The organism is uncultured Bacteroides sp. (assembly GCF_905207245.1).
GTDB lineage: Bacteria > Bacteroidota > Bacteroidia > Bacteroidales > Bacteroidaceae > Bacteroides.
Genome location: NZ_CAJLKP010000034.1, coordinates 1 through 57,671, shown reverse-complemented (window position 1 = coordinate 57,671; position 57,671 = coordinate 1). Strand labels below are relative to the sequence as shown.

Sequence of the window (57,671 nt, the reverse complement as noted above, 5' to 3'; positions counted from 1 at the left end):
CAACGACGGCTTTCTTCCGCATCGCCGAAATAAGGTTGCGGAGAGGGCATGGAGAGCACGGCACAGTCAATGCCAGCCTCCTGCATGAAAGCCAGGTGCTTTTCCACACTCCACTCCGGAAGCGGATAGCCGTCTTCCAACTCCGCGCCATGCTGCCGGAGCAGTTGCATATAGTTGTCGGTCACGATATGCGAGTGTACGTCCATCACCTTTTGCGCCATAGCGTTTGTGACAAAGAACCATGCCATGATTATGAATCCGTATTTCATGTTATTTGATTTTAGTGAGCCATTCGGCAAGTGAACTCTTATCGACACGTCCGTTCAGTAGTTTTCCGGTTTTCCATTCCATTTGCGGATATGCCTTGCGCAATGCTTTCTCACTGTTCGTCAGACTGCTGCCTCCGGAAGTGGCAAAGGGAACAACCGACTTGCCTTTGAAGTCGTAGCTTTCCAAGAATGTATTGATAATGGTAGGCGCAAGATCCCACCAAATGGGGAATCCTACAAAAACAGTCTCATACTGCCCCATGCCTGCAACCTTTGAGGCTATTGCCGGACGCGAAGACTTGTCTTTCATCTCCACCGAACTGCGGCTGTTCTTATTGTTCCAGTTCAAATCCGCAGAAGTATAAGGCTTCGCCGGTTGGATTTCATAGAGGTCGGCATCCATGGCTTGCGCCAGTTTTTGCGCCGCACTTTTCGTTGTACCAGTACAAGAAAAGTAAGCTACCAAAATCTTCTTTGCATTCACGTTTTTCTTGTTTTGTGCCGTTGCTCCCATCGTACAGACAAGAGCAAGTAGGGCTAATAATAATTTCTTCATATCTTTCCGCTTCTCGTTATTAGTGGTTATTTATTCTTCGTTGCTTCGGCGTACTCCTTGTCTGTAACGGGATTCAACCAAGCATTCTTATTCGTCTGCGGATTACATTCCACAGCCAAGTGGGAAAACCATGAATCGGGAGCTGCGCCATGCCAATGTTCTACACCTGGTGCTATTTCCACCACATCACCCGGGTTCAGTCGGCGAGCCGGCTTCCCTTTCTCCTGATAATAACCTACACCGCCTACGGCTATAAGAATCTGCCCTCCGGTGTGACTGTGCCAACTGTTGCGGCAACCCGGTTCGAAGGTGACATTATAGACAGGTACATTCAGGTTCTTGTTGGAGGTCAACGGAGCAAGCCATGACTTGCCCGTGAAATGTTGCTGGAATCCTACGTTTTCATTGCCGGTAGGAAATGCGCTGATGGTCGGTACTTCGTTTTTCATGTTCTGGGCGTTAAGACTGATGCCCACCGAAAAGGCAGCTATCAGCAGGAATAATGTTTTCTTCTTCATACATTCTTTAATTAAGGGTGAATTATATCATGGGATGTTCCCAAGACCCTTTGGTATCTACACCGGTCTTTGCAGCCAAGTTTTCCAAGAGAGCCATTTCCTCGCCCGTCAGGCTGATAGAGGCGGCTGCCACCGTTTCGGCGATGTATTTCGTCTTGGTCACACCGATGATGGGCAACGTGTGTTTGGCAATGGCCCATGCTATCGCTATCTGCGAAATCGTGGCTTTACGCCTTTCAGCCATCAGCCTCATGGCTGCGAGCAATAAGTCCACTTGCGGCAATATCTTGTTGTAGGTTTCGCCACGTCCGCTGCCTTGCGGCAAAGGATTGCCAGAATTGTATTTGCCCGTCAGCACGCCCTGCTCCAGCACCATGTAGGCGAAGAACACTATATCATTCTCCTTGCAGTAATCGAGGATTCCGGCTTCTTCCGATGACCGGTAAAGCAAGCTGAAATGATTCTGAACAGCAGAAACCTTAAACCCTTCGACCCCGAGAATCTCATTGGCACGTTTCAGCTCCGCAAGGTTATGATTGGATACACCCACGCTCTTTACTTTGCCGGTTTTCAAGAGAGTAATCAGTTCGGGAGTCCACCGCTCCACATCAGCAGGATTGTGAATCCAGTAAATGTCTATGTAATCCGTACCGAAACGCTTTAGTGATGCGTCGCACATCTGCTCCATAGAGTCACCGTACATTCCGGCTATCTGCGGAGTAAATTTAGTGGAGATAATCACCTCTTCACGGTTGTACTGTTTTGTGAAAGTGCCGAGTATTTCTTCCGATGCGCCCATACCGTAAACGGTGGCTGTGTCCCACAGATTCAGACCATTCTTCATAGCCTCTTCAAACACGGGTTTCAAGTCTTCTGCCTCAAGATGATTCCCGAATACTTGGTCGCCACCGGCGGCACCCGTGCCCCACGACCATGTTCCTAATGCAATAGTTGGATACTTTTTCATTGTGATTCACCATATTATTTTTGATATTGCAAAATTAGGAGGTTTCAATCACTTGACTGCTATACCAATTACTGAACGATTGACCATTTTTACGGATTATTACCTCTGACATATTATATTCATAATAAATCCATTACCTTTGCCACAGAAACCAATTGGAGATAAAAAATGGAAGAGATTATAAGGATTGATACGATTCACCAATATAATGAATATATGGGAGTGGAGACGTTGCATCCACTAGTCAGCGTGGTAAATATGTCGGAATGCACGCCACGGGAATTTCACCGCATCAACTACGGGCTGTATTGCATCTTTCTGAAAAACGTGGCATGCGGTCCGTTGCGCTACGGCATCAACTACTACGACTATCAAGACGGGACAATTGTGGCAGTGGCCCCGGGACAGATTTTCGGAGTGGAAAGCAACGAACCTATCCAGCCCAAAGGATGGGCGTTGGTTTTTCATCCGGACTTACTCTATGGAACAGAATTGGGACGTACCTTGAAAGACTATACATTTTTCTCGTATGATGCCAATGAAGCCCTCCATATATCCGAGAAAGAGCGTGAAATCATTGAACAATGCTTCAACAATATTCTTATCGAGCTGAACAGGGAAATAGACGCACACACCAACAGTCTTGTAGCCCGGAGCATAGGCATGCTGCTGGACTATTGCATGCGCTTTTATGACCGGCAGTTCATCACCCGGCATAGAGCGAACAGTGATATTTTGAGCCGTTTTGAGAATGTGCTCACCGACTACCTGCTTTCCGATCGTCCCCGCCAATTGGGTTTGCCTACCGTGTCTTATTGCGCAGATAAAGTTTTCCTATCGCCCAATTATTTCGGAGACTTAATAAAAAAAGAGACTGGAAAGACGGCACAAGAATACATTCAACTGAAAATAATAGACCGGGCTAAACAATTATTGGCGGAAGGCATACTGTCTGTTAATGAAATCGCTGAAGAACTGGGCTTTAAATATTCTACTCACTTCACCCGACTGTTTAAGAAAAGTGTCGGTATTTCTCCAACGGAATATCGGTTGAGCTGTTAGACAAGAAAATTATTTGTGTTAAAACACTCCATATACGGGCATTACCCTCTGCGACATGTCTGTAGCAGGGTATTTTTCTTATTAAAGAGAAAATAAATTCATCTCTAATTCCGCCAAGTTCTGGCTGTACTTGGTACACCGGAGATTGAGAACTTGCCATCAATATCAGTTACAGTTCCCAAAGAGGTGCCTTGCACTAATACTGATGCCCCTACAACAGGCTCTCCATCTTCCTCGGAAGTCACAACCCCCGAAACGGTAGATGTCTGAGCTGTTACAAAACCTATACTCATACAGAGACAGGTCAACAACAACATTAATTTTCTTTTCATAAATTCTCTCTTAAAATTAACCTATTAAAACTTGTTTCATCTCTAACACGCCGCAAAGGTATTTAACTTATTTAAATATCAAAAAGAAAAAGAGACAAATATATCTTACTTCTTTCCTTTTTAACGTTTAAATGTCTTTTGGATAGTTATTCGTTGTTATACAAATCATTTTATCGCATTTATATAGTAAACTATAAGATTATTGTACTTTCTCATTCTGCCGATAAAACAAAGCATTTCATAGATATTTTCTAGAAATACTGTATCAATATGTTATTCTACAGCCACATATTTTTACAATTATTATAAACCTGATGGCCGAAATATACTTGCACTGCCTACAAGTTCTGCCCACACGGAAATGCTCTCAGGTGAGGGTGACGGGTAGCAAAAGAGTAACACATCTACGTGCTTGCTCCAGGTTGTCATGGAGAAGTAACTAAGAAGACCGGGTAAAGATAATAAAAGGAGGAAAAAGCGAAAAATCATCTCTTTTCGGGAAATTGTAATATTTCTGACAGAAAAAGACCAAAAGAATATTTTTCTTTGCACTCCAAAACAGACTATATATGATATACAATAATGAAAGTGTCAGACGACAAGACCGCTTGCTGGAAGAAGCAAATGCATATACCTTGTTGAAAGATGGCGAATATGGGGTTCTCTCGTTACAAGAAGAAAGCGGCAAGGGAGCTTACGGCATTCCCGTCAATTTCGTTTGGGATGGAGAGAACTTCATCTACATACATTGTGCCCCCGAAGGGCATAAGCTTCGTTGCATCTCCAGGTGTCCTGAAGTATCATTCTGCGTTGTAGGGCAGACAAATGTGGTGGCTAACAAATTCACCACCGGTTATGAAAGCCTCGTGCTAACCTGCCACGCCCAAACCGGACTCTCTGCCGAAGAGCGCATGCACGCATTGAAACTGATTTTGCAAAAGTACTCGCCTAATGACCTGACGGTGGGGAACAAGTATGCCGAGAAATCTTTTCACCGTACGGAAGTCATCCGTTTACAGATAACGAGCTTTACGGGGAAGTGCAAGCGGGTACATTGATCATATCATAAACCTCCATACCCTTTTGCGTAAATGTGATAAAAGTCTTATATAGTGACAGAAATTCATCCTACTAAGGTATAAACCGATTTTTGAAACAGTACCAATATATCAAGTACAGCCAGTACTATGCGTGTTTCGTTCGTAGGAATGCAACAGCAAGAAGTTCCGATTAAGCAGGGCTTGATAAAAATCACTTTGAAGTCGGATGCCGAATTGCTGGACGAGGTAGTCGTGACGGCAATGGGTATTTCGCGTTCAGAAAAGACATTGGGATATTCCGCCACTACGGTGAAGAGTGACGAGATTATCAGTGCACGTACAACGAACGTTGCCAATGCACTTTCCGGCAAGGTGGCCGGCCTCCAGGTAAGTTCCACTTCATCTGATCCGGGTGCGGTAAGCAATATCGTTATCCGTGGTTTCAGTTCCATCAATGGTGACAACCAGCCGCTGTATGTAGTGGACGGAGTACCTTTGCAGAACAATATGTTCTCCGGTTCCGGCAAGAATGTGGCGACGGGCGGCATTGGCAATGTATCTTCGGAAGACATAGAGTCCATGACCGTGTTGAAAGGTGCCGCCGCCACCGCATTGTATGGTAGCCGTGCCGCCAACGGTGTCATCATCATTACCACAAAAACCGGCAAGAAGGGAGACGGCCGCAATTTTTCCATCAGCTATAATGGAAGCTTGCAGGCACGCCAAGTCTCTCTGTTGCCCGAAATGCAGAACGAGTTCGGACAAGGATGGAACGGTGGCCAGACATTCATCGAGAATGGTTCCTGGGGGCCTGCCCTTGACGGATCCATGCAAGTATATGGTCCTATCTGGAACCATCAGCAACTCATCCACGAGTATAGCGCCAAGAAAGACAATGTGAAAGATTTCTTTGATTTGGGCTGGTCTCAAAACCACAGCATTGCGCTGAGCGGCGTTTCCAGTGACAGCAAGATGAACTACTATCTTTCTTATTCTTACTCTGATGATGACGGTATCATGCCGAAAGACTATGATACCTTTGAACGTAACACCGTCGCTTTCCGTGGCAGTTATGATGCTGCCGAGTGGCTGAAGGTATCTTCTTCTCTTAACTTTGCACGCACGGCTACCGATGCCGTCGGCAGCTTTCAGGGAACTTCCGTCATCGACGGTGTATTTGAAATGCCGCGTGACATTTCCATTGTAGATATGAAGGATACCAGTTCGCCTTTCAATACTCCGGAAGCCTATTTCACTCCTTATGGTGTCACCAACCCTTATTGGGCGTTGGAGAACAACTACAACCATACAGCCTCCAAGCAGATTTATGGTAAGGTTCAGGCGGACATCAAACCTATCAAGGAATTGACGCTTTCTTACCGTATGGGATTTGACTACACGGACTATGACGTAAAGATTGGTTCTCCGCAGATTGCACTGGATGATGCCTTGATTGACGAGGATTATGGCTATGCACCTTCCAACATGAACCAGAGTGGATATGTATATACACGTTATGGACGCCATTTGGAATTGAACCATGATTTCCTTGCCAACTATGCCGATAAGTTCCTAAATGATAAGCTCGATGTGAACGTGAATGCCGGTATCAACATGAACGAGCGCTCTTTTACCAGAATGACCGGACAGACGGATGATTTGACTTTCCATACCGGATTCTGGGATTTGAGCAACGGTGCCACGAAAACTACCCTTGGAGAAAACCAAAACAAGCGCCGCTTGGTGGGTCTCTTTGGAGATATTACTCTGGGCTGGGACGATATGGTTTATTTGAACCTGACTGCCCGTAACGACTGGTCTTCCACATTGCCCATCGACAAGAATAGTTTCTTCTATCCGGGCGCTACATTAAGCTGGATTTTCACAAGGCTTATTCCAGAAAACAAAGTGCTCAGTTTCGGTAAGTTGCGTCTGGCATACGGTAAAACGGGTAATGATGCTGACCCTTATCAGACGGGAGTCACCTACATTCAAGGTACAGCAAATGGCTATTATGGAAGTGGTGTAGCACAATTCCCGATGAATGGCGCAAATGCATTCCAGGCTTCCAACACGAAGGGCAGTTCTACGCTGAAACCGGAAATGACATCTGAATTTGAAGTCGGCTTGAACCTGCAGTTCTTCAACGGTCGCTTGGGGCTTGACGCCTCCTACTATAACCGTACTACAAACGACCAGATATTTACATTACCGGTTGACCCTTCAACGGGTTATAGCTACATGGTGACCAACTTCGGTAAAGTTCGCAACAGTGGCGTTGAGCTGGTATTGAATACGGTACCTGTCCAGACAAAAGACTTTCGCTGGAATTTAGACTTCAACTTTGCCAAGAACGACAATAAAGTCATAGAATTGCCCGAAAGCCTGGAGGGCGGCAGGGTTTCTATCTATAATTTTTCTGCAGGAAACGATGCAATCTATATGTATGCGGAAGAAGGCAAGGCGATGGGACAGTTCTATACTTATCTGCCCAAATATACGGAAGATGGACAGCCCATTGTGGATGCCAACGGTCAACCGGTATTGGGTACTGCGGTTGAAGATACCGGAAAGAATATGAACAACGACTGGACTGCCGGTGTAAACACGGCCTTTACCTACAAAGGCTTCACACTAAGTGCCGCGCTCGATATCCGCAAAGGCGGTTACATGTTCTCACGCACCAAAAACCTGATGCAGTTTACCGGCAACGGAATCGCCACCACTTACAACGGTCGCCGTCCGTTCGTCATTCCCAATTCCGTGGTGGACAATGGAGACGGCACTTATTCGGAGAACACTACACCTATCTACCAGTATAACGGCAGCTATCAGACTTACTTCAACGACTATGGATATGGTGCCGGTGGCGAAGCTTACTTGATTGACCGTTCTTTCGTTAAGTTGCGCAACATCAGCCTGACTTGGGATGTACCCAAGACTTGGGTACGTGCCATGTCATTGAGCGGTTTGGCACTGACCGTGTTCTGCAATAACGTATTCACATGGACGGCTTCGGACAATAATTTTGTCGATCCTGAATCAACCACCGTTTCCCAGGCTACTTACGGTGATTTGGCTACTCAGTTCGGTGAACTTTACACCAACCCGTCTTGCCGTACATTCGGATGCAGCCTTAGCGTTAAATTCTAAAAAACAGGAGAAATCAGATATGAAAAGAATATTGCTTATATCAACTATTACATTGAGTGTAGCTTTTGCTTCCTGCGACAGTTACTTAGACATCAATGAAGACCCGAACTCGCCTTCGGCAGACAACATCGAGACCGGTATGCTGATGCCGGCCATCGAAATGAACGTGGCAGCAAGCTACGGTGACTTCCTGCGCATTGCCGGCGGTTATCATGCACAGCAGTATGCCCAGCTGAACGGCACGAGCAATTATGTGGACTATTCACAGTTCAACATGTCCGCCACCCGCAGTAGCGGCACTTATACACAGTTCAACCAGAAGGCGCTGCTGAACCTGAAAACAGTGCGTGAGAAGTCGGAAGCAGCTGAAGATTGGGGGACTTATCTGGCTGCCACTATCTTGCGTGCTTTTGTTTATGAAGCTTTGGTGGACTGCTACGGTGAGGTGCCTTATACGGAAGCTCTCAATCCTGATAACCTTGCTCCGAAATATGATGATGGACAAGCGGTTTATGAAGGGGTAATTGCCGAGATAGACGCGGCCCTTGCCAACGTGTCAAGTTCAAGTCCGGTTTGTACCAACTTCCTTTATCCGTCTGCCACGGCAAGCCAATGGATACGGTTTGCCAATGCCCTGAAGCTGAAAATGCTGATGCGTATGGCTGACGTAAGGAATGTGCAAACTGAAGTTGCCGCTTTGATTGCCGACAATAATTTCCCCACGGCTGACGTAAGCTATGTGGACTGCTGGAGTAATGAACCCGGACAGATGAATCCCTTCTACTCAGAGGAATTCAGTTCTGCTTGGGGATCTACCCAGACAAACGTTGCCGCCAATCTGGCCATCATCGGAACCATGCAGGTAAAAGATGCCGAGGACAACATCGTATATCAGGATCCGCGCCTCGCCGCATTCTTTGCACCGAACAGTACGGGAGCCTATATCGGCGGTATTTCCGGTACAAACTACCCCGGATCTACGAGCAAGTTGCAAGACTGGTGTCGTCCGGTAGTAAACTATAATTCTCCTGTTTGCCTGATATCAGTGGCCGAAGTAGAGTTCTTCATTGCTGAATACTATGCACGCTATGGAACGGAAACCGAGGCCGCCGCGCACTATGCCGCAGCAGTGGAAGCTTCGTTTGCATCGGCAGGTGTCAGTGGCGCTGCTGAATATGTAACCCGCTATCCCTACGACCACAGCAACTACAAGCAAAGCATCGGTCTTGCCAAATGGGTGGCACTGTCCGGTATCAACACCTTTGAGGCATGGTGCGAGATGCGCCGTCTGGACTATCCGACTTTTGGGACAGCCAAAGGCAGCGATTTCTATTCTGTGGGCGACGAAAACTCCTACAATGTATCGACGTATGTGCCCGGAACACTTTATACCCCTATTCAGGTATTCGGACAAGTGGGTGACAACAAGCTGCTGGAGCGTTATCCGTATGCAGAAAGCTCTTCTGCCCGTAACCCCAATACACCGGCATTTCCGGGTTATACGTCACCCGTATTTTGGGGCAAGTAATCTATCATTTCAATATGCATAAATTGAACAGAACAATGAAAAGTAAACTAATATATTTAATGATGATCGCGATGGTTGTTGTTTCGATGGCCGGTTGCGATGATGAAAGTACGGCAGGCATGACCCGCATCACGTACTATCCCGAACTGACGCTGGAAGGCGCGACGACTCTTTATCTGGATAAAGGGAATACTTTTGCCGACCCAGGATATACTGCCACACTGAATGGAGAGGATGTGACGGATGATGTAAAGGTGACATCCAATGTAAATACCGCCAACTCGGGCGTATATTCTATCAGCTATTCCATTACAAATGCTGACGGTTTTGCGTCCACCGCTTCACGCACAGTTATCGTTACTGATCCGGCAGATGCAGTAGAAGGCGTTTATGACGTAGATCCGACAAGTTATCGACTTCGTGCCGGTGCCCAAGTGGCATACGGAGGCAGTTATACTGTCTTGATATTGAACAAGGGTGACGGCACTTATAGCATTGACGACCTGCTGGCCGGATGGTATTGTGTACGTGCGAACTATGGCACAAGATATGCCATGCAGGGCACAATTACCGTTTCCGATGGTGTGGTGTCTTTAGTAAACAGCTATATAGACGGTTGGGGCGACTCCGCCACCAGCCTGACCGACGGAACATTTGACGCGGCTACCGGAACGATGGTCTACAACCTTGAGTACACTGATACTCCGATGAATTTTTATGTAACAATGTATAAGAGATAATGAGTATGAAAAGAGCAATATATGTATTGATGATGGTCGCAGGCCTTGCATTGACTTCCTGCGAAAAGGACGAGGTGGGTGGCACTGCCACTCAATCCTTGGCCGGAGAATGGGTAGTGACGGTAGATGCCGTGGATGCAAACGGAGAAACCGTGATTGAGGATCCCTTTGACAGTGGGCATATTATGATGAATACCTATAATACGGCAGCCAATACGGCAACGGAAATGTGGGTGGATGATTTGACTAACTTCTGGGAGTTTAAGGTAAAAGTGAAAGCCGACACCCAAACATTGACTTTCGCCACTGAAGGTGCTGCACAGAATGCGGTTTATGACTGCAAGGTGACGATTGACGGAGGAAAAGTCTTGCTGAAAGCCGCCACTACCCCAAGTGGTATGCCGGCTGACAGCATTGTCTTCTACGTAGGTTTTGACGACGATGATAATCCCGCTGCATACGGATATGCCAAATACAAAGTGTCCGGCTACCGCTATACCGGTCTTGCCGCTGACAACTGATGAACTTGGACTTTCCCGGAGGATTTCTCTCCCCAATGAATAAGATGAAAGATTATAATAACAAATGCTCACTTTTGCACACATCATCTGTCTGAAGTTGAGATTTGCAATCAGTTTCTTACTCTAATTAAGAAACAACGCGGGACACCTTCGTGAGAAGTTGTCCCGTTTTCGTGTCATATAGTCCCTGATAATAGGTACGCCATCCGTAACAGGCTTGATACGGCACCCGTATTAGGCTTGATACGGCATCCGTATTAGACTTGATACGGCACCCGTATAAGACTTAATACGACACCCGTATAAATGCGAATACGGTAGGCGTATCAAAAGTGAATGCGCCTGCCGTACATCATGATGGGATGGAATGCCCCGTCTCGGCCTCTGTCCCTTGCTTGTTTATCCCAGCGGATTTTCTTCCAGGCCACCGTCCGGACCACCCGAAGTTCCGCCACCGCCTGCGGGAGCCGTACCGATGTAGATGGTCTTCTCCACCGAGCGCGGAGACTTCAACTGTTGCTTGCTATTGCCGCCATACTGCGTGGTGAGCTTCAACGTATAAGTGCCGTTGCCGAGGTTGGCGGGAATGATGAAAGTGACCTTCGACGGGTCGTTCATCACATAGAGATCGTCCGTAATCTTAGTGACGGTGCCGCCGGCGGACGTCAGCGTGATGCCTACCGCGGCATCCGTACCGGCTACCCTGATTTTGCTGCCCGTCAGCGTGAAGGCGCGCCCGGCAGTGGCGCTTGCATCCTGCGCACGGGTGGAAGCATCCGTCACGCCGCCGATATAGATGGCCGAGCCTTTCTCACCGATGATGTTGACGGTGGTGCGCTTGATGGCCTCGCGCAGTTCGGCACCCATCTGGAAATTCACCACGATAGAGTTCTTCTGCGGATTCCACTGCGAGTTCTCGATAACACCGCGGAAGGCGGTGCTGGCATACGTGATGCCGTCGTTCACGTTGATGCCGCTCAGCAGCAGGCGTTTCACCACGCGGTTGCGCAGGGCAAAGACGTGCTGGATGGTTTCTTCGCGAAGACCGGAGTCTTCGGCTTTCATTTCGGCGATGATACGCGCTTCGTCGGCGGTGCCGTTGGAGACGGGGACGAGGATCATGTCTTCCTTGTTATCCACCGTAACAGCGTTGTCGGCCAACTGGCCGTTCATCTGATACTTGATTTCTTCTGCCATTGTTTTTGGTATTGATGTAAATGAATAAAAAGCCCTGCGCTTCTCCTCTCGCTGTCGGCAGGCAATGCCGACGGATGAAGAAGGCAGGGCGGTTAATTATTTTACGAAGGTAGGTGAATAGTGAAGTACTACGGGCATGTATTAGGGTAAAAAAAGTACAAATCCTACCTGCACATCAATTTCACAGCAAGAAGCCGGTAGCTTCCGGATATCCTCGTATCACTTATCCAACTTAACCAGTTCATATTTCTGGCTGCCAAGTCCCAGTTGCTCCGCATATTCCAGATTGTGCATTCCATTGCGTGAGTCAATACGCTCGATAAGATGAATCTTTCCGTGATCCTCCGAATTGCGAACCATGTCGATGCATGCACGGTCCAAAGCAACCGGATCGAGAGAGGCCAGAATACCGATGTCACCCATCTTCGGGTCTTCCGGTTTGGCTACGCAATCACAGTCAACGGACAGATTGTTGGCTACACTGATATACAGAATCTTATCCCCAGCATGGTCGATGATGGCTTTGGAAGCCTCCGCCATCGCTTCCTGGAAAATATCCTGATGAGGAAGATCATTCCATACATCCTTTTGGCTCAGAGTCTTTCCGGCAGAGTGAATCAACGCTTTTCCACGAGAGGAAGCAATGCCGATGGAAATATTCTTCAGCGCGCCGCCAAAGCCCGCCATAGGATGGCCTTTGAAATGCGACAATACCACTGTGAAGTCATAGTTCAAGAAGTTCTTTCCAACCAGATCTTCTTTCAGGTGCTTTCCACCCTTCACCGGCAGGGATACATCGCCGTCCACATCCATGATGTCCACCGGAGCAATGGCTGTAAAGCCGTGTTCCTCGGCAGCTTTCAGATTGTCTTTAGCATTGGTGCGTCCACCACCATAAGCCGTATTGCACTCTACGATAGTACCGTTCACTTTCTTGACCAACGCTCTAATAAGATTCGGATCAAGATGGTAGTTATTACCCGGCTCGCCCGTAGAAAGCTTGACGGCAACCTTGCCTTCAGCCTTGCGTCCAAGCGCTTCATAAATCTTCACCAAGTTCTCCGATGAGATTTCCTTGAAGAAATACACCTTAGGCAATTCCGCCTTTTCCGTTTGCTGCGCATTAGCACAATGTGTTCCTGCCAGCATACAAGCACATGCAGAAAGCGTCATAATCATCTTTTTCATTCTTCGTTATTCATTTAGAAATTAATATTCAGTCCTGCCATCACCGTAGCACGAGGCATCGGGTATCCGGCATTGATTTCATACTTTTGTGCAAGCAGGTTCTCTCCGCGCAACCACACGGCGACTCCTTTGGCTGCCCGATACGAGCCACGGATATTCCACAAGGTGAAGTTCTCTTTCACTTCAGGCGAGGTGGAAGTGTAAAGTCCCGCAAGGTGCTGCACACCGGTCGATAGCGACCAACGCCCCTGCGTGTAATTCACCCCGGCATAAAGTTTCTGTTCAGGCGCGGCAACCACCGGATTCTCCATGTGCAGGAAACTGTAATTGGCATCGACAGACCATGCCACGTTGATGCGGTAAGCTGTTTGCAGTTCAAATCCCGAATGGTAGATTTTACCGGAGTTCTGGTTCAGCCGTCCGCTGCCATTGGGGTTGGGCAAGGTCAGAATTAAGTTCTCACCGTCTATATAGAAAACGTTGATGCCGTATGACAACCGCCCGTCCAATAAGCGCTGCGACAAAGCCAGTTCATAATTCCACATACGTTCCGGAGCAAGGTCGGGATTCTGCGGAGGAAACATATACATCTCCCTGATAGTGGGATAACGGAACCCCTTACTTACAGAAGCCTTCAGTTCCATGGCACCCGGCAGGTGAAACGAAAGGCCGGCTTGCGGAACCCACTCCGTACCGATGCGCGAATGATGGTCGATACGTACCCCGGCATCGAATGTCAGCCAAGCGCCTACATCCTGACGGAAATCAACATATCCGGCTACTTCATTCTCGGCCTTATCCACAATATCGGAACGTTTTCCGTCCAGATATTTATTCCAGGCCTCGCCTCCGAAACGAAAGTAATCCGCACCCACCGTCAGCCGGTTGCCCTCAAAGAGCCGGGCACTCTGATACCACGATACCCCCATCATATTATCAAGCGAATTGAAACGATAGTCCAATGGTTCCTCCCCTTTCTTCGGATTGTAGCCGTCGTTTATCCAGTGCTTTCCCCAATTGTAGAAGAAACTCAGTGCGCCGGATGTCCGGTCGGAGTGGTTTTCGAGTGCAAAAGAGGTCATACCCCGCGTCACACGCTGGTCGGCATCCAGCAAAGGAGCAGTTACCGCGCCGGGTTGGGAAGCATTGAAATGCGTCAGGTTTATATCTGCCCGTACATTCCATACCTCTGAAAAATCATAGCCTAACTTGGAATAACCTCCGTACTGTTCGAAGTTCATATCATGGCGGTGCCCGTCAGTACGATTGTACGAACCGCTGACAACGCTTGAGAAGCGTCCTTTACGAATGCGGTTCGTCACCTCTGTTTCCAACGTGTTGTAAGAACCGTAACCGATATTGACTCCAGTTTTTATACCGTCTTCCTGCATCCGGCGGGTAACGATGTTGATGACACCACCCATCGCATTCGAGCCGTAAAGCATGGAAGCAGGCCCCCGTAACACCTCCACACGCTCAGCCATCAACGACTGATAAGCGTCTGAAATAGGATGCCCGAACATGCCCATGTATTGCGGATGTCCGTCAATGAGGGCCATAAGCCGTCCGGAACCGCCACTGAGCCCACGCAACGAAATGCCTCCCGCCGCACCTCCTGAAACTCCATACCCCAGTACACCGCGGGCGGTAGTAAACAAACCGGGTATCTGTTCGGTAAGGATAGGCAACAGCGCAGGCTGATGGGCCTGTTCTATTCTTGCCCGGTTTATGACTGAAACAGTCTGTGACAAATGACGGACATCCGTCTCGTTACGAGTACCCGTAACTACCACTTCATCCAATGAATAAGCCCTCTGAGACGAAAGCGTATCTGAAACGATTTCCCGCATGTTGCCTGCGGCTGTTCTCTGCGCCCTGCATATAACAGTAGAGAAGAGACCGACAGCGATTGCTGCCGTAACAATAAATTGATTTCTCATCCTTTTTCTTTCTGATAGTTGATAGTCCCGTTTTCTCTTGTCGCTGACTTGTGTTTCTCTTGTCGCTGACTCGACATCGCCTTGTCGCTGACTCGGCACAGACTTGTCGAAGACGCGGGAAAACGGGTATGCCCGATATATCCTGAATTATTTAAACGAACGCTCGTAGATTCCTAAATAGTCTTCATCACTCAAAGGTAGCGGATCCGCTGTCAAATCACCACCCAAAACTTCATGGATATGCTTTGGCCAAGCCTTGATTTCCTCTTTTGTAATCCCCGCATCACTCATCTTCAAGCCCTTGCAGCCCACAGCCTCAATAAGGTTGTCAAGTGCACGGATAAAGTCTTTTCCATCCTGAGGGTTTTCCACTCCCATCGCACGGGCCATTTTCTTCATAGGCTCTTCGGCTGCCTGCCGTTCAGCGAAGAAGTTGAAGTATTCATGGCTTATCATAATCAACCCCGCACCGTGCGCCAGCCCTTCATGATACGAACCCATCACATGCTCCATGGTGTGCTGCGAAGTGCAGAGCATATAGTAACCCGCCAGTGAGTTGGCAAGAGCCATATTGGCACGGGCTTCTTTATTGGCACCGTCCTGGCAGGCAACAGGCAGGTTCTTTGCAATCAGTTCTATCGCTTTCAATGCAAACATCTCACCCATCGGATGCTCTTTAGTGTTGATAACACTCTCGGCTGCATGAAAAAACGCATCCATCCCTTGATAGGCAGTGAACACGGGAGGAACACTCATCATCAAGTCCGAATCGACTACCGAGATTGTCGGAAACATGGAAATGTCGAACACGCCAGTCTTCTCCTTCAGTTCGTCATTGGAAATCACAGAGAACATATCCACTTCCGAGCCTGTCCCTGCACTGGTGGTAATGGCAACCAGCGGAGCGCCCGGATTCCTGAACGGCTGATGACCGCCCTTTGCCGAAAAGGCATAATCCCAAAGATCACCGTCATTCACCATCATCAGAGCGATACATTTGCTTGCATCCATCACCGAACCGCCACCAAGGGCTACAACAAAGTCGCAACCATTCTCTTTGGCCATCCTTGCGCCGTCCATCACATTGTCCTTTGTAGGATTCGGGCGGATTTCATCAAAGAGTACGTGCTCCACATTCGCTTGGTCAAGTTCATTCCTTACTGCCGCCAGATAACCGTATTTCTTGGTGCTTTGCCCGTTGGACGTTACGATCAGCGCCTTTTTGCCCGGCATCTGTTCCCAATGCAAGTTCTTTAACTGCCCTGCCCCGAAAAGCACCTTCGTAGGCATATAAAATTGAAAATTGTACATGATATAATGTTTTAATTGGTTATTCAAATGAGTTTCAAATCATAAATTATCGGGTACAGAAAGCAACCTATTATAAATCAACTGCCTCTCGTAGACATGCTTCCCCCTGAAATAATCGGAAAAGAACAAAAGTTGGAAACCGATGGAATTGCTCCAATAGTCATTATTATGAATGCCCGGACGCGCAATGTAATCATGCTTGATATTACGATTGACCATTTCCTGATGTAATCTCTCATTCGCAGAATAAAAGAAATCTTCAGTTCCACAATCCAGTATAATGGACAAGCCCGCCCCTATCAAATGTAACTGATTGATAATACAATGCTCTTTCCACAAATCGCTATTCTCTTTGTATGCACCAAGCACCTTTTTGATTTCCCATTTATCCGGAAATGGACAGATATCCACTCCGCCACTTGTAGCCCCACATGCTCCAAATACATTCTGATGGTGGATGGCCAGCCACATGGCTCCATAGCCTCCCATGCTAAAACCCGTAATAGCCCGTCCTTTATTCTCCCTTCTGGTCTTGTAGTGGTTGTCTATATACTCTACCAGCTCTTCAGCCACATACGTTTCAAACTTTGATTCCGGATTTATTGGACTGTCCAGATACCAGGAAGCCTCTCCGTCGGGGCAAACGATAATCAACTCATACCGAGTGGCAAGTTCCGGCAATTCCGGATTTATTTTAAGCCATGCTTTATAATCCTCACTATATCCATGAAGCAAATATACCACCGGTAAATCATTCATTCCATTGTAACCGGCAGGAAGGATAACCATATTTTTTATATCTTTATTCATCGACCGGCTGCGAACAGTTATCGTGTCAATAGTCTGAGCTTGCAGCCATCCAAGGCTAAGAAACAAAACAAAGAATGTAAACGAGATCCTCCGCAGAACATTCTGTTTCCTAACTAAATAGCTCATGTTAGCAACATGGTTGTATTGATTCGTCAAATCAAATGTTCTTCGATATGCCTCCATCATTTTGCTGTCAAAAATGTATGGAGTTCCATCTTCAAGTCTATTACTCATAACGTAATTATAATACCTTGCTCTATAAAATTAATGCACCTCATTATCTATATATCTGATAACTCTTGCCGGATTACCTACCGCAACGGCATTGGCCGGAATATCATGTGTTACGACCGAGCCCGCACCGATAACGGCATTATCGCCTATAGTAACTCCCATCACGACCACCGAATTGCCGCCAATCCATACACTGTTACCGATAGTAATTGGCCGGGCAATACCAAGCAGTTGTTGCCGTCCTGCCGCTTCCATCGGGTGCGCCACAGCAAAAAGCCCCACATTCGGCCCTATCCACACATTATTACCGATGGTCACCAGTGCCATATCAAGAATCGTCACGTTATAGTTGGTCAGAAAACCATCACCCACGTGGATGTTCACACCCAAGTCACAAAGGAATCCGGGCTTAATACTCAAGTTCTTCCCTGCCGAACCGAACAATTCCCGTAGCACCTTGTCGCGTGCTTCAGTTTCGGTTACAGGCATTGCATTAAACTGTTGGCAAAGCGTAACGGCACGGGTGTGTATCTCGGCTATTTCACTATCGTCCATACGGTAACAGTCACCGTTCTTTAATTTTTCAATCTCTTTCATGTTCCTATTTTGTTATTATCTACGGCAAAGATACGGAGATAGAGGAAGCTTATGTTTTTCCCAAAAGTCATTTCCGACTTTTCCGAAACGTCATTCCATTTGCTCTGTCAAATAACACCGTCCTCATTTACCAATAAAGGGAACATGCGGGTAAAACATTATCAATGCTCTCTAATAATTGCGTTTAAACGCTATATGGTCATACAAGAAGAATCAAAGTATCATTCAATAACCACAAGCCTACCAGGCTTTTCCTAAATAAAAGGAAAGTTTAAACCAAATCTTTCCTTTTATTTAGGAAACTTTTCTACCTTTGCATTCACAAAAAAAGAAAGATATGAGAAAAGATGTCATCAAGTCGCTTATAGCTATCAAGCAAAGTGAGATTCCGTTTGAGGTAATTGAACGAGATATAAAGTTACCGACAAACCGCAAGAAGATAATTACGGTTCCGGGTGTGCGCCGTTGCGGTAAATCCACGCTTATGGAAATAGCCATTAACAGCCTTGTACGTGAAGGAGTTCCCCCTAAAAACATTTTATGGCTGGGATTTGATGATGAACGTTTGAAAAATATGTCATCTAATGAGCTGGATGATGTAATCGCTTCGTATATGGAGATGTTTCCGGACATTCCGATAAAGGATGTACACATGTTCTTTGACGAGATCCAACTGATAAAGGACTGGGAATATTTTGTGTTACGAGTTTATAAGTCTTATTGCAAAAACATCTATGTATGCGGAAGCAATGCCACCATGCTTTCCACAGAATTAAGTTCGGCCTTGCGCGGCTATCCTTTGGAATACGAAATATATCCGCTTTCGTTCAACGAATATTGTCGCTTCAAAGGAATTGTCACCGGCACCTATTTGGAACAAGATATGGCACGACTGAGAGCTGCTTTCGAAGCATACAACCAGGCAAGTACTTTTCCGGAAATCGTACTGACTCCATCCCGTTCAGAACAATTGAAGCTACTGCATGGATATTTCGACACGATGATATTAAAAGATCTATCCGAACACTACAACATATCCAATATAAGTGTTGTACGGTATTTTGTTAAGCGCATCATGGCCAATCTGACAAAACCGACATCCATCAACGCCATTTATAAAGATATCAAATCCCAAGGACTTAAAGTCAGCAAGGATGACTTATATCTGTGGGCTGACTATATTTGCAATATCTTCATGTTTGTACGCATTTCCAAATATGACCGATCACTAGCAAAGGAACAGAAATCGCTTGATAAATACTATTGCATTGACAATGGTCTGCGTGGAGCCGTACTCATGCCTCAAAGCAACGATGATGGGAAAAATCTAGAAAATACCGTATTCATGCAGTTGAACCGAATGCGTCTCCCGGCTGACAAAATTACATATTATCAAGGAAACTGCGAATGTGACTTTGTTCTACAACGTGAAGATTCTGTGATACAACTCATACAAGTCACTTGGAATATGACGGATGAGGATACACGGGAAAGGGAAATAAAAGGTCTTTTAGAGGCCGCTTCAGTAACCGAATGTAACGAACTTATCATCATCACGAAAGATGAAGAAAGCACGATAAGCAGAGATGGAAAGGAAATAAAGATAAAACCTGCATGGAAATGGTTATTACAAAATAATAAAGAATGACCGGAATACCATGAAATCATTCATTCACATATAATTATTTTAAATAAACATAAGAGAGTGCCAATGTCTGCTAAAATAAAAGGAGAAGTGATAGAATATTCCCAACGCTTCTCCTTACCACTAGAAATGATTTATCTTACAGCTACAGGTATATTGGCTATCCTCTTTTGAATATCCATTTTACCACAAAGCAACCTTTCCTAAATTGTCAATCTCTAATTTTACGCTTATTCCCATAGCTTTAAAAACTCTGGAAATAGTAGAAAAAGTCAGATTCTTCCCATTCTCTATTCGAGAGATCTGTGCCCTTTGTACACCAATCAGATTACCTAATTCTTCTTGGGTCAAATTCTTTGCTTGACGAGCTTTTTTGATAGCTTCACCAATTAAAAATGAACTCAAATCAGCTTCAAACTTATCTCTTCGGGGAGTACCAATTTCTCCTATGTGTTTATCTAATATTTCTTCTTCTGTATAAAACTTCATTGTTTCCATACTCTTTATTTTTTTAAATTAAAATATGCTTTTCTAATCTCTTCAGCTTTGGCTATTTCTTTCGAAGGTGTTTTTTGGGTTTTCTTTATGAAGCCATGCGTAGCAATCACTAAAGTATCCACACCATTATCCTTATCCCAAAAAGCCAGCAGTCTATATTTAACCTTATTATATAAGGTCCTGAACTCCCAAATGTCTGTATCATCTAATTTTTTAAAAAGTTCGGGATCTATCACAAATTTTGCTTTAGCTATGTTGTAGATGATCTTATCCTTAATTTTTATCGGTAGATGATTCAGAAAATCGTCTGCATCCTTTGAATAGACAACTTTAAATTTTGCTTTGGTTTCCACAGTTTTTATTTTAATGCAAAAATAAGAAATAGTTCCATATAACGAAACATTTTTAAGGGAATAAAACTAATTAATATAAAAGATTATTTCCTGAATCCAAGAATTGTAGATTTTGATTCCAGAATACTGAGAAATTCTAATATCCAAGTCAAAGTTCCCAATTTTATATCAAAGCCTTTTCCCTTTGCAGTAACTCCGCAACTTTTGTAGCAACGCAGATACAACAATTGGTGCACTCTGTGAATCCATACCGATAAACGATATTACCACAGATCACCGTTCCGTGCTTTTGTTTGAAATGGTCAAATAATTCTTTAGATAACGCAATGGCCTTTGCATTATCTTCGGGCAAACACATCCCAAGTGCCATAATACCTGCCGAGAAAGCACCACATGAACCTTCGTTGTACGAGCAACCCACGCCGCCACGAAAGCCTGCAGACAGAGCCATCAGTTCTTTATCACTGCGCTCGCAACCTATAGCCCGGCATATACCGACAAAAGTTGCTTGCGAACAAGAATATTTCTGGTCACGCAACATTCTAACTTCCATCCTGACTTTCGTTATCAATTCACTCATTCCATCTGTAATATTATAAAATAAAAAAGCACCACCGGATTCTGTCCGATGATGCAAAGGTAAGCCAGCATATAGGAACGCTGTTTTTTCAAAACGTCATTTTCCACTTTTCCGAAACGTTATTTTATCCCCTTCCTTGAAAGCCCCTTATTCAGCCAAAAGCTTGTTCAAACTCTCTATCCGGTACAGATAGACCTGTTTCAAATTCGAAACGGATAAATGAAAACCTGTAAAGGTGTCAAATCGTGCCGGGTCCTGCCCCTGCCACAAATGTTCGTCCGCAAGGGCCGATTTCCCGATAAGCGCCTCCCACCGGTTATAAATACTATCTCCGGTCAGCAGCACAACGTCCGTCCGGTTAAACCGGGAAGGCCGTATATCACCGCCTTTATCCAAGCCAACGGAGATAAAAGCCAGATCGAAATCCCATACGGGTCCCGCCTTCAGCAAACCATCCTTATCCTTGTGCATATAACAGCTTCTCGGGCCGTTAGGCTCCGCATTTTGTGTCAGTTCATGCCCCAGCCACCAATCGACAAACGTGTCCAGATCCAAATATTTCTGGTAAAGCAAAGTCAGATCTGACAGCTCCTCACTATATAGAAGTTGCTCTATCTCATTCATATAATTCTCGATGAATGCCATCTGCCGTGAAGAAGGTTCCTCAGGTGATTTCACATTTACCGGCAGATGCCTGAACCGGGTATCGATACGATATTTTTCATTCGGGTAATTGTCCGCTTCTATCAGGAATCCGTCTTCTTTGTCAATATCTACCCACTCCTTGCCGATGCGTATCTGTTCACAAAGCAAATAACATCCCTGCAACTCTCCATTGACCACCACATCCACGAACCGGCTATCAGGTGTCCAATCCAGACAAGTCTGCTTGGCTATGCTTAGCGCCAAGCTGTTGCGGAGAAGACTATGATCCATAAAATTTGCCAGCAGCACCCATCGCCTGTTTTCAGTCATTCCCAGCAGTCCGCTTTTCTCTTCCAGCCTGATGGCAAAAGGTTTTTTCGGCTTGGTGAATGTAGAATGCCCCCTTGCTTTCACAGCTGCCTTGGAAGACTCATATACGGCACTGCCATCGGGCATGACAATGCGCAATGAACTGTTCTCCAACCAATAATCCCGCGATGTAATAGCCGTACTGTCCGCCGTGGTAATATAAATGGTAGGTATGTCCGAAGCCCCAACTTGGGATATGCCTATAAATAGAGTAAAAATGAAAACAAAAAATATCTTCTTCATAAATATATAATTCATTGTTTTTCTGGACTCTTATAGTTCTCCTTATTATACAGCACGAGTAGGTATGGCTGAAGGTGGAAAACCGAACTCTTTCTTAAAGGCAGTAGAAAAGTGCGACAAATTCTTGAAACCTACCTCCAAATAGACATCGGCAGGTTTCCGCCCCAGCCTGTCCATCATATCCATCGCTTCCTCCAACCGTCGTTTCACAATCCAGCGGCTTGGAGTCATGTGAAACACTTGCGCAAAGTCTTTTTTGAATGCCGAAAGACTGCGGCCGGTATAATGGGCAAATTCCTCAACAGAAAGATCGCTTTTGTAGTTCTTGTTCATAAAATCCTCTAAATTGATTTTCCATGGTTCAGCAAAATCAAACAGCACAGAACCCAGCTCCGACTTGAGTTGCAGAAGCGTAAAAACAGCCTCCTTCAACTTAGCCTCCATTAATTCCTTCGACGGATATTGCTGTACGTCGAAATATTGTTCCAAAGAAGTGAAAAGACCGTTCAGGAAAGGATGCTTCTCCAGCATCACGTAAGTCGATCTCGCTATTGCAGGATTATTCACCAATGGTACGGTTATCTGATATTCATTCAGAAGCTGTTTCAGAAAAGGCGTCTTCAATTGCAGGAATAATCCTTTAAAAGGTTCCCCGTTCTTCGACGGTTGTTTGATTTTACGCACCATGTGGTTACGCTTGATGAAAAAGGCATCCCCTTTCTTCAGATGGTGCTTTTTCTCGGGTGTGACTAAGTCCATCTCTCCCGAACAAAGATAAACCAACATGTGTTCCGACACCATTTCTTCACACCACTTGTCTTTCTCCACCATGCAGCAGAAGAAGGTATCCATATAATCGTAAACTACTATACCCGGTTCCATATATTTCTACTATTTAATTGATTAACAAAAATATTATTTTATTGCAAGACAGCCTGCTAATACCTCCACCAAGTACTGGTACATGTTTCCCCAGGCACAATCCGTTCTCCCATCATAGGCGTAACCAAAACGATACTGTCAGCCGCAGCTAAAGTTGCAACTTTTTCGATAGACTCATTCCAAGGATGCAGAGCCAAATCAAAAACGCCCCAATGTACAGGCAATAATCTTTCGGCCTTCACGTCTTTACAGACAGCAATCACTTCTTCCGGGAAAAGATGCGTGTTGGGCCAACCGGCATTCCATCCGTCAATCTCCACACATGCCAAATCAAAAGGTCCATACTGCTCTCCTATCTGTTTGAAATGTGCGCCATAACCGGTATCTCCACTCCAATAGATATTTTTCTGTGTACCTTTGATTGCGTACCCTGTCCACAGCGTCTTATCACGGTCTGCTTTACTTCTACCGGAATAATGAATTCCGATTGTTGAGACAATCTGTACAGAGGTAATTTTTACAGTATCCCCCCACCCAACTTCAGTAATCTGTTGCGGTGGAATGCCCCAGCCCTCTAACCGCGTCCCGACACCCAACGGACAAATGAATTTAACCTTTTTATCTTTTAATGCCCTCATTGTCGCCACCTCCAGATGGTCATAATGATCATGGGTAATCAATACAATATCCACATCAGGCAGTTCACACCGTTGGATAGGAGAACTTACATAACGTTGCACAATGCCCGGAACCGGCGCGGCATTTTCCAGCACCGGATCTATGATGATACGAATACCATCCAATTCCAAGATAGCCGATGAATGGCCGAGCCAATACAGTGCATAGTCCGACGGAATTGCCGGAAAATCTCTCTTTGCCAGTGATTCTACGGGGAGTTCGTTTCTAGGGGCATTGGGCGATCTTTTAAAAAAACGTCCGAATCCTGCACTACCTCCAGTTGTCTGTTCCGGAAAAAACTCCAATTTGTCAGGACTGACAAATACATTATCTGATACCGAATAATACGGTCTATTACCATACTTACCGTCCCTTTCTCCGTCCGAATCAAGCATGCCGATATTCCACCAGACATATATACCCGCCATCACAACAATCAATAGAAAAACACCGGCTACCGTTACGAATATTTTCTTTTTATTTCGAACCATTTTTTAATATCTTGATAAGTTCATTGTGCAAAGTTAGGTGATTAATTGCCATAAGGGTTTTCTTAAAAGTTATTTGTGCTTTTCTTAAAAGTTTTATAAGTTCATGATATCCTCAAAACCATAATCTTCTTGTTCCACAGGAATAAATGCAGTTTTCTTTCACCTGAACAGCCTGGCTTGCCATAATAGCCCAGACACTGCAAACAAGCAGGTCTGTAATCAATAATACTATATATTTAGTAATTTACATAATATGAATTATTTTACTTATCATCACTCAGCTACCTCATAACCTGCCATAGGTATCAGGTGGTCCAATATATCCTCAACTCGCCTCTCTATCTCAGGAGTAACATACTTCTTCACTTTCAGATAAGCAACTGTCAGAGAGACAAGTTCATCAATCCAGCCGATGACGGGCAAGCGCTTGGCCGAGATTAAATCAATAGGTAAAACAAGATAGGCGATGGTCGAATAAACAAAAATCGTTTCCCTGTATTTTTGAAAGTCATGTTAATAATCGCCTTTTATACTTTCTCCACCTCATCCACGTTTTCAATGGAGCTTATGTCCGAAATCACCATTTGCAATTCATTGAACGAATGCACCTGAAAATAGATATCGCAATCCACAATCTCATCCACCGTATCCGTTTTAAGATGGTCGATACCCAACTGTAACTTGTCGGTAATGCAGTTTATCAAATCACTCAACAGATGATAGCGGTCAATGGCTTTCACATGGATACATACCGGATAAAGCGTATCACTCTCTTTATATTCAATGGCCACCACCGAATCTCCGTCCTGCGAAGCTCGGCTGATGGCTTTGGCACAATCACGCTTATGAACCGAAATGGTGGAGTCGGCATTCTTAAAACCAATCACTTCGTCATCAGGCAACGGCTGGCAATAAGGGCAACGCACAAGCTCCGATCTGGTGCGGCTTTTAAATAACCGGATCAAATAACTCTTCGCTTTGTAAGTCCTCACACAAGCCAGCCAGTCTTCATGGGGGCTAATGGATTCTTTGGTACCGATCTCTATGCAGTCACCCCTATGCAGAGTGCTCTTTACGGAAGCAAGTTTCCCGTTTATCCGTGCATATTGGGCATGGTGGCCGATATCGCTATGCACTTCAAACGCAAAATCCAATGCGGTAGAGCCTGTCGGAAGAGTGATACTTTTGCCCTTGGGAGTAAAGACCACCATGTCATCATTATAGAAAGAAGACACCACGCCCTCCATGAAGCTGCTTTCATGATTGTGGCAGGCTATATCTTGCAGGTTCTGACGGAACTTCTCTATCCATTTCGCGATATTACCTTCCTCACGTTCCGCGACACAACCATACCGGGAACAACGGCGCATACGTTCCGAACTGATATGGATCTCCTCCCATTTACCATATTTAGTCAACAACCTCACATGCAGGCTTTGATAATTGTTCTCTTTGGGAGAGTCGATGTAATTCACCACACTGCCCGGTTTCTCCTTGAAGATATCCGTAAGCAGGGCATATATTTTCAGGCTGACCTCTTTCTCCGACAATTCCTCCGGATCTCTATACACGATACGGACGAAATGGTGATTCTCCACATGATTGAAGTCACAACCGTAACGCTGCATCTTACGGCGTATGCTGAACGGGGAACGATATACGGCTTCTATCTGCACAGGAATACCGTGACCGACCAGCTGCATCTCAATGCCATGAATGAATTCTTCCAAACGGGGAGCATCCTGCAACTTTTCCGCCTCTATCAACCCATGGATCCGTTCATATTCCATCGGACAGCGATAACGGAAACTCAGATTCTCCAGTTCCACCTTAATCGGGTACAACCCCAACCTATTGGCCAAAGGAGCATAAAAAAAGTCTGTCTCTCCGGCTATTTTCATCTGCTTGTCTGCCTTCATGCTACTTAACGTCCGCATATTATGCAGACGGTCAGCCAGCTTGATCAGGATAGCCCGGATATCATATTGCATGGACTCAAGCATCTGCTTGAAGTTATCCACCTGCTTGGAGGTATCATAGCTCTCTTTCTTCAGCTTCGTCACCACCCGTACAAGAAAAGCCACGTCTTTACCGAACATCTCTTCAATATCTTCTATCGTATACGGAGTATCCTCCACGACATCGTGCAGGAACGCTGCAATTACAGGATTGGCGCCAAGCATCAATTCCTCGGCAACGATGCGTGCTACGGCAATGGGATGAATGATATACGGCTCGCCAGTCTTTCTTTTTTGGCTGCTATGGGCTTCATAAGCCAGCCCGAATGCCTTTCTGATGTTTTCCATCTCCTCGGGAGTAACACGTTGCTCCATAATGTGGAAGATCGGTTCCACTCTCGACAAAATCTCTTTATCATAACTCTGCTTCATAACCACAAGCATTATAGTAGTTTATATTCCATTAATAGCTCCCATCGCCATCTGTATCAGGGGGATCCGGCACTTACGCCTACCAGAGAATAAAGATAAGAAGATGTTTGCAAATCTATCACTTTTGAATTAAAAATATTCAAGCAATCCCACATTTTTTGGTTATTGACCGGAGCCGTCAATCTACTTGAGTTCAGTCATGTTCTCATCTTGAAGCTTGGTGCGGCGAAGATTTGCTTTTCGGGATATACCCTAACCTGCCTTGAAAAAAGAACGTCACATGTGTGTAGCCTGATTGAAATATGCTAGGCGTTCCTTTGCACCCCATAAAAGCGGTTAATTAGATTGAAAATAGAACAATGAAAAGTAAATTGTCATTTAAATGAGAGATATGGTAAAGTTTGTATTATGGTTGGTGTCATTGACGGTTCTTCCGTTGATTGCTTGTAGCAACGATATTGGTGAAGAGACACTTACGGATAATTTCAGTGTGCAGTTTGAACTGCCGGAATTGGTGGATGTGGCCAAAGGCGGAGAGTATGTTTTTAAGGTAAAAAGCGGGGAAGCTCCCCAAACATCCGACTCGTTTATCATAGAGTCCGGCGAAGGTATATCCTATATTTGCCCTTTCGTCAGCATTTCGTCCGAGAGCTTTGCGGTACGGATTCCCGCTGATTGTGAAACGGGCTATTATAAAGTATCCGTCAGGCGGAATGAGCGCAAAAAGCTGATTGGACAAATCTATCTCAATATCGGCGCGAAGTTGGACTTTACGCCGGATGCCGGCACCACGGTCTATGGCAAGGTCTCTTCGGAAGAAGGCGGCGTGAAGGGCGTAGTGGTTTCGGACGGCGTGGCGGTGGCCGTGACGGACGAAAACGGTATCTATCAGTTGAAGTCTGATAAGAAATGGGGCTATGTCTTTATCTCTATTCCAAGCGGCTATGAGGTGCCTTCCGAAGGAGTGCTTCCCCAATTCTACCAGCTGCTGAAAGCGAATGCAGAGGTGGCGGAACGGAAGGACTTTACGCTGAAGAAGGTGACCGGACAAGATACATATAAGGTATTCATGCTGGGTGACATGCACCTTGCCAACCGCACGGACGACAGGCGCCAGTTCCTTGAATTCACGGCAGACCTGAACAAGTATCGCACCGCCCATTCCGGAGAGAAGATGTATGCCATCACGCTGGGCGACATGACCTGGGACCTCTACTGGTACTCCAACAACTATGCCCTGCCCGAATATCTGAATACCATCAACAGTCAGGTGAAGGACTTGCAGATATTCCACACCATCGGCAATCATGACTATGATTACAAAGCCGTTTCCGACTTTGATGCCGAGGGTAAATTCATGAACTATATAGCCCCTACCTATTATTCCTTTAATATAGGCAAGGTACATTACGTCGTGATGGACGACATCGATTGCGACAGCTACGACGGAACCACCTCCCGCAACTACGAGAAGCGCGTTTCCGCCGAACAGTTGGACTGGCACAAAAAAGACCTTTCGTACATCGACAAGGCAACACCGCTGGTGATTGTGATGCACGCGCAGGTATTCTATCCCCTGGAAACCGGTGACTTCAAGATAGACCATGATGTGGTCAATACCGCACAATTACTCAGCTTGCTCAACGGCTACCGGGTACACTTCGTAACGGGACACACGCACCTGAACTTCAACGTGACGCCCGAAACATCTGTAGCAGACGGACGTGACTTCTATGAACACAATACCGGAGCCGTCTGCGGTTCTTGGTGGTGGTCCGGTCATCTGACTTCCGGCATTCATATCAGCCCCGACGGAACTCCCGGCGGATATTCCATCTGGAATGTTTCCGGCACCGAGCTTCAGTGGAGCTACAAGGCTACCGGAAGTTCCGAGGATTATCAGTTCCGCAGCTACGACCTGAACAAGGTACATTTCTCTTTGGCAGATGTTCCGCAGATGCCCGACAACGTATCCGCTTCGGTCAAAAACAAATACCTGCGCTATGTGGAAGCCTATCCGGTGAACAGTGACAACGAGGTACTGATAAACATCTGGAACTGGAACCCGCGCTGGACACTGACGGTGACGGACGAGAATGGTGGCAATCTGACTCCTACGGCTGTCTGGGCTTACGACCCGCTGCACATCGCCGCACTCTCCGTGAAGCGATTCAACTCGGCAAGCCTCACGTCGACGCCCAGCTTCATTACCGAGAAGTTCTCCCACTTCTTTAAAGTAAAGGTTGCCGATGCCGACACTGACTTGGTGATAACCGTCAAGGATGAGTTCGGCCATACATGGGAAGAGGAAATGCAGCGTCCGAAAGAATTTTCTACGGATGCCTACAAGCTTTAGTGACACAGGTCACAACAGAGATACATACTAATTCTTAAGTACTCAATCAAAATTAATTCGTGCTATAAATGATGATTTAGCGGAACTCTACTATGCAGGGTGGCGTACCTTACCTGATACGGGTGCCGTATTAGAGCTTATACGGGTGTCGTATCAGAGCTTATACGGGTGCCGTATCAGAGCTTATACGGGTGCCGTATCAGAGCTTATACGGGTGCCGTATATTATATCGACGCTCGTTCCGCTAAATTATCATTCAGTTACCTATTATTATGTGAACTAATTATGAACACTTACTTATACAATCTTATGAAAGTACTCAAATCTTCTATTTTGTTTCTGCTCTTATCGGTACTGGGGAGTTATTCGGCTCTCCTTGCCCAGAGCAGAATGGTATCGGGAAAAGTCCTGGATACCCAACAGGAGCCTCTTGCGGGGGTAACCATTAGGGTGGAAGGTACCACCCAAGGCGGCATAACTGCCGAAGACGGCTCTTTTAAACTCCAGACTCCATCGGGAACGGTTATACTGGAATTCTCCTATGTGGGCTGCCAGACTCAGAAAGTCAAGGTGACACCGGGTCAGAAAGACATCACGGTCCACATGCAGGAAGATGCCGTCCTGCTGGATGAAGCGGTAGTTGTGGGCTACGGTACTCAGAAAAAGGTCAACTTGACGGGTGCCGTATCGACGGTAGGCAGCAAGACGCTCGAAAACCGGGTATCCCACTCCATCACCAACATGCTGCAAGGTTCTGTGGCAGGTCTCAACATCACCACCTCTTCCGGTGTGCCGGGTAGTTCGCCTGCCATCAATGTGCGTGGTGTGACTTCCATCAACGGTGCCGAGCCGTTGATACTGGTGGACGGTGCCGTGGGTGACCTGAACCGGGTCAATCCGAATGACGTGGAGTCCATCTCTGTCATCAAGGATGCCTCGGCAGCAGCTGTCTACGGTGCACGTGCGGCTTTTGGTGTCATCCTGGTCACCACCAAGTCCGGTACCGAACAGAGCGGCAAGGCAACCGTACGATACAGCGGCCGTATCGGATGGGAAGCTCCGACAACTTCCACCGATTACGAAGACACCGGATATTGGTCAGTCTATACCATCAACAAGTTCTGGAAAGCTGATTCGGGAACACTATACGTCAACTACACCGACCGCGACATGCAGCAGTTGCTTGCCCGCGTGAACGACAAGACGGAAAATCCCGACCGGCCGTGGGTGGTAGAAGAGGAACGGAACGGCCGCAAGCAGTGGGTTTACTATGGCAACTACGACTGGTGGCACATGCAGTATCGGGACAACCACCCCGTGCAGCAGCACAATATCTCCATCAGCGGCGGAACAAAGGATATCAAGTACCTTGTTTCCGGTGCATACGATTATCAGAAAGGTATTCTGAAAGCCAATCCTGACATCTACAGGAAATACAACCTGCGTTCAAAGATTGACTTCCGGATTAGCAAGTGGGTTACGATGACCAACAACACCTCTTTCTATGGGTCACAATATTCCTATCAGGGAGACGGCAGCGTAGAGAACACCCTCGCATACGGTGCCCGTCACGCACTGGCCTGCTTCCCCATGCAGAATCCTGATGGCTCATGGCTCTACAGTACACCTTATCTGAACTATAAAGTGGGCAACGGCCGCCACATCATCTTGGGAGAAGGTTCGCACCGCAACGTGGAGCGTGCCAACGACTTCTCCAATACCACACGCCTTGTCATCAAGCCCATCAAGGCGTTGAGCCTGACGGCAGACTTCACTTATCGTCTGTATCAGGCACGCAACACCAGCCGTTCCAACAATATGTATTACCGGGAATATCCGGATGCCGAGCTGGGTGTCTATGCCACCGGTGCCGGTGCCAACCGTCTGGACGAAGCGGTGAATACCCGCAATTACTATTCCACCAATGCGTATGCCAACTTCGAAGAAACCTTCAACGGAGTACATCACCTTTCGGCTGTTGCCGGTTTCAACTACGAGACACTGAGACGGAAGAACGTGTCGGCTTATGGGGAGTTCCTCTCTTCTACTACACTGGATGACCTCGACCTGGTGGGACAGAACTCCGAAGGCCAGACCATCACGGGCGTAGGCGGCGGACAGAACGAATATGCCCTGATGGGATTTTTCGGCCGCATCAACTACGATTATAAAGCACGCTATCTCTTCGAGGTCAGCGGACGTTACGACGGTACTTCCCGCTTTGCCCGCAACAGCCGTTGGGGATTGTTCCCTTCCGGTTCGGTGGGATGGCGTATCTCGGAAGAACCTTTTTTCAAGCCTGCCCGCAAGGTCATCGACAATCTGAAGCTGAGAGGCTCCTTTGGTAGCCTGGGCAATCAGAACGTATCTTCCTATTATACCTTCGTGCGTGGTGTTTCCATCAACGACTTTGGCGGCTATTCCTTCGGCGAAGGCAGTGCCATGGCCAAGTATTCTACCTTAGGCGCTCCTTTGGCATCAGACTTGACTTGGGAAACCGCCCAGCAATGGGATCTTGGACTTGACCTCTCCATGCTGGACAACCGCCTGAACATCACTATGGACGGATACATCCGAAACACCAAAGACATGCTGACGGACGGCATTGAACTGCCTGCCGTATATGGAGCCAGCGTACCCGATATGAACACCGCCAACCTGCGTACCAAAGGTTATGAACTATCCATTGCGTGGAGAGACAAACTTTCCTTGGGACATCAGCCGTTGGAGTACAGCATCGGTTTCAATGTGAGCGACTACAAAAGTTATATCACTAAATACGACAACAAAGACAAAACCTTCGCCAAGAGCTATTACGAGGGCATGAGACTGGGCGAAATCTGGGGATTTGTCACCGACGGACTGTTCCAAAGCACAGAAGAAGCCCAGGCCTATGCCAAAGAGGTGGACTTGAGCTACATCAACAAACGCATCACCGGCGGATGGCAAGGAGGCGACCTTAAATTCGTTGACCTCGACGGTGACGGCATATTGGACATCGGCGGCAACTCCGCCAACGACCCGGGCGACCGCAAGGTATTGGGCAATTCGCTCCCCAGCTTCTCCTACGGCATCAATGCCAGTGTACGTTGGGCAGGTTTCGATGCTTCCGTGTTCTTTCAGGGCACCGGCAACCACTACTGGTATCCCACCGGTCAGGCCATGCAGTTCTGGGGCCCATATTCCTATCCTTACCTGACCTATTTGCAGGAAGACTTCCTGAAGGATGTATGGGCAGAAGACAACAAGGATGCTTACTTTACCCGTCCGATGGCCTATTCTGCCACTTCCGGCCCGCTGAGCAAGGTCAACGACCGTTATCTACAGAACCTGCGCTACCTGCGTTTCAAGAACCTGACAGTGGGATATACCGTTCCCGCCACTCTGACGAAAAAAATAGGCGTCGACTTGGTTCGTGTTTACTTCTCGGGGGAGAACCTCTGCTACTGGTCTCCTCTGAAGAAGCACACCAAGTACATCGATCCCGAAGCAGCCATCGATAGAGACAGTGCTTATAACAACGCCTACTATCCTTGGCAGAAGACCTTCATGTTTGGTATAGACATTACTTTTTAATCATAACTAAGTTACAATCAGAATGAAACGAATAATTATAGCAGCTATGGCATTTTCCTTGGGACTTTCGTCTTGCGACGACCTCCTCGACTTGCAGCCATTGAGCCAAATTTCACAGATGGATTACTTCAAAACGGAAACTGACCTACAGCTTTTCACCAACTCTTTCTACAATAACTTGCTGGACAAGGAACCCTATGACGACCAAAGTGACATTTATATACAGCAGAACCTCTCGGACGAGATGCTGGGCGGAACCAAGCGTACCGTTCCCGCTTCGGGTGGCGGATGGACGTGGACAGACCTGCGCAAGATGAATACCCTGTTAGCATACGCCGACCAATGCACGGACAAAGATGCCGTGGTGAAATACACCGCACTGACCCGCTTCTTCCGTGCCTATTTCTACTTTGAGAAAGTGAAACGCTTCGGCGATGTGCCTTGGTATGACACCGAGCTGGGTTCAGGAGACGAGACGCTTTACAAGGCACGTGACTCACGCGAACTGATAATGACCCACATGATTGAAGATGTGGACTATGCCATCGCCAATCTTCCCAACGACAAGGAAGAAACGAGTGCCCCTTATCGTGCCACTAAATGGGCAGCCATGGCACTGAAAGCCCAATTCTGCCTCTATGAAGGCACTTACCGAAAATACCACCAGCTCAATCTGGAAGGACACGACTATACCTATTATCTGGAACAGTCGGCTGCCACCGCACAAGAGTTGATGACCAAAGGCCCGTACAAGTTATACACCACCGGACATCCTGAAAGCGACTACTTGAATCTCTTTGCCGAAGAGAACGCCAATCCGGATGAGTATATCCTTGCCATCAAGTTTGATTACGGGCTCGCCATCTACCACAACGCCACGGCGCATACTTTGGTGCCCACACAGGGACGTCCGGGATTGACCCGCAAGATGGTGAATACCTATCTGAAGAAAGACGGAACAGCCTTTACCGACAAGGCAGGCTGGCAGGAGATGACCTTTATTGACGAGGTGAAAGACCGTGACCCCCGTCTGGCCCAAAGCATCCGCACGCCGGGCTATACGCGCATCGGCAAGAAGGATGTGCTGTCACCCGACCTCTCTACCAGTATCACAGGCTATCAGCCCATCAAGTTCGTGCAAGACCCTACCGCTTCGGGCGGCAATGTAGACCGCAACAGCCGTTCTACCTGCGACCTTCCCGTGTATCGTTATGCCGAAGTACTCCTGAACTATGCCGAGGCAAAGGCTGAACTGGGCACCTTGACGCAAGATGACCTCAACAACTCCATCAACCTGATTCGTAAGCGTGCAGGGATGCCGGGCCTCGATTTGGCTGCTGCCAACGCCCATCCGGACAGATACCTCGCTTCGGAGGAAACCGGCTATCCCAACGTGACGGGCACCAACAAGGGTGTCATCCTTGAAATCCGCCGTGAACGGGCGATCGAACTGATGCAGGAAGGTTTCCGCTTCGATGACCTGGTACGCTGGAAAGCAGGCTACTGCATCAACCAGCCCATCATGGGCATGTACTTCCCCGGCTCTGGAACGTATGACCTTACCGGTGACGGAAAGGCAGACGTGGTGCTCTACGACAAGGGAACCGCCAAACCCGACGCACCTTCAGGTACGCAGGTCTATGAGATAGGAAAGGAAATCATTTTCTCGGCAGACAACAACGGTTATATCTACTATCACAAGAACATTAAGCGTACCAATTTCTACGAAGAAAGGGATTACCTTTATCCAATTCCAATCAACGAACGCTCACTCAATCACAACCTGACACAGAATCCGGGTTGGGAGGATGGGCTCTCGTTTTAATCTAACGAAATCATTAAGAATATGAAACAGATAAACTATATAATGACCTTGGCCCTGTTGCTGTCCATCAACCTTCTGTGGAGTTGCGACGAAGAAGAGAACACGCTTTCTAAGGCCGTATTGGCAAGTGCCGGAACCTTGAACTTTGAGGCAAACGGCGGAACAGAGAAGATGATCACCGTCTATGCAGATGCCGATTGGGTGACGGAAGTGCCCGACTGGGTAACGGTGACCCCCGCTACCGGCACGGGAACTATGGACATCACGATTTCAGTGGCCGACAATATGCGCGATGGTGCCATCGACAATCCCCGCGAAGCTGCCGTAATATTCAAGGGAGCTACGCTGGCAAGCAGAGCGGAAGTGATTATCACCCAGAATGGCGACAAATACCGCGACTGTAAGGAATATGCCCTCGATGAACTGGGCACGCAGGCGGACAAGACGATTGTCTCTGTGTCGGAAATCACCGTGACTGCCGTCACCACGGCAGGCTTCATGGCTACCGATGCACGGAACGGGACGAACATGTATATGCAGAGTACCCTGCCCGTAAGCATTGGCGACAAGGTTTCGGTAAAGGGTACCAAAGCTACGGATTCGCAGTCGCTCGCCCTGGTGGAGTGCGACGAGGTGACGGTAGTCTCCACAGGCAATACGGTGACTTATCCCACGGCTACGGACATCACCGGCAAGGTAGATACCTACACTTCTACTTCACGGGATTTCATCTCGGTGAGCGGCATACTGGACGGCAACAACATCACAGTGGAAGGGGCTGCGTATGTGGTTTCCATCGTCAATCCGCCGGCCGGCCTGAAACTGGCTTCGCTGAACGGTCATAAGGTGACGGTCAGCGGTTACTTCGCCGGAGTGGCTGCTCCCGTGGTGAAGATGTTGGCAGCTACGGTTGTGGACAACGGTGTGGTCGAAGTAATCTACTTCTCGGAAGACTTTGAGTGGTTGCAGCCTTGGGCGGATGCCAGCGGTGCCGGGCAGACGGTAGAGAACGACGGAGACGGTACTGCCCCGCAGATATACGTAGCGAAGGACGAGGTAGGTCAACTGGCTTCGGAGGCTCTCGAAGCACGCGGCTACAAGCTGGAAGAAACGCCGGGTCATGCCATCTATCTGCAGAAGAACTATCTGAAGTTCGGCAAGACAGACTACCAAGCGGGACTCACACTGCCGGTTTTGACGAACGTGCCGGAGAACACCAAACTGATACTCTCCTTCGACTGGGCGCCGATGGTGGGCGGCACGCGCAAGTTCGACCCCGTGAAGTTGATTGTTTCCATCACCAATGGCAGCCAGACGGTGGAACTGGATCCCATCGGGCATAACTTTGTAAACGAGGTGGATCAGTTGGAGTGGCTTCATGCCGAAGTACAGATTGACGGAACCTTTGTCACCAAGGACACCCGCATCAGCATCAAGTCCGATGGCTGGGGAGATACTAAGGGAACTACAGGCAGCAGTGTCTATCGCCGCTGGTTTATAGACAACATCAAGCTGGTAAAGAGTGAATAAAACTTTTAATAAGACCTTTAATGAAACAAAGAATAATGAAAACAGAAAAAATATTAGTAAGTGCGATGCTTCTGTTCGGCACTCTGCTGACAGCGCAGGCACAGCGTCGCAATGAGATTCAAATCCCCAATCTGGAGGGGTATGTCACCTTGAAGTGCGATTTCCACATGCACACGGTCTTCTCGGATGGTCTGGTATGGCCCACGGTACGTGTAGACGAGGCATATCGGGAAGGGTTGGATGCCATTTCGCTGACGGAGCACATCGAATATCGTCCTCATAAGAAGGATATTGTCTCCGATCATAACCGCTCGTTCGAGCTTAGTTGCAAGAAGGCGAAAGAACTGGATATCCTATTGATTAGAGGCAGCGAGATTACCCGCCCCATGGCTCCGGGACATTTCAACGCCATCTTCTTATCCGACTCCAATCCGTTGGAACAGCCGGAGTATAAAGATGCCTTTAAGGAGGCAAAGAAGCAAGACGCGTTCATCTTCTGGAATCATCCGGGATGGGCCCGTCAACAACCGGACAGCACGTTGTGGTGGCCGGAGCATACGGAACTCTACAACAGCGGCTGCATGCAGGGCATCGAAGTCGCAAACGGGGCTCTCTATATGCCCGAAGCCATTCAGTGGTGCCTAGACAAAAACCTGGCCATGATAGGGACTTCGGACATCCATCAGCCAATTCAGACCGACTATGATTTCTCGAAAGGAGAACATCGCACCATGACTTTTGTCTTTGCCAAAGAGCGCTCGCTGAAGGGGATCCGTGAGGCACTGGACAGCCGTCGCACCGCCGCCTATTATCGCGAACTGCTGATAGGCCGCGAGGAATTGCTTCGTCCGTTTTTCGCGAAGTGCGTGACTATCGAAGAGGTGAAGCGCACAGAGAAAAAGGTGATTTTCTCTGTGACCAACACGACGGATCTCATACTACATCTGAAGAAAACGGCTCACGATGCCCGTCTGATCTATTTCCGCAACATGACATTGAAACCGCATACGCGCTATAGCATTACGGTAGAACTGACGGAAGACATCAAGGAAGGAGACTGTAACTTCGAGGTGACCAACTTTGTAGTGGCACCGGGAAAGGGACTGGACTATACTATAAAGTTATAGGAAACCCGTTGGAGGAATTATCCTGTTTCTCTTTGTCAAGGTCTGTAATTGGTGCAGATGCAGCGTGCCCGGAAAATCCGCTTTCCGATGCTTTCGGGTTCACTGCATTTGCTTCGTTTACAGCTTGTCCGGAGTGAGCAACTTACGGCTTGTAGCCCCTTTTAAAGCTCGCCCGGACAATATACAATAATACCCACCTGACGTGGCGTGAACACCTTGTCAGCCGGATGATAGTGAAAATCCTTGCCGAATATCTCTTCGATATCTTCTATCGTATACGGAGTATCCTAAGCATTATAGTAGTTTATATTCCATTCATCACTTCATGTCTTTTACTTTTAAACTGTGAGGGGCTATCCTTACCGGACAGCCCCTCACTCACAAAGAATGTCTATTTTTAAATCTCCCGATCTTATTCACAGACTTATACCTTATTGACTATTTTACTTATTGTTTTAATATCCCGGGTTCTGGTCTGCTATTGTCAGCTGTTCGTTCGCGTCAATGGCTGCCTGCGGAATAGGCCACAACAATTTATCTCCGATAACAGCAGCGGCAGTACCTGCCAAATGCGGATTATACAGATTGTTGTACTCTACGAGCTTTCCCATGCGCCGTAAATCCATGCGCCGATAGCCGTTGCCAAACATCTCGCATGCAGATTCTTTCAGAATAACGTCCAAATCAATGGTAGTCGCATCAGTCAATCCGGCACGTTTGCGGACTGTATTCAAACGCGCAAGAGCTTTAGGATCCTGCAACTTATAATAAGCTTCAGCGGCAACAAAAAAGATTTCTGGCAACGTAATAATATGCAAGTCGCGGAAACTTTTACCAGCATTATAATCAGCGGTCATGCAGTCATCAAACTTACGGCACGGATTTACCGCCCAACTCCACTTTTGCGCATCAGTAAAATCATATTTGGTAATAATGCCGTCAGAATAGTCTGCAAGATCTGCGATATAGTTGGTCATAGGTTCCATGCCTGCCGTCAAATCGTTTTGTGGAATAATAAACGTATTGGACCTGTTCTCCGGATCTTCGGCACGCCATGCATTAACGGAAGCTGCATCGCATTCCCAATAAGCAGGATAGTAAACACCTACCATTTTGCCCAGTGCCATTTCTCCATTGGTATAAAAGGCAAAGTAATCTCCAATTGGTTGTCCGTTCTCTTTAAATCCTGCAATGGGATCCCATGCTTTCTTTACCAACAAGGTTTTCATGAAAGTCGCTTCATAACGTTTGTCCCCTTGTTCAAAATACCTTAATGTGTGCATCAAAGGCACGAAACCGGACGAACCGTTCTTCATTCCTTCTTCGGAGCCACCATAATATCCGCTGTAGAATGACTGCCAGCGGTTACCTGTGGTTTGGTCATGCGTACTGTCATAGTCATATTCTATGTCGAAAAGGAATTCACCATCATCATCACCCGAACGGTCGGCCGCCCAAAGTTTGGCGAATTCAGTAGTCAGTGACCGACCGTTGATCACCTCATCAGCATACTTGGCCGCTTCGGCGAAGTAGTCGTTTTTGTTCAAATCCCATGCGGCAGAAAGATAGGTCTTGGCTAACAAAGCCTTGGCTGCTTCAATACTGGCTTCACCTCCCCCTTGACTGGCAGTGGATGCAGCTAACTTATTATTGGAGATGATGCTTTTTAACTCATCTATAATATAGGTGTAGACCTGTTCTGCCGTCGCACGCGGATAACCTTTGACAGCAGTACTGGCGTACTCTGTAATCAATGGTACGCCACCGTAGTTGTTTACCAGCAAGTAATAAAACATGGCTTCTACAAAACGGCCTTCGTCAATAGCCTTTTGTTTGACATCATCGCTTACATTCGCAGCCGGTGCATAATATTGGATGGCAAGACAGGAACGGATGCCGTCATAGCAATCAATATAGAATGTTTTTACCGTACCATTTTCCGGTGTAAAGTTGGACCAACGGTGTAACGCAGCTTCTATATCCCCACGTCCGTCTTGGTAGAGGTCGGTTCCCGAGTTGAAGTAGGTGGTGACATTAGAACTATTATAAATATCTTTCAGCTGAGCGTATGCGTCATAAACGAGAGACTGAAACCCTGCGGATGTTGAGAAATAATCGGCATCAGTCACAGAACTTTTATTATCAGCTGTGAGAAAACTATCCCACCCGGTCAGTATGGTGGCTCCTGCCAGGCATACTGTGTATAGTAACTTTTTATAAGTCTTCATCTTGTTATAATATTTGATATTGTTAGAACTTGATATTTGCACCAATCTGGTAAGTAACGGAAGCAGGACCTCCATTGGTCAGGTTTGCACTTGCCCATTCCGGATCGAAGCCTTCATAGTCGGTAAAACAGAATGGATTGAGTACATTCACATAGAGGCGCAGATGTTTTACTGCAATCTTATTTAACCATGCTTTGGGGAAAGTATAGCCTAATGTGATATTCTTCACTTTTACAAATGATGTTTGGTGATAGCGGACTCCCGCACTGCTGCTCTTGAAATAACCGCCACCAGTTTTTTCTGAGTTGTTGGGATAAGGAGTGCTGCCAAAGTGCGTCTCTGCCAGAGCTGTTACTTCACCGGTTGCAGGGTCCATTACCGGAGTTCCTGCCGGAATATAGTAGTCAAAACTCATTTTTTGGCGCCCACGGTCATTGTAATCCATGTATTGTTCATGAAAGTAGCTACGTGACCATTGTCCTTGTTTAGTATAGAGCATAAACGAGAAGTCAAAGCCTTTGTAAGTCATTGTAGAGCTTAGACTACCAGTCCATTTGGGATCGGTACAACCATAAATCTGTTTGTCGTCATCGTTGATTGTTCCGTCATCGTTCCAGTCATTTACAGCCATCTGGCCTTCGTACCATTGCAATTTGCTGCTGCTTTTGGGACCATACTTGTCATACACCTCTTGCAGTGTATAATGACGGTCTCCATTGATTGTGTGCATTGTTACACCGTCTTTAGTAATGATGCCGGCATACGTATAGTCACGCAGGACGTTCAGACGTTCACCAAGGAACCACCTATTATCCTTATCATCCCCATTCGGCAGTTCTTTGATTTTGCTCCAGTTTCGGGCAAAAGACAAATTGACATCCCAAGTAAAGTTATTGTTGCGGATAACTCCCAGATTCAAGCCCAATTCAATACCGGAATTCCGTACAGAACCAATATTGGTCGTAATGGACTTCTCACCTGTTTCAACAGGAACCGTAGCACTCATGATTTGTCCGTCAGACAAACGGCGGTAAACATCAGCAATCAAACTAACACGGTTTTGAAGAACTGCAAAATCAACACCAACATTGAACTCTTTGATTTTTTCCCAAATCAGATTCTTATCAATCAACCCGTTAGGATAGTAGCCTTGAAATTCTTGACCGCCAATGGTTGAATAAGAAGGACCGGAAGCGGAAGATGCAGTAACATAGTCGCCTACATTATTATTACCGGTAATACCGTAAGACATACGTAACTTCAAGTTGTCTATCCATTCCACGTCATTCAGGAAATCTTCTTCCGAAGCACGCCATGCAACAGCCGCTGATGGGAACCAGCCCCAACGGTTGTCTTTGGCAAAACGTGAAGAGCCATCGGTACGTACTGTTACAGTAGCCATATAACGCTCCTTATAGGCATAGTTCAAACGGGCGGCAACAGACACTAAAGATGATTCCGTATAAGAGGACTTGATGTCTTTTGTACCTGAACCTTTCTCCATAGCATGATATGAAAGTTTGTCGTCAGAAATGTCTGTTACAGATTGCGTATAAGTTTCTTTGTTGGTAGAATAGAGTGAATACATACCCATTGCGTTCAATCTGTGATCACCCCAAGTTTTGCTGAAATCAATCTGATTATCCCAAGTCCAATCCAAACGTTCTGTATTTACTACGGATGCGCTGTTGTATTTTTGCTTCTGATAATAAGCGGTTCCCAAAGGGTATTTCTCTGATACGCCGGTACCCATGAAAATACCTTGACGCCCATGGTAGTAGTTAGGAGAGAAAGTCGTCGTAAATTTCAGCCCATCCATAATGTTGAATCGCAGATAAGCATTACCGAATACATGAAATTTGCGAGTTTCGTTTTCATATGCGTCAATATCAAAATCCACCAATGGAGATGGAGTAGAAGTCAGAGACAACTTACCTACCTTGGCAGGAATAGCCAGAAGATTGCCGGATTCATCCCATGGTGATATGACCGGGGCAAACCAGAAAGCGTTATTATAAGGAGAATATGCGTTAGAACTGTCTGTTATCCAATCATTCTGAATGTCATGCACTAAATTGACAGACATTCCGGCTTCTACAACCTTTGACAATTTGCTGTCAAAAGAACCTTTAATGTTGAAACGCCGGTAATCGTTTTTCTTGAAAACATTTTCTTCTCCTTGATAACCCACACCTAAACGGTAAGTAGTCTTCTCTGTAGCACCGGAAGCACTGAGGAAATGATTCTGTTGTGAGGCTGTACGCAACACCTGCCCAGCCCAATCATAACCTTGGTCGGTTTGCCATGCACTATACAAAGGTGACTCTTGCCATTCTGTACCATTCTGGAATACGGATTGAAGGTCTCCATCTTTAATCTGGTAATTGACAGTTCCGTCATCATTCACACTCTTTATGGTGGTGTAGCGTGCAAAGCGATAATTCATCCATTCTGTTGCACCCATAAATTCCGGCATACGTGCCACCTTACGAATACCATAATAGCCGTCGTATGTTATTTCTACAGGTTGTGCCTTGCTTTGTCCGGCACCAGTCCCTTTGGTGGAAATGATAATGACACCTTCGGATGCGCGTGAACCATAGATAGCTGTGGATGATGCATCCTTCAATACGTCGATACGCTCAATATCTTCAGGATTTAAGAAATCAATAGAAGAGACGACCATACCGTCCACAACATAAAGAGGACCGCTTGATTTAGTGATAGAGGCTTGTCCGCGAATCTGGATATCGAAACCTCCATTCGCACGGCTGTTGGATTGTGTGATGTTGACGCCCGGAACAGATCCCTGCAAAGCATCTTCCACACGAAGGACACCACGGGCAGCTAATTTCTTAGCAGAAACTGATGATATGGATCCTGTTACATCACTCTTCTTCATTGTGCCGTAACCCGTAACTACCACCTCATCCAATGCCTGTGCATCTTCTTTCAGCGTTACCTTAATAATACTTTGATCTCCTACCGGAATCGTCTGTGTAATGTAGCCGATAAATGATACCTGAATCTTGGCGTTTGGCTTTACACCTTCAAGTCTGAAATTACCGTCAATGTCAGTAATTACACCATTGGTGGTACCAATCTCCAATACATTTGCGCCAATGACAGGTTCGCCCGTACCGTCTATAACAGTACCTGAGATTTGGCGACCTTGTGCAAAAGCGACCAAACACAACATACTCAATGACAGAGTAGCTAATGCCCTTTTGGCAAGTCTTTTTAAATCCATAAGTTTGTTTTTTATAGTTATTAAATAGAAGGTTAACATCTGCAACATGACGAGGTGTCTTCCTCTGTTATTGGGCACAAATGTAGAGGGTTACAAAATATATAAATACCATATTTTGATTTTCCATGTGCAAAAATTGATTTTTTACAGTATTAAACCTCTTATTATCCACTTTTTTGTCACAATAACAACATCTGTAGTTCAGTAAAATTTGCGCCTATGTTTTTCCTATATCAGTAGAGCTCTTTACTTCATTTTTGCATATCACCTATGTATATATGGCTATATATCAATATTTTTATCTATACTCAAAAAATCTTGCTGGAATTTCTAAAACTATTTTCTCTAACTAAAATGTAACAATTCAGGTAGTTTTTGTACCTATTAAGGCATCCGGTACTTTTACTTATGAATAAAGCATTATTTTAACAAAAAGCAGTCTAATAGATTTCTGCAATAGCTATTTTGCCCATGCCAACGGTAAAAAGATGATAATCTTTGCAGTCAATGTCGAGCATAGCCAGAGAATCGTACAAGAATACCGGGAGGCCGGCATATCAGCCGAGCACCTCGACACCAACACGCCGAAAACACAGCGCGAACAAATCCTTAGAAACTTTAAAGAAGGCAGGACACGTGTACTTAGCAATGTAGACATCGTGTCCGAAGGATTCGATGTCCCCGACTGCGAAGCTGTACAACTGGCGCGTCCTACCAAATCACTGGCTCTCTACTTGCAACAAGTAGGAAGATGTATGCGCCCTGCTCCCGGCAAGAGCGAAGGTATCGTGCTTGACAATGCCGCTCTGTGGACCGAACATGGGCTGAGCCAGCAGAACCGGAAATGGACGCTGGAAGGCAAGAAGAAAAAGAAACGAAGAAACTCACAATATCCCATGGACGTAGTCTATGTCGAAGATGGCGTCATCCGGCAACCGGCCATACCCGAAGAAGTAGAAGGCATGCAACTTCTGGAAATGACACAAGAAATGGACGACCTGCTCCTTTTCGAGAGGTTTCTCGAAGCAGCATGGGACAAAGGCGACAAACCCATACGTGCCTTCATGCAACTGAAAGACAAATTACTCCATCAGGACAGGCTGTTCACAGCCTTCCACCTTTCCTATATCATCAAGCGAGTATATGATTACCCCGAAGCGCCTAAGAAAGGTTTATGGTACTACACAGCCATAGAGAACAATATCGACTATAAACTAATTAAAAAAGCGGTAGAAACGTACGCCTACACCTAAAAAGCCCCCTATCCCACTACCAGGAAAAGGAGGCTTCTATTTTAATAAAAATCGGATATACGCAACAGAATAAAAGGAACAATGACAAAAAACACCAACATGAATATTATAGGTTCAAGGAACCGGCAGTTTCAGTGTCACCGTATCAAATAGAACTCTTACCGAGAAATCAATGTCCTATCGCTTTTTCTCTGCCACTTCCACAAAATACACACTAGTGCAAATCATTAGAATAGCAATGGCTTGTGTCCAACTAAAACGGTCCTGCCCCAAAGAAAGAGAAACTACCGTAGTTACGACCAATATCAGATAGCTGTAAATGGCCACTACTGTTGTTTTGAGGTATTTCAATCCTATAGGTACCAGGAAATAACTAAGATAAGTAGGAAAAACCAAAACAAAAGCAAGTATAACCCATGGCATCCAATGCCACTCCCCATGCCAGGCATCCATAAACAAAGGAGCGTCCCATCCGACAATAAATGATACAATCACTCCGGAAACTGCCGCACCACCGAATATATACTTCATCATAGTTATTACCCCTACCTCCTGCAGCAACTTCTTGCTCACAATCAGATATATGGCAAAAACAATTGAACTAATCAAACAAAGCAAATTTCCCGTAAACGCATCATGTGCCAAATCATCATTCCCTTGCGTCAGAATACATAACAAAGCACCACCAAAGCCTATGGTAATACCGATGACCTTCATCAATGTTGCTTTCTCATGCAAAAAGATGACAGATATCAGAAATACCCAGATAGGTTGCATAGAGTTGAATATCGCACTAGAAACCGGGGTTGTCTTGCTGATACCTAATAAATAACAGAACATAAACCCATAGAGGCCAAAAGCACCTAGACAAAAAAGCCCGATTCGCTGACGTTTCGTAACAGAAGATTCTTTCACAAAACAACCCGTTATCCAGAATGCAACAGCAGCAAAAACACATCGCACTGTGACGCCCGTCAATGCACTCAACCACAATGGCAACAGAAACTTTAATGCATTCATATTCAATCCGGACATGACACGCGACGCGACCATACTAAGATTAGCCTCCAGTTTTTTATCTTTCATAAACATTCCGATATTTTTTGAGTAGTGAGAACGCATAGCAGAGAAGAAAAGTTCAAGTATCAGGTGGAAAGGGAAACACCAAGGAAGAGCACCTGTTTCCATACCCGCTTCTGGAAACATAACAGAGGTGTGGTTGACTTCCCGGATTGGTACATCATCCTCGTAAACTGCAAGTTTGACAAGAGGCAGGACGAATAATTGCGGCATACTGTGTGTGTTCTAAGAGAATGAAACCATAATGTATCAAGAAGATAATGTCAATATCTCCTATTTTCATTTAATCATAATAGGCCTCAATTACTTTCTGACGTTTGGCAAACGTAACAAATGATACCTCTCATTTCCTCATCACTAGTATTCTGCACATAAAATAATCGTCTAACATAATCATAAAATCAGCATTTTTTTGTAGTTTTGCAGCGCAATTCACAAAGAGTTGCACTTGTATGATTATAAAGAATAAGCGTATCATAACTATTGATATCCCTGTAAGGAATTGGGGATATTTGGAGAACTGGAAAAGCACAGCTTCGGTTTATGGCTCGTAAATCCGCGAGTTAAGTTCAGTCATATATCCTGACTGACCAAATAATTAATTTACATCATATAAAAACAAATTCTTTATGAACAATCTTCGGTTGCTCACAGGGTTGCTTTCTGTAACCCTGTTGGGCGGCGGGATGCGCTCCTATAGTCAGTCGGTAATAACCTTGGAAGAGATTTTCAAGACTGCCGAAACCAACAGTGCGCAACTCCGGCCTTCATTTACTGCGCAGACTGAATCCGCATGTACAACAAACATTGCACGCGCGGGTCGTCTGCCAGACATCGACTTGTCACTGTCAATTAGTTACATAGGCGACGGCTTTATAACCAAACGCGATTTCAGCAATTATCAGAAAGCTCCTATACCACATTTGGGAAATGGACTATCACTAAATCTCACCCAGCCGGTTTATACAGGCGGAGCCGTGACAAGTGCCATAGAACTTGCCGAGTTAAAATCAACAGCCACACGATATGCTACCGACTTTCAACGAGACAATATCCGTTTCCGACTTACAGGGTTCTATCTTGACATCTATAAATACACCAATCTGTACCGGGTTATGGAAAGCAATATATCCGCAGCCAAAAAGGTGTTAGAAGAAATGAAGGCACGTTACGAGCAAGGAACGGCTCTTCAAAATGACATCACACGCTATGAACTCCTGGTATCGAACCTTGAGCTGCAGCTTGTCAGGATAAATAACACTCTCGACATTCTCAATTCCAATCTTGTGACAACGGCAGGATTACCCGATGGGACTGTCGTCGTTCCGGATTCCACCATTCTCGTCCGCTCTTTGCCAATGCAGGGAGAACACTGGTGGCAACAGGAAGCAATGGCGAATTCCCCATCATTGAGTCTCGCACGTTCCAGTGTTAATATAAGCCGCAAGGCAGAGGATATCATCCGTTCCGAACGTTTGCCCAAGATAGGGCTTCAGGCAGGTTGGACTATAGATGGTCCCATTCTTGTAGAAGTTCCGCCAATCAACCGCAATCTAAGCTATTGGTATATCGGGATCGGAGTCAGTTACAATATTTCTTCGCTGTATAAAAGCAACAAGTCTTTGGCTAAGAGCCGTGCTGCCACGCAAAGAGCAACAGAAGAGCTTACTGCCACACACGAGAACATCTCACTCAGTGTAAGAGCTGACTATATACACTACCTAGAAGCCTACGAAGAGCTGAAAACTCAACGGAAAAGTGCAGAGCTTGCCGATCGGAATTACCAAACGATTACTACGCGATACTCGGCAGATATGGCGTTAATCACCGATATGCTTGATGCAGTCAATGCAAAACTCGATGCGGAGAAACAGCTAGTAAACGCTCACATAAATATCATCTACTATTACTATAAACTTTTATTCACCACAGGAAAAATATGAAACACTTTAGAAAAAAAATACTTTCTTATATAATCACCATTGCAGTAATCGCCACAGCAACATTGTGGGTTGGCAGCAAGTTTATTCACCTTGGCAATGTAGAGTTCACCGACAATGCACAGGTGCGCCGGCAGATAGTACCCGTCAATAGCCGTGTGCAAGGCTATATCAAAGAAATCCGTTTCAAAGAATACGAAAAAATCAAAAAAGGAGATACGCTTGTAATAATCGACGATGACGACATGCGCCTGAATGTGGCCCGTGCAAACGCCGATTACCAAAATGCCCTCGCCGGACGCAGTGTTGCCGACCGGTCGGTTGCGTCAGCTTCAGCAAATGTAGCCGTCAGCGAGGCATCTGTAGCCGAAACAAAAGTGCTGATGGATAATGCGGCGACCGACTTGGCACGATACGAAAAACTATTGGCTCGGGATGCCGTCACCCGTCAGCAATATGATGGGGCTAAGACAGATTACGAAGCCAAAAAAGCCCGCTACGAAATGCTTGTCCGGCAACGCTCAGCAACATCGTCAGTCGTCGAACTCAACCAACAACGCATATTACAATCGGAAGCCGGAATTGAACTAGCCAAAGCTCTCCTTGAAACTGCCAAACTTAATCTCAGCTACACCGTAATTATAGCCCCATGCGATGGATATACTTCACGCAAGGAGATACAGGTAGGGCAGCTCATACAACCGGGTCAGACCCTACTTGATATTGTTGATTCTGGCGATATCTGGGTTTCTGCCAACTACAAGGAAACCCAACTCCGCCACATCGTTCCCGGAAGTAAGGTCGAGATAAAAGTGGATGCTATCCCGGATATTATTTTCAGCGGAAAGATACAGTCAATTTCCAAAGCCACCGGTGCATCGCTTTCACTGATACCACAAGACAACTCGGCCGGAAATTTTGTGAAAGTGCGTCAACGCATACCTGTAAGGATTGAATTTACAGAAGACAATAAACCGGAGGATATGGCACAACTACATGCTGGTATGAATGTGGAATGTAACGTGAAGTATTGATATGGCAGATTGGCACATTTCTCAGGGAGTATTCGACATTCCGGATGTTCCCACTTTCATTCCACGACGGCTAAAGCCGTATTTATTCATTTTCTTTGTACTGATAATCCAGTTTTCAAGTGGAGTTTATCTTGCCGCCGCATCCGACATGGTAGGTACCACGGCACTGATGCAAGAAGATATTCTCATGGCGGGCTACGCCTCGCTGATAGGCTTGGCTACCAATTTTGCCGTTATGTTCCGTATCAAGTTCCGTTTCTCCACCCGAACCCAGTTGATCATTTCAGGCATAGTTCTAATTGTTGCCAATATGATATGCGCCCATACCACCAATGTACCGTTGCTTATCGGTACCTGTTTCGTAGCGGGTTGGTTCAGGATGCAGGCTACATTCGCCTGCAATTCCACAATACAGCTATGGCTGACCCCAGTACGTGACATGGCGATATTCTTTTGCTACGTTTATTTAATTGTTGATAGCGTAATACAGTTAAGCGGCATCGCCACCATCTATACAGTCTTCTTCTCTCAATGGGAATACATGCATTGGATTATGATCGGACTACTCGCCCTTATGATACTGATGGTTATGATATTCGTGAAGCCTGTGCGCGGACCAATGTTCATCCCTTTACTCGGCATCGACTGGATAGGTGCAATCTTATGGGCAGGTTTCATGTTTGGTTTTACCTTCATCTGCGTTTATGGCAATTTCTACGACTGGTGGGAGGCCACGGAGATAAGAGGTGCCACGTTAATCGGACTTGCTTGTCTCGGCATAAACTTGTGGCGGGCTACATTCCTTCATCATCCCTACATATCATTCAAGGCGATGAAAAACCACAATGTGATACGAGCCACAGGCATCTATCTCGTTTTCTTCACACTGATTGCCACTGAACATGTGTTTGAGCACAGTTATGCCGCCAATATACTTGGATTTGACGAAAACAACCTTATCGATCTGAACTGGTATGTCTTTGCCGGAATCATCACCGGATGTACGTTCACCTATTTCACTTTCGCATTGCATAAGTGGCGCTACAAGACTATGACGGCAATAGCATTTGGTCTGGCCACCGGTTATCTCGCCTGTTTCTATTTCTTCATCGACTACGGCATTGAGAAAGAGATGTTTTTCATCCCGCTATTTCTCCGTGGTGCTGCATCTGTAATAATCTCCATTGTTTTTCTTACCTCGATTGTGCAGAGTGGTCTCCCGTTTCAAGTATTTCCGCAGGCGCTTACCATCAACGGATTCACGGGCGCAGTAATGGGAGCGACACTCGGGCCGGCCATTATTGGAGAATTCTTAAAGCATACAATGGCTCGAAACGCCTCACTGCTCAGTTCAAACATAGTGGACTTCAATCCCGGCATAACACATGCGACTATCAGTCAATATTACGGAATTGTGCAAATGCAGGCTCTAATTGTCTCAATGAAGGAAATCTATGGTTGGCTGCTCATTGGGGCATTGGTATCACTGCTAATGATACTCGTCAGTTATGGAAATGTACGCCCATTTGCGATATTCCCGAAATGGAGTACTGTCCGGCGAGGTATCAAACACATAGTCCGGACCAAAAGGAATACAGATATCTTATCTGTATAGTCATCCCTATATGGCATTATTATATAGGTCATATCAATACCACAATGCAGGTGAACGGAAAACGCAGGGTTACCGTCCACCTGCTGCTCGAAATAGATAGAACGAGCTATATAAGAAAATAGAAATCAGCCTTATGATTAACCAGACTAATACCCATTAACTTACAAGAACGTCTTAAAGCTAAAGTATCTATTAACCGTCCTACGCTAAAAGAAGTTTCTGCAAATGTATTGACAGAGAAACTCTGATTGCACAATATAAAATTTCGGTTCCATGTGATTTCAGTTCGGCTCTTTTTACGTACATTTGCGCATTGATTCTTACATATATAAAATATGGCTAAGTTACACATATATCTGGGAATACTTCTCACCCTATTGCTGAACAGCTGCGGGCAGAAGCCCTCTGCCACGGCACCGGACAAGAGCCGTGACAGTATTTACCGATACGATTATATTTACGATATAGCCATCAGCGAACCGCAGCGGGCACTGGTGCTGGCCGATACAGCCGAAATGCTGAATCTGCTGCGGCCGGACCATACCTGCCTCAATGCTGTGAAAGCCATGATATACCAGAACGGTCTGGGACATCGCAAACTCGCCAAGTTCTATTGCCAAAAGGCGTATGAGGATACCGAATTTCAAAAAGAGACCATTCCTTATCTGGGCAATCTGACCCTGCTCTCCGGACTTTGTTACAAATCGAGCGATTACGCCGCCGCCATCCGCTATGCCACCCATGGACTGCAAATGGCACGGACGCATGAATTGAAAAATCTGGAAGCCAAATTCCTGATGTACATCGGCATGAGCCAGATTTATCTCGGAATCACCAAGGAGGCGAAAGCCAACATGAACCGGAGCATTGCCCTCTATGAGGAAATGGTAGATAAAGAGCACTCATGGGGCAGTGTGAACGAGCTTATCTATGTGTTGGGCGAAACCATGGATGCGCTGTGCGTCAGGGGCGAATGGCAGCAGGCCGCCACACTGATTCCCAACATCCTGAAAGCCAACAGCCGGCATGAACAGCTGGAGGACGAGGCACCGACAGGTGCCATAGATATGTACAAGGCTTTCGTCTACGCTCAATGCATGGAAATCTATCAGCATCTTGGTGACAAGGTCCGGGCCACCGAATGCTACCGGAAGTGCCTCTCTACAGCCTATGCCAATTCGCCCGATGGAGTGGTGCTGCTCACCCATTACCAGCTATGGACCAAAGACTATGAGCAAGCATTGCATAATATCCAGACCACCAAGCAGATATATCAGCAAAAACGGAATACGGAGAGTGAATACTATGCGGACAGATTGCTGGTCGATGAAGTGGAAGCGTTGACCTTGCTGGGACGTTACAAGGAGGCGACTGACGTGAGCCGCCAAATCATCGCATTGAAAGATACCCTGTCCAAGCGCAGGCAGCAGGACGACGCTCAGGAACTGGCCATCATCTACGAAAGCGGCGAGAAGGACAAGCAGATACAGAAAGAGCAGGACGAGAAACGCCTGTTGGCTCTATTTGTGGTGGTAGTGATAGGCGCTTTGGGTGCTGTCGTGTACTGCAACCGCCAGATACACCGCCGCAACGTGTCGCTGGTGCGCTCCGTGCAGGAGGGCATTGCCTGCAAGGACGAGCTTTTACAGAAAGAAGAGGAATGTCGTGCATACAAGGCGAAAATCGAAGCCATGGGAAAACGGCTTGAAGAAAAGGCCGAAGTCTCCGAAGAATCGGAAGCCGAAGACCGGCTGAAGTGGGTGCTGCATGAAATCGCCGCCCGTCAGCTTTACCTGCAACCGGGCATCACGGCGAAGAGCCTGCATGAAGAACTGCACGTTCCCGCCTCTCTGTTCGGCGAGCACTTCAAGGAACAGACCGGACGGAATTTCTCGGAGCATATCAACAAGTTGCGCATGGATTATGCGGCCAGACTGCTCACCGAATATCCGAATTATACCATCGACGCCATTGCCAAAATGTGCGGCGTCGACTCGCGCCAACATTTCCACCGACTTTTTTCCGAATATTTCGGCATCACGCCGTCCGCTTTCCGAAAAAGCCATATAGTGACTGACAATAAGTAAGTTACGAGACTGAAAACCAAAATGTAACATGGAATGTAACATGACGAAATCGTTCATGTTACATGTAACTTGGCATCAAGTTACAAAGTTGCGCCCATAAAATACATGGCATCTGAAATATCTAGTTAACTTTGCTTTCGACCTATCTGATTACATGTGTGAAAGTTATACGTGTGAAGTGGAAGGGTGGAAACAACGATGAACGAAACCATTACATACAGCCGGATAATTCTTGCAGGAATAAAAAATATTCCTGTTCAGGGAAAATATGTCGCTGATAATTTGCCGGTAATCATCATATTGGTTACCTTCATTGTTGCCATCGTTATCCTTTCCCTTTTCGTTGTTTATTATCGGCGCAGGCTCAACAGCACACGTGAGTCTCTGGTGCGCTATATCAATATTTATCTGCAAGTGAAAGACTTTGTACCTGTAGATGAACGCCCCGTCGTGAACCGGATGAAAGATCCCGTAACTCCCGAAGAATTTATCCAAATCATAAATAGAATGTTGAAAAGAATGATGTTACTGCCGCTTTTCCTCCTGTTGGTGCTGCCCCTGTCGGCACAAAGCCAAACAGAAGAAGCGGACAGCGTGTACGAATTCCGGTTTGTACCCAAGAGAAACTCGTTTTTCGTTCCTTACAAGAACAACCTGTCCGAATTGCAACGCCTTTCCCTGTTTGTGGAACAATACCGTCAGGAAATCACGGACGGCAGGCTGCCTCTGTATGTGGACGGCTATTGCAACTCCACTTCCGATGAAGCGGAGAATCTGGCAATCGCAAGGCTGCGCTCCAACCGGGTGAAAAGCGAACTGATAAGTCGCGACGGAATGCGCGAGGAGTATTTCATCACCCGCAACCATGCCACGGACGGCGACTATGTGACGGTCAGAATCTTTTTCCCGACAGCCCCCAAGGAGGTTGCCAAAGAGACGACCGTTCAGCCTGAGGAAAAGGAGGCTCCGACGGTAGCCGAACCGGTTGTGGAGAACCGGCAAACGGAAAGTGCAGTCACTGTTTCGGAAAACACCGCTCCTCAAATCGAGGACAAGGCAAAAGCGGCTCCCTATACGTTTGCACTGCGTGCGAACCTGCTGCGGTGGGCAACGCTTACTCCCGACCTCGGCATCGAATGGCGCATCAACCGCCATATCGGTATTCTTGTCAACGGCTCGTGGACATCCTGGAGTTGGGACAACAAGAACCGTCGCTATGCCCTTTGGGAAATCGCTCCCGAAGTGCGCTATTATATAGGTAAGGAGAAGCGCGGATATATCGGTGCTATATATAAGGTGGGCGAGTTCAACTATAAGTTCTCCACTGTCGGCAAGCAGGGCGACCTGACGGGCGGCGGCATCACCGGAGGCTATCAGTGGAAACTGAACCGCGCGCTGGTGCTGGACTTCAATCTCGGCATCGGCTGCATCCATGCCGACTATGACAAATACGAGGTCATCGACGGCGTGCGTGTACGTTGTGGCAATGAGAGCAAGAACTGGTGGGGTCCGGTATCTGCCGGCGTGTCGTTGGTTTGGAACTTTTATAAACGATAAAAAGAATGACAGCTATGAATATAGATACACATTGCTCTGACAAAGGTCACCTTTACGCAGCTAAACATGACCTTTACGCAGCTAAACATCATGTTTACGACACCAATCATCATTGCAGGACAGCCCTTGGAAAGGCAACCGGACTGCTGAGCCTCGCGCTGCTGTTGGCAGCGGGTGCTTCGCTGACGGGCTGCGTCAAGGACGAGCTGCACAACACGCCGCACCCCGACAAGGGGGCGGTTGTGGTGCAGATGGACTGGAGCGACCTGCTGCCCGAAGCCGTGGCGGACAGCTACATCTTGAATGTGGACGGCCACGAACAGACCGTAAGCGGAAGCACCAACACCGTGGAACGCCTCTCCGAGCCGGGCGAACATACGCTCGCGGTCTATAACAAGCCCCAGGGCATCACCATCGACGGCGACATCGCCTCGGTGAACGGGATAACCGACAGCAGAGCCGTCGGCGACCGTGTAGAGCCGCTGCCCGATTACCTGTTCTCCGTCAGTGAGACCGTTGTAGTAGAGAAGGACGACACGCTGCGCATCACGGCCAAACCGCGCCAATGGATACGACAACTGGATATGGAACTGTCGGTAAGCGAAGGCGACTACAAGCGCATCGCTTCCATAACGGGCGCCCTTTCGGGCGTGGAGCAGTCGGTGGACATCCGCAAGGGAGAACGGCAGGGAACGGCGGTGACAGTCCGCAACGACTTCGCCGCGGCAGAGGAGAAATGCAACGCCTCGTTCCGCCTGATGGGCATCGTGCCTGCGGAGCACCAGACGCTGACGGTGAACATCGTCTTCAGCAACGGCGAAACGCGGACCATCGAGAGCGACCTGACCCCACAACTGGCAGCCTTCCACAACGGCAACACGCCCCTGACCCTGACCGGAAGCCTGAGCCTGCCCGTAGAAGCGGGAATGGCGGGCAGCATCAGCGACTGGACGGTGGTGGACAACGGAAAGATAGACATACACTAAAAGAGAAAGACAGTATAGTAACAAGAATAAATCGTACAACTTAAAAAAAACGAGAAGAACATGAAGAAAAAGAACTTCAACGGAGCGGGCGGATTGCCCGGCATGCTGCTCGGCGCGGCGTTTTGCGCCGTCCTGCTCCTTCCGGCGGGATGCGGCAACGACAATGAGACCGGTGCGCCGGGCGACGACGGGCGCGTGCCCCTCAAAGTGACGGGCGGCATCAACGTGCAGACCCGTGCCCACGACGCGCAATGGGACAAGGATGACCAAATAGGCGTCTATATGTATGCGGCGGGCGCAACCGATATCGCCGAAGGCGCAACAAACGTCCCTTACCGGAAGACGGACGAAGGCGACGGCTTCATCCCCGTGAACACCCCCGTCTACTTCCCCATAGACGGCGGCAATGTGGATTTCCACGCATGGTATCCCTATAAAGACGTGACCGCCGGCGCATGGACGGCCGACCTTACCGACCAGACCTCGCAGGCCGCCCTCGACCTGATGACCGCCGATGCCAGGAGCAACACGGAGGAAGGCGGAACGGTCTATAACAAGCTCCAGCCCGCAGTCAGCCTCGACTTCAGCCACCGCCTCACCAAGCTGGCGCTGAACATCGCTCCCGGCAGCGGCATCAGCGCCGACGACCTGAAAGGCCTGAAAGTGGAAATCACCAAGCAATGGAAAACGGCCACCTACGACCCGGAATTCGGCGCCATCGGCTTTACGGAAGAATCCGCCCCCGTCACCCTGCTGACGGACGCCGGCGGCACATCCGCCGAGGCCATCCTCTTTCCGGACAACCTGACGGGGAAAGACCCCGCCACGGGACGGCAACTCGTCTTCACCCTCAAAACCTCCGGCGAGAAGTTCTATTGGGACATTCCCGAAGACAAGAGCTTCAACTCCGGCGACAAGAACATCTATAACATCACCATCAACCGCACCACCCTCGACGTAACCGCCACCATCACGGACTGGAACAAGGGAAACAACGGGGGCGAACCGGGCAGCGCCGAATAAAAATGAAGAATAACAACAATAACTATCAATCAATGAAGAATTATCTGATTCTGGCAACAGCGGCGCTTGCACTGGCCGCTTGCAGCAATAATGAGAATGAACCGGCGGACCTGACGGACGGCCGCGTGCCGGTAGAATTCCGCGCCTCCGTGGGAGTGACCGAAACCCGTGCCGTGGACCAGACCTGGTCCGCTACCGATGCCATCGGCATCTTTATGGTGGGAGCCGGAAATCCGCTCCTGCCGGCGAACATCAGTGAGGGAGCGGATAACATCCGCTACGTGGCGGACGCTACCGCTACCGGAGCCTTCAAGCCCGACGGCGCCACCATCTACTACCCGATGGACGGCAGCGGGGTGGACTTCTACGCCTACTGCCCGCAGGGAATCGTCACGCAAGCGGAAACCGCACCGGAGGAAGCCACACCGGCGAACTACCTCTACGCCATCAATGTAGCCGCACAGGGCGATCAGGAAGCCCTCGACCTGCTATACTCCAACAACGTGAAAGGGAAGAAGAAGACGGACAAGACCGCCGCCCTCACCTTCAAGCACCAGCTCTGCAAGGTGATACTGACCGTGCAACCTGGTGCGGGAGTCGCCGCCGGAGACATGAGCGGGCTGACGGTGAAAGTGAACGGCCAGAACACCACCGCCACCTTCGACCTCAGCGCGGGAGCACTGAAGGCTGACGCCGCAAACGCTGCCGACATCACGCTCTCCAAGCGGGCCGATGCCTACGTCTACGAAGCCGTCCTGCTGCCCGATGCCGCTACCGGCCGCACCTTCGAGTTCAATCTGAACAACGGCCACGACGCCCCCTTCACCTGGAACATGGACAAGGCGCTCACGGCCGGAAGCAAGTACACCTACACCGTGAAGCTGAACCGCACGGGCGTGGAAGTGAGCGGACAGATAGAAGCCTGGAATCTGGAAGACGGCGGAAAAGTGGATGCCAACTGAACATAGAAGAAACGAATTTCAATAATGAACTATAAACTATAAACGATTAAGAATTATGAAAGCAAAGTATTTAATGATTGCAACCGTAGCCACCATGCTGGCCGCTTGCAGCAACGACGAGAACGAAGTGAATAATGGTCCGGTGGAAGCGCGGATTACGGCAGGCGTGAGCGGCCCCTCAACCCGTGCGGTGGATGACAAATGGAAAACAAGTGATAATATCGGAGTAAGGGTGGAGAGTGTCACCGGTACGACAGCCGGCATCGACAGCAAGATGGCCGACAGCTACAAGAATGTGAAGTACACAGCTTCCACATTAACAAACGATGATAAGACTGCCACCTTCACCCCCGCCACAACGGGAGCGGGCATCTTCTTTCAGGATGCCAATGAAACAGTGACATTCACTGCATACGCGCCCTATCAGGAATCTGCTGCCAATGCTCTGCCCGGCACTGAGGGCGACGGTGTTATTGATGTGAACACCGATGGATCGATCGATAATACCCAGGCTGGCAGTCAGGAGAAAATCGACTTCCTTTTCGCCTCGGGAGCCACGGCAAGCAAGTCAAGCCCTGCCGTGACATTTGCGGATAAAACAAGTGAACTGAATGGCACAGACTGCTCCTTCAAGCACAAGATGGCACGCCTGAAGTTAGTATTGAAAGTATCTACCTCTGACGGTTTTGTCGCAGGCGATATGGTCAAAACGGGGAACACATTCAAACTGAGCGGACTGAAACACGAAGGTACGTTCAATGTTACCACCGGTGTGACTAGCGTTACAAGTACAAACGCCACCTCTGATTGGGAGATTACCTCATTCAAGCATACTGATGCCGAAAACGTCCGTACCTACTCACTCATCCTGCTTCCGCAAGACGTAAGCCAGAATGGTTTAAAACTCGCCATAACCATAGACGAACAAGTCTATACCACCAAGGACAATGCAATCAAGCCCAACCTTGAGGCAGGTAAGTCCTACTCATACGAGATCACGGCAAAGAAGCAAGGCTTGAAAGTCGAAGGCTGCACCATCACCCCGTGGGTAAGCAATACTACTACTGGAGGCAATGCCACAATGGGCGGTGTCGATATCCTATAATAAAAATCACAACAATCCGCCCCTTCTCCCCGCAAGCCGCGCCGCCTTGACCTTGTAAAGGTAGCACTTTGACACGCTCGAAGTAGTACATTGACACGCTCGATGTACTACCTTGAGCTACTCAAAGCGGCACCCCCTCTACAACTATCCGTAGCGCCTTCTTGAGGAAACGAGCGAGAACAAGTAAAATAATTAACAAATCCTTTAAAACAACTGATTATGCCATTCTGGAAAAGAGCATTCAACAAGAAAAACGCGGTTTACTATCCCCAAGCCATCGTGCAGGGCAAGCCCGTGGAAACAGAGGTAATCGCCCGAGACCTGGCGAAAATCTCCACCGTAAGCAACTCCGACGTTCAAGCCGTATTGGGCGACATCGCCCCGGTGATGCACACCCGTA

At 47.2% G+C, this 57,671-nt stretch carries 41 protein-coding genes and 4 pseudogenes (1 of these 45 running past the window's edge); 23 read left to right on the top strand and 22 right to left on the bottom strand.

The window, feature by feature from the left end; all coding sequences use genetic code 11:
* The 4 genes and pseudogenes from QZ135_RS11970 to QZ135_RS11955 form a co-directional block, all read right to left on the bottom strand.
* Positions 1 to 269, bottom strand: partial view of an amidohydrolase family protein gene (locus QZ135_RS11970; protein ID WP_294609252.1) — the 5' portion only. Its footprint begins 742 nt before the window's first position; only the first 269 of its 1,011 coding nucleotides appear in the window; it begins with the start codon at positions 267 to 269; its stop codon lies off the left edge, out of view.
* A gap of 1 nt (position 270) precedes the next feature.
* Positions 271 to 753, bottom strand: coding sequence for a flavodoxin (locus QZ135_RS11965; RefSeq protein ID WP_074435140.1), 483 nt, complete (start codon positions 751 to 753; stop codon positions 271 to 273).
* A gap of 107 nt (positions 754 to 860) precedes the next feature.
* Positions 861 to 1,343, bottom strand: a pseudogene (locus QZ135_RS11960) (cupin domain-containing protein); the annotation flags it as partial.
* A gap of 22 nt (positions 1,344 to 1,365) precedes the next feature.
* Entirely contained in the window at positions 1,366 to 2,310 is a 945-nt protein-coding gene (locus tag QZ135_RS11955; RefSeq protein ID WP_044266906.1) for an aldo/keto reductase, read from the bottom strand.
* A gap of 168 nt (positions 2,311 to 2,478) precedes the next feature.
* Between QZ135_RS11955 and QZ135_RS11950 the strand changes: the two genes are divergently transcribed.
* Positions 2,479 to 3,372 (top strand): AraC family transcriptional regulator, encoded by an 894-nt coding sequence (locus QZ135_RS11950; RefSeq protein WP_044266909.1) that lies wholly within the window; start codon positions 2,479 to 2,481, stop codon positions 3,370 to 3,372.
* Positions 3,373 to 3,488: 116 nt separating this feature from the next.
* On the opposite strand, the pseudogene QZ135_RS11945 reads toward QZ135_RS11950, so the two are convergent.
* Positions 3,489 to 3,704 (bottom strand): annotated as a pseudogene (locus tag QZ135_RS11945) (carboxypeptidase-like regulatory domain-containing protein); the annotation flags it as partial.
* A gap of 569 nt (positions 3,705 to 4,273) precedes the next feature.
* Here QZ135_RS11945 and QZ135_RS11940 point away from each other — a divergent pair.
* The 5 genes from QZ135_RS11940 to QZ135_RS11920 all read left to right on the top strand — a co-directional run bounded on the left by QZ135_RS11940 (position 4,274) and on the right by QZ135_RS11920 (position 10,686).
* A complete protein-coding gene (locus tag QZ135_RS11940) occupies positions 4,274 to 4,762 on the top strand; it encodes a pyridoxamine 5'-phosphate oxidase family protein (protein ID WP_052356279.1) in 489 nt (162 codons plus the stop codon).
* Positions 4,763 to 4,870: 108 nt separating this feature from the next.
* A complete protein-coding gene (locus tag QZ135_RS11935) occupies positions 4,871 to 7,897 on the top strand; it encodes a SusC/RagA family TonB-linked outer membrane protein (RefSeq protein WP_294609264.1) in 3,027 nt (1,008 codons plus the stop codon).
* 19 nt (positions 7,898 to 7,916) lie between these two features.
* Positions 7,917 to 9,425 carry a SusD/RagB family nutrient-binding outer membrane lipoprotein gene (locus QZ135_RS11930; protein ID WP_294609250.1) on the top strand — a complete coding sequence of 503 codons (1,509 nt, stop codon included), beginning with the start codon at positions 7,917 to 7,919 and terminating at the stop codon, positions 9,423 to 9,425.
* Between the two features lie 35 nt (positions 9,426 to 9,460).
* Positions 9,461 to 10,165, top strand: a complete 705-nt coding sequence (locus QZ135_RS11925) for a BT_2262 family domain-containing protein (protein ID WP_294609249.1) — start codon at positions 9,461 to 9,463, stop codon at positions 10,163 to 10,165.
* 5 nt (positions 10,166 to 10,170) lie between these two features.
* Entirely contained in the window at positions 10,171 to 10,686 is a 516-nt protein-coding gene (locus QZ135_RS11920) for a lipid-binding protein (RefSeq protein ID WP_294609248.1), read from the top strand.
* A 399-nt stretch (positions 10,687 to 11,085) separates the two neighbouring features.
* Here QZ135_RS11920 and QZ135_RS11915 read toward each other — a convergent pair whose 3' ends face one another.
* The 6 genes from QZ135_RS11915 to QZ135_RS11890 all read right to left on the bottom strand — a co-directional run bounded on the left by QZ135_RS11915 (position 11,086) and on the right by QZ135_RS11890 (position 17,963).
* Complete coding sequence (locus tag QZ135_RS11915) at positions 11,086 to 11,883, bottom strand: DNA-binding domain-containing protein (protein ID WP_294609247.1); 798 nt, start codon at positions 11,881 to 11,883, stop codon at positions 11,086 to 11,088.
* A gap of 219 nt (positions 11,884 to 12,102) precedes the next feature.
* The gene (locus QZ135_RS11910) at positions 12,103 to 13,071 is read right to left on the bottom strand and encodes a DUF362 domain-containing protein (protein ID WP_044266921.1); all 969 of its coding nucleotides are present in this window, start codon (positions 13,069 to 13,071) and stop codon (positions 12,103 to 12,105) included.
* 14 nt (positions 13,072 to 13,085) lie between these two features.
* On the bottom strand, positions 13,086 to 14,921 hold the full coding sequence (locus QZ135_RS11905) for a TonB-dependent receptor (protein ID WP_294609262.1): 1,836 nt from the start codon (positions 14,919 to 14,921) through the stop codon (positions 13,086 to 13,088).
* A 237-nt stretch (positions 14,922 to 15,158) separates the two neighbouring features.
* Positions 15,159 to 16,322 carry an iron-containing alcohol dehydrogenase gene (locus tag QZ135_RS11900; RefSeq protein WP_294609245.1) on the bottom strand — a complete coding sequence of 388 codons (1,164 nt, stop codon included), beginning with the start codon at positions 16,320 to 16,322 and terminating at the stop codon, positions 15,159 to 15,161.
* A 39-nt stretch (positions 16,323 to 16,361) separates the two neighbouring features.
* Positions 16,362 to 17,258, bottom strand: a complete 897-nt coding sequence (locus QZ135_RS11895) for an alpha/beta hydrolase family protein (RefSeq protein ID WP_294609260.1) — start codon at positions 17,256 to 17,258, stop codon at positions 16,362 to 16,364.
* Positions 17,259 to 17,396: 138 nt separating this feature from the next.
* Positions 17,397 to 17,963, bottom strand: coding sequence for a sugar O-acetyltransferase (locus QZ135_RS11890; protein ID WP_294609243.1), 567 nt, complete (start codon positions 17,961 to 17,963; stop codon positions 17,397 to 17,399).
* A 337-nt stretch (positions 17,964 to 18,300) separates the two neighbouring features.
* Here QZ135_RS11890 and QZ135_RS11885 point away from each other — a divergent pair, with 337 nt between their 5' ends.
* The gene (locus tag QZ135_RS11885; RefSeq protein WP_294609242.1) at positions 18,301 to 19,611 is read left to right on the top strand and encodes an ATP-binding protein; all 1,311 of its coding nucleotides are present in this window, start codon (positions 18,301 to 18,303) and stop codon (positions 19,609 to 19,611) included.
* 180 nt (positions 19,612 to 19,791) lie between these two features.
* On the opposite strand, the gene QZ135_RS11880 is transcribed toward QZ135_RS11885, so the two are convergent.
* The 8 genes and pseudogenes from QZ135_RS11880 to QZ135_RS11845 form a co-directional block, all read right to left on the bottom strand.
* Positions 19,792 to 20,106, bottom strand: coding sequence for a helix-turn-helix transcriptional regulator (locus tag QZ135_RS11880; protein WP_294609241.1), 315 nt, complete (start codon positions 20,104 to 20,106; stop codon positions 19,792 to 19,794).
* A gap of 5 nt (positions 20,107 to 20,111) precedes the next feature.
* Complete coding sequence (locus QZ135_RS11875) at positions 20,112 to 20,459, bottom strand: type II toxin-antitoxin system RelE/ParE family toxin (protein ID WP_294609239.1); 348 nt, start codon at positions 20,457 to 20,459, stop codon at positions 20,112 to 20,114.
* A 163-nt stretch (positions 20,460 to 20,622) separates the two neighbouring features.
* Positions 20,623 to 21,039 (bottom strand): C-GCAxxG-C-C family protein, encoded by a 417-nt coding sequence (locus QZ135_RS11870; protein WP_294609238.1) that lies wholly within the window; start codon positions 21,037 to 21,039, stop codon positions 20,623 to 20,625.
* 147 nt (positions 21,040 to 21,186) lie between these two features.
* A complete protein-coding gene (locus QZ135_RS11865) occupies positions 21,187 to 22,296 on the bottom strand; it encodes a CotH kinase family protein (protein WP_294609237.1) in 1,110 nt (369 codons plus the stop codon).
* Positions 22,297 to 22,341: 45 nt separating this feature from the next.
* Positions 22,342 to 23,178: an AraC family transcriptional regulator gene (locus QZ135_RS11860; RefSeq protein WP_294609236.1), complete on the bottom strand. Its 837-nt coding sequence runs from the start codon at positions 23,176 to 23,178 to the stop codon at positions 22,342 to 22,344.
* A 56-nt stretch (positions 23,179 to 23,234) separates the two neighbouring features.
* Positions 23,235 to 24,347, bottom strand: a complete 1,113-nt coding sequence (locus QZ135_RS11855) for an MBL fold metallo-hydrolase (protein ID WP_294609235.1) — start codon at positions 24,345 to 24,347, stop codon at positions 23,235 to 23,237.
* A 273-nt stretch (positions 24,348 to 24,620) separates the two neighbouring features.
* Positions 24,621 to 24,833: pseudogene (locus tag QZ135_RS11850) on the bottom strand (DUF1232 domain-containing protein); the annotation flags it as partial.
* 41 nt (positions 24,834 to 24,874) lie between these two features.
* The gene (locus QZ135_RS11845; RefSeq protein ID WP_294609234.1) at positions 24,875 to 26,737 is read right to left on the bottom strand and encodes an HD domain-containing protein; all 1,863 of its coding nucleotides are present in this window, start codon (positions 26,735 to 26,737) and stop codon (positions 24,875 to 24,877) included.
* 382 nt (positions 26,738 to 27,119) lie between these two features.
* On the opposite strand from QZ135_RS11845, the gene QZ135_RS11840 reads away from it, so the two are divergent.
* The 5 genes from QZ135_RS11840 to QZ135_RS11820 all read left to right on the top strand — a co-directional run bounded on the left by QZ135_RS11840 (position 27,120) and on the right by QZ135_RS11820 (position 37,151).
* Positions 27,120 to 29,093, top strand: coding sequence for a calcineurin-like phosphoesterase family protein (locus QZ135_RS11840; protein WP_294609232.1), 1,974 nt, complete (start codon positions 27,120 to 27,122; stop codon positions 29,091 to 29,093).
* A 309-nt stretch (positions 29,094 to 29,402) separates the two neighbouring features.
* Positions 29,403 to 32,669 carry a TonB-dependent receptor gene (locus tag QZ135_RS11835; protein WP_294609231.1) on the top strand — a complete coding sequence of 1,089 codons (3,267 nt, stop codon included), beginning with the start codon at positions 29,403 to 29,405 and terminating at the stop codon, positions 32,667 to 32,669.
* A 22-nt stretch (positions 32,670 to 32,691) separates the two neighbouring features.
* On the top strand, positions 32,692 to 34,494 hold the full coding sequence (locus tag QZ135_RS11830) for a RagB/SusD family nutrient uptake outer membrane protein (protein ID WP_294609229.1): 1,803 nt from the start codon (positions 32,692 to 32,694) through the stop codon (positions 34,492 to 34,494).
* A 21-nt stretch (positions 34,495 to 34,515) separates the two neighbouring features.
* Positions 34,516 to 36,024 carry a BACON domain-containing protein gene (locus QZ135_RS11825; RefSeq protein ID WP_294609220.1) on the top strand — a complete coding sequence of 503 codons (1,509 nt, stop codon included), beginning with the start codon at positions 34,516 to 34,518 and terminating at the stop codon, positions 36,022 to 36,024.
* Between the two features lie 35 nt (positions 36,025 to 36,059).
* A complete protein-coding gene (locus QZ135_RS11820; RefSeq protein ID WP_365978817.1) occupies positions 36,060 to 37,151 on the top strand; it encodes an Sb-PDE family phosphodiesterase in 1,092 nt (363 codons plus the stop codon).
* 455 nt (positions 37,152 to 37,606) lie between these two features.
* On the opposite strand, the gene QZ135_RS11815 is transcribed toward QZ135_RS11820, so the two are convergent.
* A complete protein-coding gene (locus QZ135_RS11815; RefSeq protein ID WP_294609218.1) occupies positions 37,607 to 39,379 on the bottom strand; it encodes a RagB/SusD family nutrient uptake outer membrane protein in 1,773 nt (590 codons plus the stop codon).
* Between the two features lie 22 nt (positions 39,380 to 39,401).
* On the bottom strand, positions 39,402 to 42,629 hold the full coding sequence (locus tag QZ135_RS11810) for a TonB-dependent receptor (protein WP_044266950.1): 3,228 nt from the start codon (positions 42,627 to 42,629) through the stop codon (positions 39,402 to 39,404).
* 419 nt (positions 42,630 to 43,048) lie between these two features.
* Between QZ135_RS11810 and QZ135_RS11805 the strand changes: the two genes are divergently transcribed.
* Positions 43,049 to 43,882, top strand: a complete 834-nt coding sequence (locus QZ135_RS11805) for a helicase-related protein (protein ID WP_365978815.1) — start codon at positions 43,049 to 43,051, stop codon at positions 43,880 to 43,882.
* 177 nt (positions 43,883 to 44,059) lie between these two features.
* On the opposite strand, the gene QZ135_RS11800 is transcribed toward QZ135_RS11805, so the two are convergent.
* A complete protein-coding gene (locus QZ135_RS11800) occupies positions 44,060 to 44,968 on the bottom strand; it encodes a DMT family transporter (protein WP_294609257.1) in 909 nt (302 codons plus the stop codon).
* A gap of 623 nt (positions 44,969 to 45,591) precedes the next feature.
* Between QZ135_RS11800 and QZ135_RS11795 the strand changes: the two genes are divergently transcribed.
* The 10 genes and pseudogenes from QZ135_RS11795 to QZ135_RS11750 all read left to right on the top strand — a co-directional run.
* A complete protein-coding gene (locus tag QZ135_RS11795) occupies positions 45,592 to 46,905 on the top strand; it encodes a TolC family protein (RefSeq protein ID WP_294609216.1) in 1,314 nt (437 codons plus the stop codon).
* Positions 46,902 to 47,936, top strand: a complete 1,035-nt coding sequence (locus QZ135_RS11790; protein WP_294609214.1) for an HlyD family secretion protein — start codon at positions 46,902 to 46,904, stop codon at positions 47,934 to 47,936. The genes QZ135_RS11795 and QZ135_RS11790 overlap by 4 nt, the downstream gene beginning before the upstream one ends.
* A 1-nt stretch (position 47,937) precedes the next feature.
* A complete protein-coding gene (locus QZ135_RS11785) occupies positions 47,938 to 49,551 on the top strand; it encodes a hypothetical protein (protein WP_044272431.1) in 1,614 nt (537 codons plus the stop codon).
* 335 nt (positions 49,552 to 49,886) lie between these two features.
* Entirely contained in the window at positions 49,887 to 51,638 is a 1,752-nt protein-coding gene (locus tag QZ135_RS11780; protein WP_294609211.1) for a helix-turn-helix transcriptional regulator, read from the top strand.
* Positions 51,639 to 52,145: 507 nt separating this feature from the next.
* A complete protein-coding gene (locus QZ135_RS11775; RefSeq protein ID WP_294609255.1) occupies positions 52,146 to 53,195 on the top strand; it encodes a DUF3575 domain-containing protein in 1,050 nt (349 codons plus the stop codon).
* A gap of 14 nt (positions 53,196 to 53,209) precedes the next feature.
* Positions 53,210 to 54,181 carry a hypothetical protein gene (locus tag QZ135_RS11770; protein WP_294609209.1) on the top strand — a complete coding sequence of 324 codons (972 nt, stop codon included), beginning with the start codon at positions 53,210 to 53,212 and terminating at the stop codon, positions 54,179 to 54,181.
* 60 nt (positions 54,182 to 54,241) lie between these two features.
* The gene (locus QZ135_RS11765) at positions 54,242 to 55,204 is read left to right on the top strand and encodes a fimbrillin family protein (protein WP_294609207.1); all 963 of its coding nucleotides are present in this window, start codon (positions 54,242 to 54,244) and stop codon (positions 55,202 to 55,204) included.
* A gap of 2 nt (positions 55,205 to 55,206) precedes the next feature.
* The gene (locus QZ135_RS11760; protein WP_294609205.1) at positions 55,207 to 56,166 is read left to right on the top strand and encodes a fimbrillin family protein; all 960 of its coding nucleotides are present in this window, start codon (positions 55,207 to 55,209) and stop codon (positions 56,164 to 56,166) included.
* A 55-nt stretch (positions 56,167 to 56,221) separates the two neighbouring features.
* Positions 56,222 to 57,271: a fimbrillin family protein gene (locus QZ135_RS11755; RefSeq protein ID WP_294609203.1), complete on the top strand. Its 1,050-nt coding sequence runs from the start codon at positions 56,222 to 56,224 to the stop codon at positions 57,269 to 57,271.
* Between the two features lie 219 nt (positions 57,272 to 57,490).
* Positions 57,491 to 57,671 (top strand): annotated as a pseudogene (locus QZ135_RS11750) (DNA-binding protein); the annotation flags it as partial.

Excerpts from the sequence above, each read along its gene's own strand:
- QZ135_RS11765 (WP_294609207.1), top strand. The coding sequence starts at position 54,242 with ATGAAGAAAAAGAACTTCAACGGAGCGGGCGGATTGCCCGGCATGCTG.
- QZ135_RS11915 (WP_294609247.1), bottom strand. The coding sequence starts at position 11,883 with ATGGCAGAAGAAATCAAGTATCAGATGAACGGCCAGTTGGCCGACAAC.
- QZ135_RS11840 (WP_294609232.1), top strand. The coding sequence starts at position 27,120 with ATGAGAGATATGGTAAAGTTTGTATTATGGTTGGTGTCATTGACGGTT.
- QZ135_RS11810 (WP_044266950.1), bottom strand. The coding sequence starts at position 42,629 with ATGGATTTAAAAAGACTTGCCAAAAGGGCATTAGCTACTCTGTCATTG.
- QZ135_RS11905 (WP_294609262.1), bottom strand. The coding sequence starts at position 14,921 with ATGCGGGAAATCGTTTCAGATACGCTTTCGTCTCAGAGGGCTTATTCA.
- QZ135_RS11830 (WP_294609229.1), top strand. The coding sequence starts at position 32,692 with ATGAAACGAATAATTATAGCAGCTATGGCATTTTCCTTGGGACTTTCG.
- QZ135_RS11780 (WP_294609211.1), top strand. The coding sequence starts at position 49,887 with ATGGCTAAGTTACACATATATCTGGGAATACTTCTCACCCTATTGCTG.
- QZ135_RS11760 (WP_294609205.1), top strand. The coding sequence starts at position 55,207 with ATGAAGAATAACAACAATAACTATCAATCAATGAAGAATTATCTGATT.
- QZ135_RS11920 (WP_294609248.1), top strand. The coding sequence starts at position 10,171 with ATGAAAAGAGCAATATATGTATTGATGATGGTCGCAGGCCTTGCATTG.
- QZ135_RS11815 (WP_294609218.1), bottom strand. The coding sequence starts at position 39,379 with ATGAAGACTTATAAAAAGTTACTATACACAGTATGCCTGGCAGGAGCC.
- QZ135_RS11825 (WP_294609220.1), top strand. The coding sequence starts at position 34,516 with ATGAAACAGATAAACTATATAATGACCTTGGCCCTGTTGCTGTCCATC.
- QZ135_RS11795 (WP_294609216.1), top strand. The coding sequence starts at position 45,592 with ATGAACAATCTTCGGTTGCTCACAGGGTTGCTTTCTGTAACCCTGTTG.
- QZ135_RS11925 (WP_294609249.1), top strand. The coding sequence starts at position 9,461 with ATGAAAAGTAAACTAATATATTTAATGATGATCGCGATGGTTGTTGTT.
- QZ135_RS11950 (WP_044266909.1), top strand. The coding sequence starts at position 2,479 with ATGGAAGAGATTATAAGGATTGATACGATTCACCAATATAATGAATAT.
- QZ135_RS11870 (WP_294609238.1), bottom strand. The coding sequence starts at position 21,039 with ATGAGTGAATTGATAACGAAAGTCAGGATGGAAGTTAGAATGTTGCGT.
- QZ135_RS11785 (WP_044272431.1), top strand. The coding sequence starts at position 47,938 with ATGGCAGATTGGCACATTTCTCAGGGAGTATTCGACATTCCGGATGTT.
- QZ135_RS11775 (WP_294609255.1), top strand. The coding sequence starts at position 52,146 with ATGTTGAAAAGAATGATGTTACTGCCGCTTTTCCTCCTGTTGGTGCTG.
- QZ135_RS11860 (WP_294609236.1), bottom strand. The coding sequence starts at position 23,178 with ATGGAACCGGGTATAGTAGTTTACGATTATATGGATACCTTCTTCTGC.
- QZ135_RS11885 (WP_294609242.1), top strand. The coding sequence starts at position 18,301 with ATGAGAAAAGATGTCATCAAGTCGCTTATAGCTATCAAGCAAAGTGAG.
- QZ135_RS11800 (WP_294609257.1), bottom strand. The coding sequence starts at position 44,968 with ATGAAAGATAAAAAACTGGAGGCTAATCTTAGTATGGTCGCGTCGCGT.
- QZ135_RS11910 (WP_044266921.1), bottom strand. The coding sequence starts at position 13,071 with ATGAAAAAGATGATTATGACGCTTTCTGCATGTGCTTGTATGCTGGCA.
- QZ135_RS11880 (WP_294609241.1), bottom strand. The coding sequence starts at position 20,106 with ATGGAAACAATGAAGTTTTATACAGAAGAAGAAATATTAGATAAACAC.
- QZ135_RS11900 (WP_294609245.1), bottom strand. The coding sequence starts at position 16,322 with ATGTACAATTTTCAATTTTATATGCCTACGAAGGTGCTTTTCGGGGCA.
- QZ135_RS11890 (WP_294609243.1), bottom strand. The coding sequence starts at position 17,963 with ATGAAAGAGATTGAAAAATTAAAGAACGGTGACTGTTACCGTATGGAC.
- QZ135_RS11820 (WP_365978817.1), top strand. The coding sequence starts at position 36,060 with ATGAAAACAGAAAAAATATTAGTAAGTGCGATGCTTCTGTTCGGCACT.
- QZ135_RS11770 (WP_294609209.1), top strand. The coding sequence starts at position 53,210 with ATGAATATAGATACACATTGCTCTGACAAAGGTCACCTTTACGCAGCT.
- QZ135_RS11930 (WP_294609250.1), top strand. The coding sequence starts at position 7,917 with ATGAAAAGAATATTGCTTATATCAACTATTACATTGAGTGTAGCTTTT.
- QZ135_RS11865 (WP_294609237.1), bottom strand. The coding sequence starts at position 22,296 with ATGAAGAAGATATTTTTTGTTTTCATTTTTACTCTATTTATAGGCATA.
- QZ135_RS11855 (WP_294609235.1), bottom strand. The coding sequence starts at position 24,347 with ATGGTTCGAAATAAAAAGAAAATATTCGTAACGGTAGCCGGTGTTTTT.
- QZ135_RS11790 (WP_294609214.1), top strand. The coding sequence starts at position 46,902 with ATGAAACACTTTAGAAAAAAAATACTTTCTTATATAATCACCATTGCA.
- QZ135_RS11895 (WP_294609260.1), bottom strand. The coding sequence starts at position 17,258 with ATGAGCTATTTAGTTAGGAAACAGAATGTTCTGCGGAGGATCTCGTTT.
- QZ135_RS11940 (WP_052356279.1), top strand. The coding sequence starts at position 4,274 with ATGATATACAATAATGAAAGTGTCAGACGACAAGACCGCTTGCTGGAA.
- QZ135_RS11835 (WP_294609231.1), top strand. The coding sequence starts at position 29,403 with ATGAAAGTACTCAAATCTTCTATTTTGTTTCTGCTCTTATCGGTACTG.
- QZ135_RS11955 (WP_044266906.1), bottom strand. The coding sequence starts at position 2,310 with ATGAAAAAGTATCCAACTATTGCATTAGGAACATGGTCGTGGGGCACG.
- QZ135_RS11845 (WP_294609234.1), bottom strand. The coding sequence starts at position 26,737 with ATGAAGCAGAGTTATGATAAAGAGATTTTGTCGAGAGTGGAACCGATC.
- QZ135_RS11755 (WP_294609203.1), top strand. The coding sequence starts at position 56,222 with ATGAAAGCAAAGTATTTAATGATTGCAACCGTAGCCACCATGCTGGCC.